The organism is Arthrobacter sp. MP_M4, from assembly GCF_035984855.1.
Taxonomy (GTDB): Bacteria; Actinomycetota; Actinomycetes; order Actinomycetales; family Micrococcaceae; genus Arthrobacter.
The window spans coordinates 287,080-344,145 of sequence record NZ_JAXCHX010000002.1; the positions used below are offsets into that span (position 1 = coordinate 287,080).

Genomic DNA, 57,066 nt, shown 5'->3' on the forward strand with positions numbered 1-57,066 from the left:
CCTCGCCGGCGGACAGCAGCCAGGAAATGCCAGCGGCAACGACGAAGCCGAGGCCCCAGACGGTGTCAATCACGCAATGGCGGCTCTGGCGGACGGCGACGGCAAAGGTGCCGGCCAGCAGTACGGCCAGTCCCGCTGCCACCCACGGCAGGCCCGCCAGGAAGGGGCCGAACGGAAAATCCGGCATCACAGCACCACGGGAAGGCTGGCTCCGGCGGCCGGGAGCAGGCTGCGGAACGAACCGGCGCCGCCCCCGAGCTCCTGCCCCGAAGTGGCCGCGAAGGCGTCAAGAATGAAGCCGTTGGCCAGAGAGTTCCACAAACCCACCCGGCGGAACATGAAATGTCCGGCGCCTTTGAGGGCAACGTAGTCCACGGACTCCGCGACGCCGTCGGCCCGGCGGGCGAAAGCCAGCGAGTTCGCGGGACTGGTCCAGCGGTCATCTGTGCCATGAACGATCAGGATCCGACGGCCCGCCACGGGCTCCACCGGCGTCGCGGCGTTGAGCCAGGGCGCCAGGGCGGCGACGGCTTCCACCTGCGGATGGTCCGCGACGCGCAGAGCGGTCAGACCGCCCATCGAATGGCCCAGGAGGTAGACAGGAACCCCGGGGTGTTCCCGGCCAATGAGCTCAAGCGCCCACCGGGCATCCTGGACGGGGGACATGTCCGCTCCGTTCCAGCCCCGGTACCTGTTCCGCAGGGTCCAGACGGCCAGGCCGTGGCGGCCGCCTCCCCTGTGGAGGGCGCGGGCGAACGGCAGCATCCGCGCAGGACTCAGGTGCCGGCCACGCACCGAGTCGAAGCTGTTCGCCCGCCCGCCGTGCAGGACCAGGGCCACGCCACGGGTGTCCCCGGTGGCGCCGGAAATACTCAGCACGGCCCTGGCAGCCGCTCCCGCGCCTGCCGTCCCGGGTTCGCGGTCGTCTATCTTGCGTATCGCCACGGGCGTATCCTCCACGTCTTGTTCATCTTTTCCAACCATAAGGTGCTCGGCCTGCAGTTCACGTTCTCCCCTCAGGACCCCCGGGCTCTTCCCCTGGTTCGCCGGGGGACTTGCCCACGGAGAATTCGGAGCAGGACCCGTAACGGATGGGCGCGGCAGGCGCCGGCAGGCGGCGTGCACCGGACTCGCGGGTGCCCGGCCGGGGCATCAGGAAGTACCGGTCCCGGCCTCTTGACGGGGGTCGGCCGGAGGAGTAAGCCAGTGCTCGTAAACCTCCGGGCGTCATGCCGGCTGGGAGCACCAATCACCGTCCGGGTCGGAAACATCACGACGAAATCGACGGTACAGAAAATGAATGCAAGCAACTTTGACGGCCTGCGTGAGCAAGTCCGCGGGCAGGTGATCACGTCCGGCGACGCCGGCTATGACGAGGCCAGGACCGTGCAGAACGGCATGATCGACAAACGGCCGGCGGCGGTGGTCCGCGTCTCCCAGGTGGCGGACGTCATTGCCAGCGTCAACTTCGCCCGCGACCACTCCCTGGCTGTGGCCGTCCGCGGCGGAGGGCACAGCGGGCCGGGCTACGGCACCGCGGATGACGCGCTGGTCATCGACTTTGCCGGCACCCGCGGGGTCCGCGTTGATCCGGCCAGCAGAACGGCCCGGACCGAAGCCGGGGCGACGTGGGCGGACTTCAACCACGCCACGCACGCCTTCGGGCTGGCGACCACCGGCGGGATCGTGGGCTCCACCGGCGTTTCCGGACTGACCCTGGGCGGCGGGATCGGCTACTTGAACCGGAAGTACGGGCTCAGCTGCGACAACCTCCTGTCCGCCGACGTCGTGACCGCGGAGGGCAAGTTCCTCACGGCACGCGAAGGCGAAAACGACGATCTCTTCTGGGCGCTGCGCGGCGGCGGCGGAAACTTCGGCGTCGTGACGTCGCTGGAATTTCAGCTCCATCCCGTGGACATGGTCCACGCAGGCATCATCATCTACCCCCTGGAGCACGCAGAGACCGTGGCGAAGTTCTACCGTGAGCAGTTGGCGGCAGCACCGGAGGAGTTCGGCGCTTTCCTCGCCTTCCACCAAGGTCCGCCGGTCCCCTTCCTCCCTGAGGAGTGGCATGGGAAGCCCGTCTGCATCGTGGTGGGCATGTGGACCGGAGACCCCGCCGAGGGGCAGGCCCGCTGGCAGCCGTTCCTTGACGCCGCGCCCGTGGCAGGGTCCATGGTGGGCCCGATGCCCTATCCGGCCTTGAACTCAGCCTTCGACGGGATGTATCCCAAGGGGCTCCTGGCGTACTGGAAAGCTGCCTTCCTGTCCGAACTCAACGACGGAATCATCGACGTCCACCTCGATTTCGCCCGCCGGGTCCCCACGGTGCAGACCGCCGTGCATCTCTACCCGATCGACGGTGCCGTGCACCAGGTGGGAGCCGCAGACACGGCCTTCCCCAACCGCAGTGCCCGGTTCTCCCCGGTCATAGCCTGCCACTGGCAGGACCCTGCGGACACCGCGGCCAACATCGCCTGGGTGCGGGACTACGCTGCAGCGCTCCAGCCCTACTCCGAGACGGCCGGCTACATCAATTTCATGGACGGGGACGATCAGGGCCGGGTCGCGGAGAACTACGGGCCCAACTACGCACGGCTGCGGGAGGCCAAAGCCAAGTACGATCCGCAGAACCTCTTCCACGTCAACCAGAACATCGTTCCTGCCTGACCCGGTGGGCCGCGCCGCGCGGCGCCGCGAGGTCCGGCCCGGCGTTCCCGAACCAAGCACGCCCCAATCAAGCGTTTCCGGACGGAGCGCGCCCCAATCAAGCGTTCCCGAACCAAGCGCGCCCCAATCAAGCGTGTCCGGACGGAGCGCGTCCAAACGGAGCGTGTCCAGGCGGAGCTGCCGAAAGCCGTAAAGTCTTGGGCATGAGGTTGAACTGCTGATGGGCGCCGGACATTCACACACCCCGACCGGGCACACGGATCCGACGCCCCGGGCGCTCGCCGCCCGGAAGAAAGCCAACCTCATCCTGGCCGCCGTCCTGATTCCGCTGACGCTGCTGACGCTGGTGGCGATGGCTTTGCTATGGCCCTCCGGTAGCAAAGAAGGCATCACGCTCGCCAGCCCTTACGCCGCCGCTCCCGGGGTCACCTTCGACACCGGCAAGATCCAGCGGGTCGTCACCGGCAGCTGCATGGACGGTTCCCCGCAGGAACCGACCGGTGCCGGCGCTTCTCCGCAGCAGGGGTCAGAGTGCACCTTTGCCTTTACCGATCCGGACAAGGGCGGCGACCCCGTCAAAGTGGTGATCAACCCCGACGTCGCCAAGTCCCACGGAGTGAAACCGGGCGACATCATCCGGTACCTGAACCTCTCCAAAGCCCAGGGCGCCGCCGCCCAGGGCACGCCCTCCTACGTCTTCGTGGACTTCGTCCGGACCACGCCCATCATCTTCCTGGCGGTGCTGTACGCCGCCGTCGTAATCGCGGTGGCGCGCTGGCGCGGGTTCCGTGCGTTGATCGGGCTGGTCGGGGCCTACGCCGTGCTGGTCAGCTTCATGCTGCCGGGTCTCGTGGAGGGCAAGCCGCCGCTGCTGCTGGCGCTGGTGGGCTCCACCGTGATCATGATCGGGGTGCTTTACTTCGCCCACGGATTCTCCGCCCGGACCTCGACGGCGCTGCTCGGCACCATGTTCGGGCTCACCATCACCGCGCTGCTGGCCGCGTGGGCAACGGACGCCGCCAATCTCGCCGGCGTGGGGAGCCATGACTCCGCTACCCTTTCCAATATCTCGGACAACATCTCCATCTCCGGCATCATTTTGTGCGGGCTCATCATCTCCGGCCTGGGCGTCCTGAACGACGTCACTATCACGCAGTCTTCAGCGGTGTGGGAACTGTGGGAACTGGCGCCGGAAACGTCCGCCCGGCAACTGTTCACCTCCGCCATGCGGATCGGGCGCGACCACATCGCCTCCACCGTGTACACCATCGCGTTCGCCTACGCCGGGGCGGCCCTGCCGGTGCTGATCCTGGTGATGCTCTACGAACGGCCGCTGGGGGATGCGCTGACCAGCGCCGAACTGTCCGAGGAAGTGATCCGCACCCTCGTCGGTTCCGTCGGGCTGGTCCTGGCCATTCCGGTGACGACCCTGATCGCGGTGCTCGTGGTGAAAGCGACCGGAATGAGCCCGCGCGGCAGTTCCGTCCCAGCGGGTACCCGGCGCCCGGGCACCGCCGGGGAAGGACCGCGGCGGGGGATCGACGACGCCGCCCCCGCAGGAGTTCTCGAAACGGCGCAGGCCGGGCGCCGCGGACGGCGCGCCGCGGCCCCGGACTGAGGCCCGGATTCTCGGCCCGTTTTCCACATAGCCGGTACCGACCCGACCGATTTGCCCGGCTTTGAGACAATGAACAAGTGACTGTTGTAGCTACCCCTCCCGCCCCCAAGCTGGAACTCCCGCCCCTGAAGCTGGGTCCCCTCACGGTGGACACCCCCGTGATCCTGGCGCCGATGGCCGGCATTACCAACTCCGCGTTCCGCAGGCTGTGCCGTGAATACGGCGGCGGCCTGTACGTCGCGGAGATGGTCACTTCCCGCGCCCTCGTGGAGCGCACCCCGGAATCCCTGCGGATCATCGCGCACGACGACGACGAGAAAGTCCGCTCCGTCCAGCTGTACGGCGTCGATCCCGTCACCGTGGGTCAGGCCGTCCGGATGCTCGTCGAGGAAGACCGGGCGGACCACATCGACCTCAATTTTGGTTGCCCGGTGCCCAAGGTCACCCGGCGCGGCGGCGGCTCCGCGCTGCCCTGGAAGATCGACCTCTTCACCTCGATTGTGCAGACCGCTGTCAGGGAAGCCTCCAAGGGCAACGTTCCCCTGACCATCAAGATGCGCAAAGGCATCGACGAGGACCACCTCACGTACCTCGACGCCGGGCGCATCGCCCGCGATTCCGGCGTTGCCGCCGTCGCTCTCCATGGCCGGACCGCGGCGCAGTTCTACTCCGGCCAGGCCGACTGGTCCGCTATTGCCCGGCTGCGTGAAGCGCTGCCGGACATCCCGGTGCTGGGCAACGGCGATATCTGGTCCGCTGAGGACGCCATCCGCATGGTCCGCGAGACCGGCGTCGACGGCGTGGTGGTGGGCCGCGGCTGCCAGGGGCGGCCCTGGCTGTTCGGGGACCTCATGGCCGCTTTCGAAGGCAGCGACGAGCGGCACAAACCGGACCTGCGGCAGGTCGCGGAAGGGGTCTACCGCCATGCCCAGCTGATGGTCGAAACCTTCGGTGATGACGAAGGCAAGGCCCTGCGCGAAATCCGCAAGCATATGGCCTGGTATTTCAAGGGATACGTGGTCGGCAGCGAACTGCGCACCAAACTGGCCATGGTCACCAGCCTCGAGGTCCTACGCACCACGCTGGACCAACTCGACCTCGATTCGCCGTACCCCGGCATTGACGCCGAGGGCCCGCGCGGCCGGGCAGGCTCGCCCAAAAAGCCCGCCCTGCCCAAGGACTGGCTCCTGGACCGCCACATGGACGCCGAACAATCGCGCGAGATCAGCCACGCGGAACTGGACGTGTCCGGTGGCTGAAACCAGAACCACCGCCCCTGTGCTGGACGGCTACGTGGCGCGCGACACCGCCCGCTGGGTGGAGGAGCCGGCCAAGTCCACCTACCGCTCCGACTTCGAACGCGACCGTGCCCGGGTCCTGCACTCCTCAGCCCTGCGCCGGCTCGGGGCTAAGACCCAGGTCGTGGCCCCGGACACCGATGACTTCGTCCGAACCCGCCTCACCCACAGCCTGGAAGTGGCCCAGGTGGGCCGCGAACTGGGCCTTGCCCTGGGCTGCGACCCCGACGTCGTGGACACCGCCTGCCTCAGCCACGACCTCGGCCATCCGCCCTTCGGCCACAACGGCGAATCGGCCCTCAACGAGGTCGCCCACGCGATCGGCGGCTTCGAGGGCAACGCCCAGACCCTGCGCCTGCTGACCCGGTTGGAGCCCAAGGTCCTGGCCGCGGACGGGCGTCCTGCCGGGTTGAACCTCACCCGGGCCAGCCTCGACGCCGCTGCGAAATACCCGTGGTCGGCGGCAAACGCCCCCGTCCTGCACGGCGAGCGGACCAGCAAGTTCGGCGCCTACGAGGACGACCTCCCGGTCTTCGACTGGATCCGCGAGGACGCCCCGGAGCGCCGCTCATGCCTCGAGGCGCAGGTCATGGACCTCGCCGATGACATCTCCTATTCGGTGCACGACGTCGAGGACGCCATCGTCGCGGGGCACTTTCAATTGCGCTGGATGGACAACCCGGACCACCGCGCCCGGGTGGTCGGTTACGCCAAACAGTGGTACCTGCCGCACAACGACCCCGCCGCGATCGACGCCGCCCTGGCCCGGCTGGAAGCGACCAGCGTCTGGGTGCGGGAGGCCGACGGCAGCCGGAAATCCATGGCCGCCCTGAAGGACATGACCAGCCAGCTGATCGGGCGGTTTTGCCAGAGTGCGCTGGCCTCCACCCGTCTGGCTTACGGCCCGGAAAACCTCACCCGCTACAACGCGCAACTGATCGTTCCGGACGAGACCGTCATGGAGATCGCCGTCATGAAGGGCCTGGCCACCACCTTCGTGATGACCACGGAACACCGTCAACCCATTTACGAACGCCAGCGTGAGGTCCTGCACGCCCTCGTCACGGCCCTGAGCGCCACCGGGGACCGCCATCTCGAGCCGATGTTCGCGGCGGACTGGCGGGACGCGGAGGACGACGGCGCACGGTTGCGCGTCGTGATCGACCAGGTCGCCTCGTTGACCGACGGGTCAGCGCTGGCGATGTACGAGCGGCTCGTGGGCAGTCTGCCGTCGCTGTGGTGAACCGTCCGGTGACCTTGCCCGCGGACTCCTGCTCTGCGCCGATCCTGCCGCCGAGCGGAACTAGGATGGCAGTATGGCCGGCCTGATCAAACGTGACGATATCGACGAAGTACGCCAGCGTACGGACATCAAGGATGTCGTTGACGGCTACGTGACCCTGAAGGGAGCCGGGCTCGGTTCTTTCAAAGGCTTGTGCCCCTTCCATGACGAGCGGTCGCCCTCCTTCACTGTCCGCCCCCAGGTGGGCCGCTACCACTGCTTCGGCTGCGGCGAAGACGGTGACGTCATTTCCTTCGTCCAGAAACTGGACCACACCTCGTTCCAGGAGGCCGTGGAGAAACTGGCCGCCCGCATCGGCTTCGAGCTCCGGTACGAAGACGGCGGCTCCGGACCCAACCGTGAGGACGTCGGCCGCCGGCAGCGCCTGCTTGACGCCCATAAGGTCGCGGATGAGTACTTCCGTGCCCAGCTGTTGACCCCCGGAGCCACCGAGGGCCGCAATTTTCTGCACGACCGCGGCTTCGACCGCGCCGCCGCCGACCAGTTCGGCGTGGGTTACGCCCCGCAGGGCTGGGATTCGTTGCTCAAACACCTCCGCGGCCGGGGCTACACCGACGCGGAGCTCAAGCTGACGGGGATGTTCTCCGAAGGCGGCCGGGGGATTTACGACCGCTTCCGCGGCCGCCTGATCTGGCCCATCCGCGACATCGCCGGCGACACCATCGGCTTCGGCGCCCGCAAGCTGTATGAGGACGACCAAGGCCCTAAATACCTCAACACCCCCGAAACCGCGCTCTACAAGAAGTCGCAGGTCCTCTACGGGATCGACCTCGCCAAGCGCAACATCGCCAAGGACCGCCAGATCGTCGTGGTGGAGGGTTACACCGACGTCATGGCCTGCCATCTCGCCGGGATCCCCACCGCGGTCGCCACCTGCGGAACGGCGTTCGGCACCGACCACATCAAGATCGCCCGACGGCTGCTCTCCGACGACGGCAGCGGGGGGGAGGTCATATTCACCTTCGACGGCGACGCCGCGGGCCAGAAGGCGGCCCTGCGCGCTTTCGAGGAAGACCAGCGGTTCGTCGCGCAGACCTACGTCGCCGTTGAGCCCAACGGCGCGGACCCGTGCGAACTGCGCCAGACCAAGGGCGACGCCGCCGTGCGGGACCTCATCGGTACCCGCCGGCCCCTGTTTGAATTCGCCATCCGGGCCGCGTTGAAACGGCACAACCTGGACACTGTCGAGGGCCGGATCGCCGCCTTACGCGAATCCGCCCCGGTTGTTGCCCAGATCCGCGACGCCGGTATCCGCCCTGCCTACGCCCGGGAACTTTCCGGCTGGCTGGGAATGCCGGTTGAGGAAGTCAGCCGGGCGGTGGGTGCGGCTGCTAAACGCGCTGCCCAGGCGCCGTCGGGTGGGAGCAGTTCCGGGCAGTACCCAGGCCAGGGACGGGGCCAGGGCTCAGGGAACGCCTCAGGCTACGCTGCAGGGGCCGGCGGTTCGGCGCCGGGAGTTGCCCCTGTGCCGCCGTCTGCCGGCCTGCCGGCGTTCAACCGGCCCGATCCCCGCGACCCCGTGGCCGCGATGGAGCGGCAGGCTCTTGAGGTTGCCTTGCAGCAGCCCGGGATGCTTGAAGGCGAGACCTGGCAGCGCTTCTCTGAGGCGCGGTTCTCGACTCCGGCGTACCTGGCCATCCACGAGGCCGTCCGGGCCACGGGCCTGGCGTTCGCGGCCGATCCGGTGCGCTGGGTGGAACAGCTGCTGCAGGAGGTGCCTGAACCGCTGCGCCCCTTGGTATCCGAGCTCGCCGTCGTGCCGTTGCCTGCAAGCACTGCCGACGGCGTTACACGGTACTGCCGGGACATTCTGGCGCGCCTGTTCGAACTGCAGATCACCCGGGTCAAGGCGGACAAGATGGGACAGCTCCAGCGCCTGGACGCCTCTGCCGACCCGGAGGATTTCCAGCGGCTCAACCGCGAACTGATGGAGCTCGAGATGCAGCGGCGGTCCCTGCGCGCCGAAGCCTGACCGATTGGAGCGGACCGCGGGGGATTCCGCCCCTCCGGCAGTCTCTTGTGGTCGTCCACCGGCGGCAATTTCGCTTCCACGCCGGGTGTTTGCTAGGCTTGTATCCGCTTCATTCCTCCTTAGCTCAATTGGCAGAGCATTCGACTGTTAATCGAAGGGTTGCTGGTTCAAGTCCAGCAGGAGGAGCGCGCAGTCCCCGTCCCAAGCTTTTGGGACGGGGACTTTTTTATACCCGGAGGGGGTATCGTGCCCGGCCTGCGGGCGCGCCGCCGGGCCGATTTCCTAAGCGGCTCAACCTTTGCTAATGTCGTACCTGCTTCATTCCTCCTTAGCTCAATTGGCAGAGCATTCGACTGTTAATCGAAGGGTTGCTGGTTCAAGTCCAGCAGGAGGAGCGGACAGGTCCCGCGGCCGGTGAGTTACTGGCTGCGGGACCTTTTTTGTGCCCCGTCCAGCGAGACGGCCGGATTCAGACGAAGTACATCTCCACCTGCAGGAACCGCTCGGCCTCCGCCACGGCTGCCCGGAATGCCTCGGCCTCAGTGGGCGAGGTGCGGGGCTCACGCGGGTGCCACTCGTGCGGAGCGGAGTGGACCTGGGTGAAGCCACTGCCGGGCGGAGCGTAGAAAATGCCAAAGCGCTGGACGGGCCACTCGGGGGAAGTCTCGGGGGCCACCAGGAGCGCCGAGTCGTAGGCCGGGTTGTACCACTGCGCGATCGGGCGGCGGCGATCCTCGGTGAACAGGCCGGCCGCGAACAAAGCCGCCGACTGCTGGCTGGTTTGGCTGCACAGGCGATCCCACCACAGGGGCAGGATTCCGGTGTCGCACCGCTGCCACGTGGCCGGTAGGGGCGGGGGACGATCCTGCCAGTGGGGCACATCTACAACCATATCGCCCGCCATGGGGCGGCAACAGGGCCCGCGGACATTCCCGCTGCCCCGCCGGCCGGACATGCCCTTCGTTCGGGCTCACGGATGGACATAGCGTGTATATGCCCATTGCTGGCCGCATCCGCGGGACATGTCCGTTGGACGCGTGTCCGCAGGAGTGGACATGTCCGTCGGACTCGTACCCGCTGGAGAACGTGGCTACTGGATTGCAGGAACCGTGCGGGGCCGGACCACGAGCCACAGGGCCGTGGCGGCCAGGAAGATGCACGCGGCCTGGACGGCGCCCATCGGCGTGGCCGTGGTGACGCCGAGCCACCCAACTACCGGCGAGATAAGCCCTGCCATCAGGAAGGTGGCGGCGCCGAGGAGGGAAGCGGCGGTACCGGCCTGTGCCCCGTGCTTGGCCAACGCCAGGACCTGCACGCACGGGAAGGTGAAGCCGGCGCCGAGGATGTAGAACCACAACGGCACCATGACGCCCCATAACCCAAACCCCAGCTGGTCGAAAATGACAATCAACACCGCCATGAGGAACATCCAGGCGGTGGAGCAGGCCAGGATCCACTGCGGCGGAACCCGCCGGATGAGCCGTGAACTGGTCTGCACCCCCGCAACGATGCCGAGGGAATTCACACCGAAGAGCAGGCCGTATTGCTGCGGACTGAAACCGAATACGCCCTGGAACAGGAACGGTGATGCGGAGAGGTAGGTGAACAACCCGGCGAAGTTCATGCCGCCGACTAACAGCAGCCCCACAAAGATCCGGTCAGCGAACAGGACACGGTAGCGCTGTCTGGCGGTCATGCCGGTCTTTCCGCGCTGCTCACGCGGCAGCGTCTCACGCACCACAAACACGGCTGCCGTGAGGACGCAGATGCCGTAACCGGCCAGGAAGAAGAAAATCCCCGGCCACGGCATGAACAGCAGCAGCTGCGAGCCGATCACCGGGGCGAGGATGGGCGCCAGGCCATTAACGAGAGCCATCCGGGAGAACATCCGCACCATGGCATATCCGCTGAACAGGTCCCGCACCATCGCCATGGCCACCACGCCGCCGCCTGCCGCGCCGATGCCCATCAGCACCCGGAACAGACCCAGCGTTGAGATGTCGGTCGAGAGCGCCGCGCCGAGAGACGCCATGATATGAACGGCAGTTGCAAGAATCAGTGGCAGCCGGCGGCCGAATTTGTCGCTGAGCGGACCTACCACCAGCTGGCCCAGGGCAAAGCCGATCGTGGTGCCGGTCAGCGTCAACTGCACGGCTGCCTCGGAGACGTTGAGGCTCTTTTCCAGCGCGGGGAAGGCCGGCAGGTACAAGTCCACGGTGAAGGGTCCCAGGGCCGTGAGAGCACCGAGCATCAGGATGTAAAGGAGCTTGCGGCGCCGGCTGAGGGAATCGCCAGGATTGGTGGGTGTAGTCACAGAGGTCAATCCTAGGGCTCTTGCCCGCCGGGACTGGGTGGCGCGGGTGGCGCGCCAAAGTTCGCTTCCGTGCCGCGGTGGGGGGACTGAATGGTAGTTTTGACACCGGGGTCTGCAATGAAGCTGCGCAGACCGGCAAGCCCGCGCAAGCGGAATCACAGATGTAACCAGTTAGGCGGGACCGATGAGCGGACGTCACAGCGGCGGGACAAACGGGAAGCTGCGCATTTCCGCGCTGCCCACGACCCTCAAACTGATCTTTAAACTGGCTCCGCGGCAGCTCAACGACGAGATTGCCCTGGCCAAAATCGAGCTGAAGCGCAAGGGCATCCAGGTTGGCGTCGCTGCAGCCGTCCTCGCCGTGGCACTGGCGTTCGTGGCCTTCCTGATCGTCGGCCTCATCGTCGCCGCCATCATGGGCCTCGCCACGATCATGCCCGCTTGGCTTGCCGCCCTCCTCGTCTGTGGCCTTTTCCTCGTGATCGCCCTGATTGCCGGGCTCGTGGGGGTCTCCAAGGTCAAGAAGGCCATGCCCCTGGTCCCGGCGGACACCATCCGGGGCATCAAGTACGACCTTGGCATCGCCAAGGAGGGCTCGGCCTTCGATCCTGCCGTCCTGGACCCGGAGTCCGCGCAGTACAAGGCGGCCAAGGCCGCCAAGGAAGAGGCCGCCGCGAAGGCCAAGGCCGAGAAGGCCGCCAAGAAGGCCGCCGAGCCGGACTTCGGACCGCCGCCCACGGAGACGGAACTTCGACGCCGGCTGGACCAGCGCCGCACCCATCTCACCGGCGTCCGCGATGAACTCAACGACGAACTGGACGTCAAGACCCAGGCGCAGGTCCTGCTGGCCGTAGCCCAAACGAAACTGCAGGTCGGCAAGGAACAGTTCGGCGACAAAATTGCCGGTTTCCGGTCCGCAGCCGGCCGCGTCACGACACGGCGTACGACGCCGGGCAGTCCCGCCCGGAACGGCTCAGAGGTGGCAAGCCAACTCGGTCAGCGGTGGAAACCGCTTGCCGCGCTGACTGCCTCGGCCGCCGCGTTCGTGTTCCTGCTGCGCAAACTCCTCAAGGGCTAGGCAGCCCGCTGAACTGGGACGCGCGTCCGTTGCCCGCCACGAAAGGGGGGACCCGATGAAGTTCATCGGAGCTGGTGCCCGGCCTGGTCAGCCCCAGATCCACCACGACCGGGTCTTCACCGTCCCTAACGTGCTGACCGTGGTGCGGTTCCTGGGCGTCCCGCTCTTCATCTGGCTCGTGCTCGGAGCACAGGAGTACGGTTACGCCGCGCTCGTTCTGGCCGTCATGGGCAGCACGGACTGGGTGGACGGCTACGTCGCCCGCCGCTACAACCAAATGTCCAACCTCGGCCGGATCATGGACCCCATCGCGGACCGGATGTCCCTGATTGCGGTTGCCGTGACCCTCGTGATCGCCGGCGTCGTGGAGTGGTGGTACCTCACGGGGCTGCTCGTCCCCGATGCCATCCTGCTTTGCCTGTCGCTCTACTACTTCCACGGCCATCCCGACCTTCCAGTCAGCAGGGTCGGCAAGATCCGTACTGCACTCCTGCTGGTCGGCACGCCGCTCCTGGTGCTCTCGAAACTGCCGGTCCCTGGCGCCGAGGCGTACTTTGTCGCGGCCTGGATCTGCCTGGGCCTCGGTCTCGTGGGACATTGGATCGCCGCTTACAACTACTTCTGGGCCATCATTCGCAAAGGCAGGAGCCTCTCGGACTCCCGCCCCGAGGTCGACGGCGGTACCCGCTGATGGTATGGATGGCAGTCCTCCTCGCCGTGCTGGGTGCGTTCTGCCTGGCCGTGGGCGCCCAACGCCAGGGCAGCGCCGTCAAGGCGGACACCGGGGGACTCGCGCTCAACAGCCACGGCATGCTGCGCCTGCTGCGCAGCAAGCGCTGGGTGTTCGGACTGCTGCTCTTGACCGTCGGCATGGCGATGAACGCCGTCGCCCTGGTCATGGCGCCATTGACCGTGGTGCAGCCGATCGGTGCCATCGCTCTTGTCATCACCACGATCGTCAACGCCAAAGACCAAGGGCTGAGCATCAACCGCGCCACTGTCGTGGCGATTTCCGCCTGTGTTACCGGCTCGGCCCTGTTCGTCATCCTCGCCGTCACCGTGACCCAGGAAAACCACAAAGTCAGCTCCTCCGACGAGCTGACCATCGTGCTGCTGCTTGCCCTGGCCGTGGGGCTGTTCGGGACACTCGCCCTGATGCTCAGGCACCGCATGAGCGCGTTCATCTACATTCTTGGTGCCGGGATCCTGTTTGGGTTCGTCGCAGTCCTGACCCGCATCATCGGCAAGCACGTCCTCGATCCGAACGGCATGGGCGTACTGAACGTTCCGTGGTATTCAGTTGTTGCCATCGTGGCGGCCGGCGGCCTCGGGTCGTGGTTCGTTCAAAACGCGTATTCCGGGGGCCCGCCGGACTTGGTCATTGCCGGGTTGACCGTTATCGACCCGATCGTCGGCATTGCGATCGGCATCACAATCCTCGGTGAACTGCGCCCCGACGTGCCCGCCGTCATGGCCATCGCGATGGGGGCAGCCGGTTCGCTTGCTATCGTGGGAGTGATCGCTTTGTCCAGGCACCATCCCGAGGTCACCAAGCGCAAGAGGGACGCGCGGAAAGCCGCGGGACGGGTGTCGTAGGACACCAACAAGACTTCAGCAGCGGACCGACGCGCTGCGCCAACGGCCACCACAGACCAGCTGCCCGCACCCTGACAACAGGAGCCCTCCACGTGACCATGCCTGACACCAAGCACCCGCTGACCATCTTGATTGCCGCGGATACTTACCCGCCCCACGTCAACGGCGCGGCCATGTTCGGTTACCGCCTGGCCAAAGGCATGACGGCGCGCGGCCACAACGTGCACGTTCTGGCCTGCCGCGCCGATAGAGGCAAGAGCTATACCGAATTCAGTGATGAAGGCACCGTCCACCGGATCCGTTCGCACTCAGTTCCCACCCACGAATACTTTCGGATCACTTTTCCCTGGGAAATCAAAAAGGAGATCAGTCTGCTGTTCGACCGGGTGCAGCCCGACGTCGTCCACATCCAAAGCCACTACATGATCGGCGAGCACGTGCTCTACGAGGCCGTCAGGCGTGGTATCCGGGTTGTCGCGACCAACCACTTCATGCCGGAGAACCTGAACCCGTTCCTGCCCTTCCCGGAGTGGTTCAAGGACGTTGTAGGACGCATCTCCTGGAAGGACATGGGCAAAGTCATGGGCCAGGCCGACGTCGTCACGACGCCGACGCCGCTCGCAGCCAAGGCGATGCATGACCACGCGTTCCTCCGCAAAGTGCTGCCGCTCTCCAACGGCATCGACTCGGCGGCGTACGAACTTAAACCCGGCGAAGAGCTGGTGCGCCACTCGAGCCCAACGGTGCTGTTCGTCGGCCGGCTCGCCGAGGAAAAGCACGTCGACGTCCTCATCGACGCCGTCGCCAAGACGCCCAAGGAACTGGACGTCCACCTCGAGGTAGTCGGCGGCGGCGAGGGGCGTCCCGCCCTCGAAGCCCAGGTTGAGCAGCTCGGGTTGCAGCACCGGGTCAAATTCCTTGGCCTGGCCAGCGACTCCGATCTCCGTGAGGCGTATTTGGCAGCTGATGTGTTCTGCATGCCCGGCACCGCAGAGCTTCAGTCGCTGGTGACCCTGGAAGCCATGTCAGCTTCCACTCCCGTTCTGCTGGCGGACGCCATGGCGTTGCCGCACCTGGTGCGCGACGGCGAGAACGGTTACCTGTTTACGCCCAACGACAGCGGCGACCTCGCCGCCAAAATGACGCGGATGCTCTCACTGCCCGCCGACGAGCTGGAGGCGATGGGCAAAGCGAGCCGGGGAATTGTCGAAAGCCACAGCCTGGAACGTACCCTGCAGGCCTTCGAGGACCTCTACCGCGGAGCGAGCTATGAGGACCTCGTCGTCTAAACAGGTCCACTAGTATTGCTAGAGTGAATTTTCCCGGAAACCATTCGGCCCGCGTGTGGCCCGAAGCGGGTTCCGGCCACGGGGCTATAGCTCAGCTGGTTAGAGCGCGGGACTCATAATCCTAAGGTCCTCGGTTCAAGTCCGAGTAGCCCTACCCCCTGCGGACCCGTCCACCGGCCCGCTCCCGGAGCCGGGCTGACGTTTCAACGTCAGCCCGGCTCTTTGTTTTTCGGCAGGGGCCGATCGCCGGGCTCCGGCCGCCGGGTGCGTCCGCGCCTTCGTGCGTCCGCGCCACTGTCAGTGTGTCCTGCCTCTCTTGCGATGATCCGGCCGGCTGCGGTAAGTTACTGATGAGTAACATTCGCCCGGCGCGCTGACAGCGCCACCCTCGCCGCTGCTGATCCCACGTGAAGGAACATCATGTCCAAAGCTGACATCGACATCAACAACCTCCCGTACGCCGACGGCGACTTCTTTGCCTTCGAGCAGCTGCTCAGCGGCAAGGAACAGGACCGGCTTGCGGAGGTCCGGGACTTCCTGGCCCGCGAGGTCAAGCCGATTGCTGTTGACTGCTGGAACCGGGCCGAGTTCCCCATGGACCTGATTCCGAAGCTGGCCGAGATCGATCTCGTGAGCCCGGTCCGGAGGCAGGGATATTCAAACCTTTTCGCAGGGATCATGCATGCCGAGGCAACGCGTGCCGACACCTCCATCGCGACCTTCCTGGGTGTCCACGACGGACTCTTCACCGGCTCCATCGAGGCGCTGGCCTCCCAGGAACAGCAGGAAGCCTGGCTGCCGGACATCTACGCCCTGAAGAAGATTGGCGCCTTCGGCCTCACCGAACCACTCGGCGGATCAGATGTTGCCGGCGGCACCCGGACCACTGCCCGCAAGGAGGGGGACAGCTGGATCCTCAACGGCGCCAAGCGCTGGATCGGCAACGCCACGTTCTCCGATTGGGTGGTCATCTACGCCCGCGACCTCGCCGATAACCAGGTTAAGGGCTTCCTCGTGGACACCAAAGCTGCCGGCTACAGCGCCACCAAGATTGAGAACAAGATTTCCCTGCGCACCGTGCAGAACGCCGACATTACTCTCGACAACGTGGTGGTCCCGGATTTCTACAAGCTTGCGAATGCCAACAGCTTCCGCGACACGAACAAGGTACTCAAGGTCACCCGGCTGTCCGTGGCCTGGCAGGCGGTAGGCCAGCAGCTCGCAGCCTTCGACGTCGCCCGCCGCTACGCTGTGGAGCGCAGCCAGTTCGGACGCCCGATTGCCTCCTTCCAGCTTGTGCAGCACCAGCTGGTCCAGATTCTTGGCAATGCTGTCAGCTCGATGGGCATGATGGTCCGGCTGTCCCAGCTGGAGGACCAAGGCGAGGCCAAGGACGAGCAGTCCGCTCTTGCCAAGGCCTTCACCACGGCCCGCATGCGCGAGAGTGTGGCCTTGGGCCGCAGCCTCCTCGGCGGCAACGGCATTGTCACCGACTTCGAAATGGCCAAGATCTTCTCGGACGCTGAGGCCATCTACTCCTACGAGGGAACCCACGAGATCAATACCCTCGTCACGGGCCGCGCGATCACCGGTATCTCTGCCATCGTTTAGCGGCCACCTCCACGCGCGCGCCGGGAGGCTCCGGAGCGTTCGCCCTTCGCCCTTCGCCCGAGTCCCTTTGCCCGTCCCTGCCCCTAACCGGGAGCTGGGTCCAGAGGCGGGAGCAGGACGGAGGGCCGCAGGTCGGTGACGAAGGCCAGCGGATTCACATAGGTCTCACCCCGGCGGACCCCCCAGTGGACACAGGGGCCCGGGAGGCAGTGGCCGGGCTCGATCCAGCCCAGCACATCTCCCTCCGTGACGGCCGCTCCCGGCTCCAGGGTGCTGCGCACTGCCTCGAAGCTGCTGCGCAAACCGCCGCCGTGGTCGATGGTGATGACCGGGCGGTCCACCACGACGCCGGCAAAGCTAACGGTGCCGGACGCGGGCGAGGAGACGGCGGCGCCGGGCTCCGACGCTTGAAGGTCCACACCTCGATGGCCGCTCAGCCACGGTCTTGCCGGCGGATCAAAGGTACGCAGGATGGCGGGTCTGGGGCTAAGCGGCCAGCTCCACCCGGCGGGCAGCCCGCCGTCGACGTGGAACCGGGGGTGGAGCCTGGAAACGTGCCGGGGGTCCCGGAAGCGGAGGCCGCCTCCGGGTTTGCTGACCCGGCCACCGGCACAAGCGCTAGAAGCACCACGGCACCAAGGGCCGCCAATTGCTGCGGCAGATTCATGGCTCCAGCCTGCTGCGGCCGGGAGGCCGGCGAAAGAAGATCCTTGGGCCAAGTGGATAACGCGGCCCCTCTCGGCGCCATCCTTGGTGCCCGTCCGGTGAGCTCCGGTCTCCCTGGATCCGTCCGGTCCGCCACCTGCCCTGTAGTACACTTGGTGGAGCAGTTTGCTGTGCCCTCACGCTTGATCACTGTCTTTGTGCGAGCAAGGTAATTATCTAAGCCGGCACGCCTCATTCAGGGGTGCGGGGGAGCGGGAACTGACTACGCGTATCCAGACCTCCTCATGTGAAGCTGAAAATTTTCAAGTGGGAGGACTGCGCCTCTTACGGTCCGGGCCAGTGGTTCGGGAGAAGAAGTGCAGTGGATGCCAGGAGCACCGCCCGCCTGGGTGTTGCTAATTAACCGTCAACTATTGGCAGGGTAAGACAGCCCTTGGGCTCTCTCATGAATGACCTGCCGGAAGGAGCGTCGGCATGCCCGTCGTAACTATGCGCCAGCTGCTTGACAGCGGCGTCCACTTTGGACACCAGACCCGCCGTTGGAACCCGAAGATGAAGCGATTCATCTTCACGGAGCGCAACGGCATTTACATCATTGACCTGCAGCAGTCGCTGTCCTACATCGACCGTGCCTACGAGTTCGTCAAGGCCACCGTTGCCCATGGCGGCACCGTTCTCTTCGTCGGCACCAAGAAGCAGGCGCAGGAATCCATCGCCGAGCAGGCCACCCGCGTTGGCCAGCCGTACGTCAACCAGCGTTGGCTCGGCGGTATGCTGACCAACTTCCAGACGGTTTCCAAGCGCATCCAGCGCATGAAGGAACTCGAAGAGATCGACTTCGACGACGTCGCCGGTTCCGCGTACACGAAGAAGGAACTGTTGCTCCTTCGCCGCGAGCTCACCAAGCTGGAAACCAACCTCGGTGGTATCCGCAACCTGACCAAGGCGCCCTCCGCGCTGTGGATCGTTGACACCAAGAAGGAACACCTTGCTGTTGACGAAGCCAAGAAGCTGAACATCCCGGTGGTTGCCATCCTGGACACCAACTGCGATCCGGACGAAGTCGACTTCCCGATCCCGGGCAACGACGACGCCATCCGCTCCGTCAACCTGCTGACCCGCGTTGTTGCTGACGCCGTTGCTGAGGGCCTCATCGCCCGGAACCAGCGCGCCACCGGCACCACGGAAGCTCCGGAAGAGCCGCTGGCCGAGTGGGAGCGCGAGCTCCTCGAAGGCAGCAAGGCCGAGGCGGCCGCTGCTGCTGAAGCTGCACCCGCTGCTGAAGAAGCTCCCGCCGCTGAAGCTGCTCCGGCTGCAGAAGCTGCTCCGGTTGCTGAAGCTGCCCCCGCTGCCGAGGCTGCTCCGGCTGCTGACGACGCTGCGGGCGAATCCAAGTAGTCAGACTGTTCCGTCTGCTTTGGCTCGACTGACAAATGAAACCGGATCACCCCGCCCGCTTTCCGCGGCGTAGGGGAACTGACAGGATGGCCGCCCACTGGACGTGGGCTGCCGTCCTGTCAGTCCGTACACCACACAAAATTTCTAGACAGAGGGGTTCACATGGCGAACTACACTGCCGCTGATATCAAGGCTCTGCGCGAGCGCACGGGCGCCGGCATGATGGATGTCAAGAAGGCTCTCGACGAGGCCAACGGTGACGCCGAGAAGGCCATCGAAATCATCCGCATCAAGGGCCTGAAGGGCGCTACCAAGCGTGAAGGCCGCTCCACCGCGGAAGGCCTGGTTGCCGCCAAGGTCGACGGCGGCGTCGGCGTAATGATCGAGGTCAACTGCGAGACCGACTTCGTGGCGAAGGCTGACAAGTTCATCCAGTTCGCCGACAAGGTCCTGGCCGTCGCCGTCGAGTCCGGCGCTGCCGATCTCGAGACCCTGCTCGCCACGGACGTTGACGGTAAGCCGCTCTCCGAAATGGTCGTCGAAGAGGGCGCCATTCTGGGCGAAAAGGTCGTTGTCCGCCGCATCTCCCGCGTCGAGGGTGCAACGGTCGATGCCTACCTGCACAAGACCTCCAAGGATCTCCCGGCCCAGGTCGGCGTCCTGTTCGCTGTTGATGGAGAGGGCGAAGCCGCTGCCACCGCAGCTCACGACGTCGCCGTCCACGTTGCCGCGATGTCCCCGAACTACCTCTCCCGCGAGGATGTGCCGGCCGACCTCGTTGAGTCCGAGCGCCGCATCGCTGAGGAGACTGCCAAGGCTGAAGGCAAGCCCGAAGCAGCAATGACCAAAATTGTGGAAGGCCGTGTCACCGGCTTCTACAAGGGTGAGGTCCTGCTCGATCAGGCATTTGCCAAGGATTCCAAAAAGTCTGTTGCGCAGGTCCTCGAAGAGGCCGGCGTCAAAGGCACCGCGTTCACGCGTTTCCGCGTCGGTTCCTAGCCAGACACCAGCCAGCAACTGACTTGGCACGCTGAGGGGGTGGTCACTGCGGTGGCCGCCCCTTTTGCATGCGCGCAGGATATCCCCGGACACCCCTTCCCGGAGCCTGCGTTCGGAAGCTCGCCCGGTCAGATCCGGGGCCCGGCGGAATCACGCCTTCGGTCCCCGGCACGATACCCTTTTTCAGAGTTCACCAACGGGAAGGCACCATGGAAACCGTCACCACTTCAGCCCAGCCAAAAAAGAGCCGACGCCGAGTCCTGCTCAAGCTTTCCGGCGAGGTCTTCGGCGGCGGGAAGCTCGGCGTCGACCCGGACACCGTCCGCGGAGTAGCCAAGCAGATCGCCGCAGCAGTTCCCGATGTCGAGGTCGCGATCGTCGTCGGCGGCGGAAACTTCTTCCGCGGCGCCGAACTGTCGCAGAGCGGTATGGACCGCTCACGCGCGGACTACATGGGCATGCTCGGCACGGTCATGAACTGTCTTGCCCTCCAGGACTTCCTCGAGCAGGCCGGCGTCGAAACCCGCGTCCAGAGCGCCATCACCATGGGCCAGGTCGCGGAGGCGTACATTCCGCGCCGCGCCATCCGCCACATGGAAAAGGGCCGCGTCGTAATTTTCGGTGCCGGTGCCGGACTGCCTTACTTCTCTACCGACACCGTTGCCGCCCAGCGTGCCATGGAGGTCCACGCCGACGTCGTCCTCATGGCCAAGAGCGGCGTCGACGGCGTTTACACCGCAGACCCCAAGAAGGACCCCACAGCCGAGAAGCTCCACCACCTCAGCTACGACGAGGCCCTGCGCCGTGACATCCGGGTGATGGACCAGACCGCCATGACCATGTGCAAGGACAACAACCTCACCATGGTGGTGTTCGGCATGGAAGGCGAAGGCAACGTCACCCGGGCCATCCGCGGCGAGGAGCTCGGCACCGTAGTCACCCCCTAGCAACAGCTAGGATGTTTTCAGGACAGTTCCGTGCCCCGCAGCCTGCTGCCGGCGGCCGGAAAACCACAGCGCCCCCCGCCAGCGGAGGTTGCACCAATTTCTGAGGAGAGATCGTGATCGAAGAAACCTTGCTCGAAGCCGGGGAAAAGATGGACAAGGCGGTTGAAGTAGCCAAGGAAGACTTCGCCTCGATCCGGACCGGCCGCGCCAACCCGGGCCTGTACAACAAGGTCCTGGTCGATTACTACGGTTCGCCCACGCCGCTGCAGCAACTGGCCTCGTTCGCCATTCCGGATGCGCGCACCATCCTGATCACGCCGTTCGACAAGACCGCGTTGCGCGACATCGAACGTGCGCTCAGCGATTCCGAGGTCGGCGCCAACCCCTCCAACGACGGCAACGTCATCCGGATCACCATCCCGGACCTCACGCAGGAACGGCGCAAGGAATACGTCAAAATCGTCAAGACCAAGGGTGAGGACGCCAAGGTGTCCATCCGCAACATCCGCCGCAAAGCCAAGGAAACCCTGGACAAGCTCGTCAAGGACGGCGAAGCCGGCGAGGACGAGGGCAGCCGCGGCGAAAAGGAACTCGACGCCCTGACCAAGGCCCACGTCGACGGCATCGATGAACTGCTCAAGCGCAAGGAAGCCGAGCTGCTCGAGGTCTGATGGCGCAGGAACAGGGGGACCCCGGAGCCGGCGTCCGGGTGCGGGGCAAACAGCGGAGAAACCCGACGCCGAAAGCCGGCAGGAACCTGCCCGCCGCCATCGCGGTGGGGCTCGGCATGCTTGTCGTCGTTCTCGGCGGCCTGCTGTTCCTCCCGCTGGGTTTCGTGCTGATCGTTACCGCTTTCGGGGTTTTCGGGGTCTGGGAAGTCTTCCGTGCTTTGGAAACCTCGGGCACCCGGCTGCCCATCATTCCTGTCATGACCGGCACGGTCGCGATGCCCGTTGCCGCCTACTTCGGCGGCCTGGAAAGCTTCCTGTTTGCGATGATGCTCAGCAGCGTCGCGGCGTTGATCTGGCGGTCCCTCGAGGGTGCCGCCGGATCCGCACGGAGCATCTTCGCCGGCGTCTTCACGTTGGCCTGGGTCCCGTTCATGATCAGCTTCGCTGTTTTGCCGCTGCACACGCCCTCGGGCGAGACGCCGGTGGGGCTATGGCCCGACGGCGTTATCCCCCCCGGAGCGTGGCAGATCGCCACCCTGCTGCTGCTGGTGGTCGCCAACGACACGTTCGGCTACCTCGTTGGCGCCTCGCTGGGCAAGCACCCGATGGCACCGAAGATCAGTCCCAAAAAGAGCTGGGAAGGCTTCGCCGGTTCCATCGCAGGCGCTACGGCGGTTGGCGTGCTGGCCGCAATCTTCCTGCTGGACAAGCCCTGGTGGTGGGGTGCAGGACTCGCCGTGGGCATGGTGGCCGCAGCCACCGCCGGAGATCTCGCTGAGTCCATGGTCAAGCGCGAACTTGGCATCAAGGACATGAGCAGCATCCTGCCCGGCCACGGCGGGGTCATGGACCGGTTGGACTCGATCGTCTTCGCCTCCCCGGTGGCCTTCATCCTTTGCTCACTTTTCGCCGCCGTGTGAGCCAGCCCTCATGCACCCTGCGGCCCTAGAATGGTGCCGGCAACCCCGGCAACCCGGCCGATCGGCATAACGGCATTGAAGGAAACAACAGTAACAGTGGACATCCAACGGCAGATTCCTGCTTCCTTTGACCGCGTGCAGCCCAACCTTTACGGCTATAACGCCAAGCAGGTGGACCAGTTCATGCAGCGCGCGCGGCTGTCCTTCGAGTCACCAGGGTCCGCCGCCGGGGCCGTCAAAAGCGCGGACGTCAGGGCCGTTTCCTTCGACCCCGTCAAGGGCGGCTACGCTGCCGGGGGCGTCGATGCGGCCCTCGACCGGCTCGAGGATGCCCTCGCCCTGCGGGAACGTGATGAACTCGTGGCCGAACGCGGGAAGGAAGCCTGGCTCCGGGAGATCGGCCAGATCGCCGGGGTGCTTCGTGGGCGGCTGCACCGCGGCGACGGCGAGCGGTTCCGGCGTCCGTCCAAGGCCAAAGCCCGCAGCTACAACACCACGGACGTTGACGATCTTTGCCACGAACTGATCGGCTACCTCGAAAAAGGCAAGCCGCTGAGCGTGGACAATATCCGCCGCGCGATCTTCCGACCCGCGGTCGGCAAGGACGGCTACGAGGAAAACCAGGTGGACGCGTTCCTGGACCGCGCCGTTGAACTCATGGCCGCCATCGACTGAGCGACGCTACCGTTCGGTGACGAGCGGCCGTTCCGGTGTGTGCAGCCGCGTCATCAGCCGGGTGATGTTCCGCGGCACGCGCGCCCGGGTGGCGCGGGAGACAAGCACCATCACAGCAAACGCGGCCGGCACCGTCCAGGCCGCCGGCTGCGCCAGCCACGCCGGCGTGCTGCCGGTCCCCATAAGGGGCCCCGCAGCCATCGCTCCGCCGCACAGCACCGCGCCGGTCGCCATGCCGGCAATGGCGCCGGCGTCGGTAAGACCGCGCCACCAGATGCCCAGCAAGAGCACCGGACACAGTGTTGATGCTGTAAACGCAAACACCATTCCCACGCTGCCGGCCAGCGCCAGCGAACCCGTCATGGATGCGATCCCCAACGGCACCACCGCGGAGAACACCGCCGCCCGTCGGAAGCCTTTGACACTGCCGCCCAGGAGGTCCTGGCTGATGACTCCGGCGAGCGAGACCACCAGCCCGGAGGTCGTGGATAGGAAAGCAGCGAACGCCCCCGCCACCACCAGGGCGGACAGCAGATCACCGGCGACCCCTCCCACCAGTTCACCGGGAAGCACCAGCACCAGGGCATCGGCCTGCCCGCTCTGCGCCAGTCCGGGGGCGAACATCCGGCCCAGCAATCCGTACGCCGTCGGGAACAAATAGAACACTGACAGCAACCCCAGGACAATCAGGGTGGTCCGGCGGGCCGACTGCCCGTCCGGGTTGGTGTAGAACCGCACCAGGACGTGGGGCAGCCCGAGCGTGCCAAACAGCAGGGCCACCAACAGTGAAATATTGGCGTACAACCCGGCGGGAGCGGCCCCTGTGGGGTTCGCAGACGCGGCGGCCACGGCAGGCGTGCCGGCGTCCGAGAGCACCAGGACAATGAAAACGAAGGGGATGGCCAGTGCCGTGAGTTTCAGCCAGTATTGGAACGCCTGGACAAAGGTGATGGAGCGCATGCCGCCGGACACCACGGTGACGCAGACGACGGCGACCACCGCCACCATGCCCACCCAGGCCGGCAGCCCGGTGGTGATCCGGATCGCCAGCGCCGCGCCGTGAAGCTGCGGAACGATATACAGCCAGCCGACCATCACGACAACGACGCTGGTAACGCTGCGGACCACCCGGGAATCGAGCCGCGCCTCGGTGAAATCCGGGATGGTGTACGCCCCCGAGCGGCGGAGCGGGGCGGCGACGAAAAGCAGCAGCATCAGGTAACCGGCCGTGTACCCCACGGGAAACCACAGGGCGTCCGTGCCGGAGAGCAGGATGAGCCCGGCGACGCCGAGGAAACTAGCCGCCGACAGGTATTCACCGCCGATCGCCGAGGCGTTCCACCAGGGCCGGACCGTCCGAGAGGCCACGTAGAAGTCCCCGGTGGTGCGCGAGATCCGCAGGCCATAAAAGCCGATCACCGCCGTTGCCAGTGAAACGGCGGCGAAGGCAGCGATGCCCACAACCGGGTTCACGGATGCCTCACTTGTCCCCAACGAGGTCACGGTAGCGGGACTCGTTCCGCGCCGCCGTCCGGATGTACAACCAGGCGCTGAGCCCGATCACCGGATAAATCCCGATACCCAGCAGGACCCAGTCAAAAGGCAGTCCCGCAATCGTGGACCCCGCGAGGCCGGGGACCAGTCCCAGCATCAGCGGGAACGCGACCAGGATCAGCAGGAATCCCGCGGCCACCACCACCGCGAGCCGCAACTGCGAGCGGATCAGCGACCGGACGAACACCTGGCCGGCGTCGGACTCCTCGGCAGCTTCGCGCGAGTCAGCCGCCGACCGTGCGGCCGGGGGCAGGCCGCCCTGCGGGGCGGTATTGCGGGGGGCGGTGACGCGGACGCGCGTCATGCCTGGGGCCGGATCCGGGTCGCCTCAAGCTTTTCCCGCACCGACGGCAGGTGCCGGCGGCTGATGGGCAGTTCCGCCCCCGCCACGGTGACGCTGGGCCGGGCCGCGGCAAGCTTCATATGGCTGACATGGTTCAGTGCGATGAGGTAGGAACGGTGGATGCGGAGGAAATCCGCGGCCGCCCACTGCTGTTCCAGGTCGGCCAGCGGGACGCGGATGAGGTAACTCGCGTCCGCGGTGTGCAGCCGGGCGTAGTCACCCTGCGCCTGGACGTACGTGACGTCTTCGCGGCGGATCATCTTGGTGGTCCCGCCGAGGTCCACGGTGATCATTTCCGGGCGGGGCGCTCCGTCCTTGAGCAGCTCACTGATCCGGCCGATCGATTTGGCGAGGCGCTCGGCGCGGACGGGCTTGAGCAGATAGTCGACGGCGGCCAGCTCGAAGGCCTCCAGGGCGCAGTCCTCATCCGCCGTGACGAAGACTACGGCGGGCGGCTTGCTGCTGCGCGCGATGACGCGGGCGATGTCCAGGCCTGAGAGTGCGGGCATGTGGATGTCGAGGAAGACGGCGTCGACCTCTTCGGATGCGAGGGCGCGCAGGGCCTCGGCTCCCGAGGACGCGCGGTGGATGATGCCGATCCGGTCATCCCGGCCGAGCAGAAAGGCCAGTTCCTCGACTGCGGGCAGCTCGTCGTCGGCGACGAGGACGTTAATCATGGGTCAAGCGTACTGCCGCGCGCATTTGGGCCGGGCCTGCTCACGCGTCGTGGCGGGGCTGGGACTTGGGCACCCGCATGGTGATCAGGGTGCCTTCCCCGGGCGCCGTCTCGATCACCAGCCCCGTGTCGTCGCCGTAGACCTGCCGTAAGCGGGCGTCGACGTTATGCAGCCCGACGTGGTCGCCGTCGCTGTGGCCGGCAAGGACTGCCCGCAGCTGCTCCGGATCCATGCCCACGCCGTCGTCCTCGATGGTGACCACAGCGAACGCCCCGGAGTCATTGGCCGTAATGGTGATATGGCCGGGCCCCTCCTTGGCCTCGAGGCCGTGCCGGACGGCGTTTTCCACCAGAGGTTGCAGGCTCAGGAACGGGATGACGGTACTGAGGACCTCGGGAGCAATCCGCAGGCTCACCTGGACGCGGTCGCCGAACCGGGCCCGTTCCAGCAACAAATAGCGGTCTATGCAGCGCAGTTCCTCGGCCAGGGTGGTGAAATCACCGTGCCGGCGGAAGGAGTAGCGGGTGAAATCGGCAAACTCGACCACAAGTTCCCGGGCCCGGACGGGGTCCGTGTTGATGAAGGAAGCGATCGCGTTCAGTGAGTTGTAGATGAAGTGCGGGCTGATCTGTGCCCGGAGTGCGCGCACCTCGGCTTCCATCAGGAGTGTGCGGGAGGCGTCCAGTTCGGCCAGCTCCACCTGCGTCGCCACCCAGTCGGCCACCTCGCTGGTGGCCCGGACCAAGCCCGCGCCGGCCGCGGGGGCGAAGGCCGCCACAACGCCCACCACCCGGGTTCCGGCCTTGATCGGGGCGATCACCGCGGCACGTTCCACGTCCGGCCGGACCGCCGCGGAACCGTTGCGCCAGGCGAGTTCCTGCACTTCACCGGCCGGGATCACAGCCGTGTGTCCGCCGTCGAGCACTCCGGCCGCGAGCTCCATCAGGGCCGGTTTGAGCTCATCCCCGGCGCCGTCCCAGGCGAGCACGCCGGCGGCGTCCGTGATGGCCAGTGCATCACAGCCCAGCAGGCTGCGCAGCTGCCGGCTTGCCTTCGCAGCGCCCGCCGGGTTCAGTCCCGTCCGCAGGTGCTGGCCGGCGCGGGACGCCGCGTGCAGGGTCTTGTAGGTGGCCCGCTCCGCGTCGGTGCCAAGTTCCCGGAAGGAGCGCAGCACCTTGAGTCCCACGGCCACGACGACGGCGATCCCCGCCGCGATCACGGCGATGGCGGCGGCGATGAACAGGGGAGAGTCGGGCATGGGCCCAGCGTATCGCGCCGTTGAACGCAGCATCCCGACCGTTGAGCGACGCAGGGCACGGGGGTGCTGGAATGTACGCCGCATCACGGGAGACAGTGATTGCAGTCACACTGGCCGGAGGACTGTTAGGAGCAGGCCCGGGCAGCCGGTGTGGACTCAAATCTCTCAATGAGGAGGAACGATGGGTCACGAAGCCCAAAATACGGACGCCACGGCGGCCGTGGACTTCAAGGAAGTCCAGTCGACGCCGCGGTTCCAGGAACTGCGCAAACGTCACCGCAGCTTTGTCTTTCCGATGGCCATTGCATTCCTGCTCTGGTACTTCGCCTATGTCCTGCTGGCCGACTACGCAGTGGGATTCATGTCCACCAAGGTCTGGGGCAACATCAACATCGGCCTGATCATGGGCCTGGCCCAGTTCGTGACCACGTTCGCCATCACCGGGTGGTACGTCAGTTACTCGAATCGCCGGCTCGACCCGATCGCCGCAGAAATCCGCCACGAAATTGAGGGCCACGAATTCGATAAGCACGGCAACCAGATCACCGGGGTAGAAAAATGACGCTTATGGTTCCCGCAGTCAACGTCGCGGATCTCAAGGACACCACGCTGCTGAACATGGGCATCTTTGCCCTGTTCGTGGCGATCACGATGGTCATCGTGGTCAAGGCAAGCAAGAACAACAAGACGGCCGCCGACTACTACGCCGCCGGACGGTCCTTCACCGGATCCCAGAACGGCACCGCGATCGCAGGCGACTACCTCTCGGCGGCCTCATTCCTGGGGATCACCGGCGCCATCGCCATCAACGGCTACGACGGCTTTATGTACTCCATCGGCTTCCTGGTCGCCTGGCTCGTCGCCCTGCTGCTCGTGGCCGAATTGCTCCGCAACACCGGCAAGTTCACGATGGCCGATGTCCTCTCCTTCCGGCTCAAGCAGCGGCCCGTGCGCATCGCGGCGGCCATCTCCACCCTCGTGGTCTGCTTCTTCTACCTCCTGGCCCAGATGGCCGGGGCCGGCACCCTGATCTCCCTGCTCCTGGGCATCAGCGACTGGGGCGGACAGGCGCTGGTCATCGTCGTCGTCGGCGCCCTGATGATCATGTATGTACTGATCGGCGGCATGAAGGGCACCACCTGGGTCCAGATCATCAAGGCCGTGCTCCTGATTGCCGGTGCGGCTGTGATGACCCTGTGGGTCCTCGCCATCTACGGCTTCAACCTCTCCGCACTGCTCGGCGGCGCGGTGGAAACCTCGGGCAACCAGAACCTCCTGAACCCGGGCCTGCAGTACGGCAAGACTGAAACCTCCAAGATCGACTTCATGTCCCTGGCCCTGGCCCTCGTGCTGGGCACCGCGGCCCTGCCCCACGTACTGATGCGCTTCTACACGGTTCCGACCGCCAAGGAAGCCCGCAAGTCCGTGGTCTGGTCCATCTGGCTGATCGGTGTGTTCTACCTGTTCACCCTGGTGCTGGGCTTCGGCGCGGCGGCGCTGGTGGGCGCGGACACCATCAAGGCCGCTCCGGGCGGCGTCAACTCCGCCGCACCGCTGCTGGCCTTCCACCTCGGTGGCCCGCTGCTGCTCGGCTTCATCTCGGCCGTGGCCTTCGCCACCATCCTGGCAGTCGTCGCCGGACTCACGATCACCGCGGCGGCATCGTTTGCCCACGACATCTATGCCAGCGTCATTGCCAAGGGCAAGGCCGACGCCGCCACCGAGGTCAAGGTGGCGCGGCGCACCGTGGTGGTCATCGGCCTGCTGGCCATTGTCGGCGGCATCTTCGCCAACGGCCAGAACGTGGCGTTCCTCGTGGCTTTGGCCTTCGCGGTCGCAGCCTCGGCCAACCTGCCGACGATCCTGTACTCGCTGTTCTGGCGCAAGTTCACCACCCAGGGTGCCATCTGGAGCATGTACGGCGGCCTGGGCTCGGCAATTATCCTGATCGCTCTGTCCCCGGTGGTTTCCGGTGCCAAGACCTCGATGATCCCGGGCGCCAACTTCGCGATCTTCCCGCTCAGCAACCCCGGCATCGTCTCCATTCCGCTCGCGTTCGCCCTGGGCTGGCTCGGATCGGTGCTGGATAAGAAGCTGGAAGACACCACCAAACAGGCCGAAATGGAAGTCCGCTCCCTTACGGGTGTGGGCGCCGAGAAAGCCACCGAACACTAACCCCCGTTTACCGGCGGTTGCCGCCGGCTGCGTGTCTGCCGGCGGCAACCGCCGGCAGACAGGCACAAGCCCCCGTGCACAAGCGCGGGGGCTTTTGTCATGTGCTCACTCGGCCGAGCCACGTTCCAGCAGGGGCTGGACCCGGAACGGAATCATCTCCCGCATGGCCAGGGCGGTATCGGTCCGGTCCACGCCGTCGCAGGCCAGGATCTTGCCGTTGATCCGGAACAGGTCCTCGGCGTCGAGCGCCACTACCCGGAGCAGCAGGTCCGCCGAGCCGGTGAGTCCGTACCCTTCCAGGATCTCCGGAATGTCCGCCAGTTCTCCCGCCAGTTTGGCGAGCTTCTGCTGCTGGACGTGCACGGAAATAAAGGCCATCAGCGGATAGCCCAACGACGCAGGATTGATGCGGCGTTCAAAGGAGAGGAAGACGTGCTTTTTCTCCAGCTGCGCCATCCTGGCCTGCACGGTGTTCCGCGACAACCCCAGCTTCTGCGCCAGCGCCACCACGGTCCGCCGGGGGTCCCGCGCCATGGCCGAAAGCAGGCGGGTGTCGGTGCCATCCAAGGGTTGCATAATGCGCAAGATTAGCACGGTCAAAAGGCGCCGCCGGGTGCACAATGCTCAATTTAATCCCGGGTGGTTGTACCCAATGAGTCTTGTGAGTAGGGTCACAACTATCCGGGGCAACGGCGCCCGGGCGGCTGGCGCGCAACGGGATCACGAGTCCTGCAGACGCCGGTCAGACGACGTCAGAAGGTGCGGACAACTGTGTTTACCGACGACGCGGGCAAGGGCGGCATTTCCGCCGGGGGCCCCGGGAACAGTGCAGAATCAAACAGGCGGTCGGGCGGGGATCTCGTCCAACTCATCACCCCCGGGGGTGAGCGCGTCAGCCATCCGGAGTTTGACCCGTGGGTGCAGGACGTCAGCGACGAACAGCTCGGCGCCCTCTACGAGGACATGGAGGTCATCCGCCGGATCGACGCCGAGGCCACCGCCCTGCAGCGGCAGGGAGAGCTGGCGCTCTGGCCACCGCTCCTGGGCCAGGAAGCCTCCCAGATCGGTTCCGCCCGGGCCCTCCGCGACGACGACTTCGTCTTCCCGAGCTACCGCGACAATGGCGTCGCCTACTGCCGCGGCGTCAATCCGGAAGACATCGTCAAAGCCTGGCGGGGCAACGCGCTGGCCGGCTGGGATCCCTACACGGTCAATGTCGCCACGCAGCAGATCATCATCGGCGCCCAGACCCTGCACGCCACCGGCTATGCCATGGGTATCCAGAACGACGGCGCCGACTCGGTCGCTGTGGCCTACTTCGGCGATGGTGCCACGAGCGAGGGCGATGTCAACGAGGCCCTGGTATTCGCTGCCAGCTTCCAGTCCCCGGTGGTCTTCTTCTGCCAGAACAACCACTGGGCCATCTCCGAGCCCGTCCGGCTGCAGTCCCACATCCAGATCGCGGACCGCGCGGCAGGCTTCGGGATCCCCAGCATGCGGGTGGACGGCAACGACGTCCTGGCCGTGATGGCTGCAACCCGCATCGCCACGGACCGCGCCCGCCACGGCGGCGGCCCCACCTTCATCGAGGCCGTCACCTACCGGATGGGCCCGCACACGACGGCGGATGACCCCACGAAGTACCGGGACGCCAATGAGCTTGAGGACTGGGCCGCCAAAGATCCCATCGCGCGCCTGAAGTCGCTGCTCGAGCGCAAGGGACTCCTCACGGACGAACTTGAGGCCGCCGTCGCCGCCAAGGCCGACGCCGTCGCCAAGGCCTTGCGGGCCGGGACCATCAACATGCCCGACCCGCGGCCGCTGGATATCTTCCAGAACGTCTACAGCACGCCCAGTTCCACGCTGGACCGCCAGCAGGACCACTACTCCCGCTATCTGGCTTCTTTCGGTGATCCCGCAGAAGCCGCTTCTGAAGAAGGTGCACGCTGATGACACAGATGACCTTTGCCCGAGCCATCAATTCGGGCCTGCGCAAGTCCCTGGAAAACGATTCCAAAGTCATCCTCATGGGTGAGGACATCGGCGCCCTCGGCGGCGTTTTCCGGGTCACCGACGGTCTGCAAAAGGACTTCGGCAAACACCGGGTGGTGGACACCCCGCTCGCCGAGTCCGGCATCCTGGGAACCGCCGTCGGACTGGCCTACCGCGGCTACCGCCCGGTAGTCGAGATCCAGTTTGACGGGTTCATTTACCCGGCCTTCGACCAGATTGTCAGCCAGGTCGCCAAAATGCACTACCGCACCCAGGGTGCGGTCAAGATGCCCATCACCATCCGCGTGCCCTTCGGCGGCGGCATCGGTTCCCCGGAGCACCACTCCGAATCACCCGAGGCGTACTTCACCCACACCTCGGGCCTGCGGGTGATTTCCGTGTCCAATCCGCAGGACGCCCACACCATGATCCAGCAAGCCATCGCCTCGGATGATCCGGTGCTCTACTTCGAACCCAAGCGCCGCTACCACGACAAAGGCGAGGTGGACGAGGCGCTGGACCTCGGCGCCGCCTTGTCGATGGAGAAGGCCCGCGTCGTCACCGAAGGCACGGATGTCACGCTGGTGGCCTACGGCCCGCTCGTCAAGACAGCCAAGGACGCCGCCCTCGCCGCGGCCGACGAGGGTATCTCCATCGAGGTCATTGACCTGCGCTCACTCGCCCCGCTGGACTTCGCAACCCTTGAGGCCTCCGTCCGGAAGACCGGCCGGCTGGTCATCACCCACGAAGCCTCCCAGACCGGCGGCATCGGAGCGGAAGTTGCCGCGGGCATTACTGAGCGCTGCTTCTTCCACCTCGAGGCGGCCCCCGTCCGGGTGACCGGTTTCGATGTTCCGTACCCGTACTCGAAGCTTGAAATGCACCACCTCCCGGGCCTGGACCGGATCCTGGACGGCGTGGACCGCGCCCTGGGCCGCCCCAACTCCCTGAGCGGGCTGGAAGGATGACCGCCACCATGATCAAGGAATTCAGGTTGCCGGACCTCGGTGAAGGTCTCACTGAATCGGAAATCGTCGCATGGAAGGTCGCGGTCGGGGATACCGTCGCGCTCAACCAGATCATCGCGGAAGTCGAAACCGCGAAGGCCGTCGTCGAGCTTCCCTCGCCGTTCGCCGGCGTCATCACAGCGCTGCACGAACAGCCCGGCACCGTGGTGGAGGTAGGCAAACCGATTGTCTCCTTCGAAGTGGAGGGCGAGGACGCCGGTGCTGCGCGCGGTCCGGGCGCCGCCGGAGGTGGGGGAGCAGACGCGCCCGCCAAGCGTGAACCAAACCTCGTCGGCTACGGCGCCGTGCTGGAAGGCTCCGGCCGCCCGGCCCGGCGCGCCCGCAGCTTCTCCGCCCCCGCGGCGCCGGCAGCGCCGGCTCCTGTGGCGCTCGCGGCAGCGCCAGGCCCCGTCGTGGAGTCCGATCCGGTCATCGAACCGGTCGGGCCCGTACCTTCTGCCGCGGAACGCCCCCGGTCCACGCCGCCGGTGCGCAAGCTCGCCAAGGATCTCGGCGTCGAACTGGCGTCCGTCACCGGCACCGGGGAGTTCGGTCTCATCACCCGCGAGGACGTCCGCAACTTCGTCGGCGGAGGAGACCTGCCGGTGGCATCACGGGATCTGGCCGGAATGTCCGCAAACGGGCACGCGCCCGGGGACCGGGAGACCCGGACGCCGATCAAGGGTGTCCGGAAATTCACCGCAGCCGCCATGGTCTCCAGCGCTTTTACCGCTCCGCACGTCACGGAGTTCCTCACCATCGACGTCACCCCGACCATGGAACTGCTGGCGAAGCTCAAGGCCAGCCGGGCCTTCGCCGGCTACAAACTCACGCCGCTTACCCTGGTGTCCAAGGCCGTCCTCATCGCGCTGAAGAACCACCCCACGCTCAACACCCGGTGGGATGAGGCGAGGCAGGAAATTGTCCAGTACAACTACGTGAACCTTGGTATCGCCGCGGCCACCCCCCGCGGGCTGACCGTGCCCAACATCAAGGACGCCCACCGGATGTCCCTGCTGGAGATCTCGACAGCGCTGACCGAACTGACGGACACAGCGCGGGCCGGCAAGACCGCCCCGGCTGATCTTTCCGGCGGAACGATCTCCATCACGAACATCGGTGTCTTCGGCATCGATGCCGGCACTCCCATCCTCAACCCGGGGGAAGCAGCCATCCTGGCGCTCGGCGCGGTGCGGAAGATGCCGTGGGAGTACCGGGACGAGGTGGCGCTGCGCCAGGTTATGACCCTCAGCCTCTCCTTTGACCACCGGCTGGTGGACGGCGAGCAGGGGTCCCGGTTCCTGCAGGATCTCGGCGCCATGCTGTCTGATCCGGGCATGGCACTGGCCATGGTCTAGCACCGCGTTGCACAACTGCCGGTCGCCTGTTCGGGGTGGCCGGCAGTTCTCTTGGCCGGCAGTTCTCTTGTGCGGCAGGGCCGGATGGTCGAGGCCTGGGCGCGCCGGGCCGGGCCGGTGGGGTTCGGGGGAGCGGTCAGCCGGGCTGGTCAGCCGAGGCCGGTGCCATCAAGGCGGCCAGCGCCATGCTTTGCAGCAGCGGCCGGGCGCGCTTGACCGCGATCCGGCGCCCGTGGCTGCGCACCGAATGCGGGGTGGAGTTGATCAGGCCGAAGGTGGCGTGGGCGCGCATCCTGAGCTCGGCTGCTTCGGTATCCGGGTGCAGGCCGGCCAGGACGTCGACCCAAAGCTCCACGTAGTTCCTTTGCAGGGTGCGGACCTCGGCCTGGTCCTCGTCGGCGAGGTTGCTGAAGTCCTGGTCCTGCACCCGGATAACGTCAGGGTTGCTGAGCGCGAAGTCGACGTGGAAGGAGACCAGCCGGCGCAGGGCGACGGCGGCGCCGTCGGAATCCGCGACAACGCGCCGGCCGCCGTCGAGCAGCTTTTGGCTGACACTCAACAGCAGCGCCCCCAGTACCGCCTGCTTGCCGGCGAAGTGCCGGTAGACCGCCGGGCCGCTGACCCCCGCTGCCGCACCGAGGTCTTCCAACGACACCCGGTTGAAGCCGTCGACGGCGAACAGGGCGGCGGCCGAGGACAGCAGCGCCTGGCGCCGGATCTCTTTAGCCTGGCTGCGCTGGGTGGCCGCAGGCAGGGATGCGGCAGGTTCGGTGGTCCCGCTCGTCCTGCTGGGTTCGGTCACCGGCACGCCCTTCACTCGAAAACCCCATCATATGCGCCGCCCTGTGTTGGACATCACAGTTAATAGAGACTAACCTAAATCTCAGTTATGCGGTACTAACCGACTTGGCCGGAACGGCTGCGGGACAAGCCGACGGTATGCAGGTGCGAGAACGGAAAGCAGTCAATGGAGACAATCGCCAGCCAGGTGGACGCCACGAGCGCCGCTTTCGCTACGAACCGTGAAGCCCAGTTGGGGCTGGCCCGGGAGCTGCAGGAACGCCTGGCCGCGGCAGCCCTGGGCGGGCCCGAAAAGTCCCGCGAACGCCATGTGGCCCGCGGCAAGCTGCTGCCCCGCGAACGCATCGACAGGCTGCTCGATGACGGCAGCCCCTTCCTGGAAATCGCCCCGCTGGCGGCCAACGGCATGTATAACGACGACTCGCCCGGCGCCGGCGTTATTGCCGGAATCGGGCTGGTCCATGGCCGCCAGGTTCTGGTCATCTCCAACGACGCCACGGTCAAGGGCGGCACCTACTATCCGATGACGGTGAAGAAGCACCTGCGGGCGCAGGAGATAGCGCTGGAGAACCGGTTGCCGTGCGTCTATCTGGTGGATTCGGGCGGGGCGTTCCTGCCCAAGCAGGACGAGGTCTTCCCGGACAAGGAGCACTTCGGCCGGATCTTCTTCAACCAGGCAAAAATGTCCGCGGCGCGGATCCCGCAGATCGCCTCCGTGATGGGCTCGTGTACCGCCGGCGGGGCCTACGTCCCCGCGATGAGCGATGAGACGGTGATTGTCCGCAACCAGGGCACGATCTTTTTGGGTGGCCCGCCGCTGGTGAAAGCCGCGATTGGCGAGATCGTCACGGCTGAAGAACTCGGCGGCGGCGACGTGCATTCCAAGATCTCCGGCGTCACGGACCACCTGGCCGAGAACGATGAGCATGCCCTCCAAATCGTCCGCGACATCGTCTCCACCTTGCCCGGCCCGGCAGCCCCTGCCTGGGACATCGACACCGCCGTCGAACCCCGGGCGGACCCGGAGGAGTTGTACGGCGCCGTCCCCACCGACGTCAACGCCCAGTACGATGTCCGCGAAGTCATCGCACGGCTCGTGGACGGCAGCCGCTTCCACGAATTCAAGAAGCACTACGGCACCACCCTCGTCACCGGTTTCGCGAAGCTGCACGGCCACCCGGTCGGCATCGTCGCGAACAACGGGGTGCTCTTCAGCGAATCCTCGCTCAAGGGCGCGCACTTCATCGAACTCTGCGACCAGCGCGGCATCCCGCTGATCTTCCTGCAGAACCTCTCCGGCTTCATGGTGGGCAAGGACTACGAGCAGGGCGGCATCGCCAAGAACGGCGCCAAGATGGTCACCGCCGTCGCCACCGCCCGCGTCCCCAAGCTGACCGTCGTGATCGGCGGGTCCTTCGGCGCCGGCAACTATTCCATGTGCGGGCGGGCCTACTCGCCGCGGTTCCTGTGGATGTGGCCGGCGTCCCGGATCTCGGTGATGGGCGGCAACCAGGCCTCCGGCGTGCTCGCCACGGTGAAGCGGGACCAGTACGAGGCCCGCGGCGAGGAGTGGTCCGCCGTGGAGGAGGAGGCATTCAAGGCCCCGATCAAGGCCCAGTACGAGGACCAGGGCAGCCCCTACTACTCCACCGCCCGCCTCTGGGACGACGGCATCATCGACCCCGCGGACACCCGCACCGTCCTGGGACTGGCGCTCGACGTCGTCTCCCGCACCCCGCTGCCGGAGACCTCCTTCGGCCTTTTCCGGATGTGAGCCAGAAGTGACAAATTCCTCACCGACTGCACCCTCCCCGACGCCGCAGGGTGCCAGGGCGCTCTTCGGCACCGTGCTCGTCGCCAACCGGGGTGAGATCGCCTGCCGGGTGATCGGTACCCTGCGCGCACTGGGCATCCGGTCCGTCGCCGTCTATTCCGACGCCGACGCCGGCGCCCGGCACGTCCGCGAGGCCGACGTCGCCGTCCGCATCGGTCCGGCCGCGGCGGCGGAAAGCTACTTGAAGACCGAGGCGATCCTCCAGGCCTGCCGCGACACCGGCGCCGAGGCCGTCCACCCCGGTTACGGCTTTCTGAGTGAGAACGTGGATTTCGCCCGGGCGCTGGAAAAAGCGGGCATCACGTTCATCGGCCCCGGCATCGAATCCCTCAACGTCATGGGCGACAAGATCCGCTCCAAAAACCACGTCACCGGCTACGGCGTCCCGGTGGTCCCGGGCATCGCCGAACCGGGTATGACGGACACGCAGCTGGTCGAGGCAGCGGCCGGCGTCGGGTTCCCGCTGCTCATCAAGCCCTCCGCCGGCGGCGGCGGCAAGGGCATGCACATCGTTGAACGGCCGGAGGACCTCGAGGCGACGCTGGCGACCGCCCGCCGGGTCGCGGCCAGCGCCTTCGGCGACGACACCTTGTTCCTGGAACGCCTCGTCAGCACGCCGCGGCACATTGAGGTCCAGGTCCTCGCCGACAACCACGGCAACGTCATCCACCTCGGCGAGCGTGAATGCTCACTGCAGCGCCGCCACCAGAAGGTCATCGAGGAAGCGCCGTCCCCGCTGCTGGAAGCACTGCCCGACGGGTCGGAAATCCGCGCCCGCCTCGGCGAGGCAGCCTGCCAGGCCGCCCGCAGCGTCAACTACAGCGGCGCCGGCACCGTGGAATTCCTGGTCTCCGACGACGCCCCGGGCGAATTTTTCTTCATGGAGATGAACACCCGCCTGCAGGTCGAGCATCCTGTCACCGAGATGGTCACCGGAATCGACCTCGTCGAGTGGCAGGTCCGGATTGCCGCCGGTGAGGAACTCACCGTTCGCCAGAGCGACGTCGAACTCACCGGCCACTCGGTCGAGGCGCGCGTCTATGCCGAGGTCCCGGAGAAGAACTTCCTGCCCTCGGGCGGCAAGGTGGTACTCCTCGATGAACGGGGCACCATCTTCAGTGCGCTGGATGATCCGGACGCCGTCACCCCGGCCCCGGCCGACCCGGACATCCGGATCGATTCTTCCCTCCTGGCGGGCCTGGAAATCTCCAGCGACTACGACCCCATGGTCGCCAAGGTCATCGCCTGGGGTCCGGACCGCGCGGCTGCCCTGGATAAGCTCGACACGGCCCTGGCCCGTTACACGGCGCTGGGCATCGAAACCAACGTCGAGTACCTGCGCCTGCTGATCAACGACTCCGATGTCCGGGCCGGACGTTTAGACACCGGCCTGATCGAGCGGAAGATGCCGGACTTTACCTTCCGCCGCGCGGGCGACGCCGAGCTCATTGCCGCGGCGATCCCGTTCTGGGTCCTGGCGGAGGGCCCGGCGACGCTCGGATCCCCCTGGGACACCACCACCGGCTGGCGGCTGGGCGCACCGGCGGCATGGACCATGAGTTTTGGTATGCCGGGCGGGGGACTGGCCACCGTGGCGCTTACCTGGCTGGATAACCCGGACCTCGACCACGCCACCGTCCGGGTCAACAACGGGCCGGTGCACGAGGTGTTGGTGCTGGGGCTCTCCAGCGACGGCGTCTCCTTGGGCGTTGACGGTGCGGAACTCCGGTTCGCTCAAGGCGCCGTCTGGGAGGACTACCCGCCGGAGGGAAATCCGCAGTACATCCATATCGGCAACGAAGGCTGGTCCTGCCGGTTGGAGCCTCTCGACCGCGAGGCCCGGCTGGAACGAGTGCTGGCCGCCGTCGAACGCGAAGAAGGGGCCGCGGACCCAGCAGTACGCTCGCCGATGCCCGGCACTGTGGTGTCCGTCTCGGTCAGCAACGGCGATCCCGTGGAGGCCGGGCAGGTGCTGCTTTCGGTGGAGGCCATGAAGATGGAACACCAGCTCGTCGCGCCGCTGGCCGGAACCGTGCATATCAGCATCAACTCCGGAGACCTCGTGAAGGCAGACCAGGTCCTCGCCACCATCCACCCCGCGGTTCCGGCCACGCCGCCCCCGGCGGACAGCGCGGCCGAGGACGCCACGGAGGAAGCCGTTCCCGCCTTGGGCGAGGCGGACTAGCAACCCACAACTTCAGCACCCGACCCAGCCCGACACAGATCGTCGGACAGCAGCAAAGACAAAGGAGTCACCCCATGACAGATTTCGAACTCAGCGAGGAATACCAGGTCCTCAGCGACACCGTCCGCGAATTCGCCGACGAAGTAGTGGCCCCGGTTTCTGCCAAACACGACGAGGAGCACAGCTTCCCCTACGGGGTGGTGTCCCAGATGGCCGACATGGGCCTCTTCGGGCTGCCGTTCCCGGAGGAATTCGGCGGCATGGGCGGGGACTACTTCGCCCTGGCCCTTGCGCTGGAACAGCTCGGCCGGGTGGACCAGTCCGTCGCCATCACCCTGGAGGCAGGCGTCTCGCTCGGTGCGATGCCGATCCACCGCTTCGGCAACGAGGCGCAGAAGCAGGAATGGCTGCCGCTGCTGGCCTCCGGCAAGGCGCTCGCCGGCTTCGGCCTGACCGAACCGGAAGCCGGCTCGGACGCAGGCGGTACCAAAACCACGGCGAAGCTCGGCGGCGGCGAGTGGGTCATCAACGGCAACAAGGAATTCATCACGAACTCCGGCACCGACATCACCAGGTTGGTCACCGTCACCGCGGTGACCGGCCAGCAGGAGCGTCCGGACGGCAGCATTAAAAAGGAGATCTCCACCATCCTGGTGCCCACCGACACCCCGGGCTTCAAGGCGGAGAAGGCCTACAACAAGGTCGGCTGGAATGCCTCGGACACCCACCCCCTGACGCTGAACAACGTCCACGTCCCCGAGGAGAATCTGCTCGGGGCCCAGGGCCGGGGCTATGCCAACTTCCTGTCCATCCTCGACGAGGGCCGGATCGCGATCGCGGCGCTGGCCGTCGGCGCGGCCCAGGGCTGCGTGGACCAGTCGGTGAAATACGCCAAGGAGCGCAGCGCGTTCGGGCAGAACATCGGCAAGTACCAGGCCATTGCCTTCAAGATTGCCCGGATGGAAGCACGGGCCCACACCGCCCGGCTGGCGTACTACGACGCGGCCGCCCGGATGCTTGCCGGCAAGCCGTTCAAGACGCAGGCGGCCATCGCTAAGATGGTCGCAGGCGAGGCAGCCATGGACAACGCGCGGGATGCCACCCAGGTGTTCGGCGGCTATGGCTTCATCAACGAATTCACCGTGGCGCGCCACTACCGCGACTCCAAGATCCTTGAAGTCGGTGAGGGCACCACAGAGGTCCAGTTGATGCTGATCGCCCGCGAACTGGGGCTCTGACCTGCCTGCTGGCCGGAACCGTCGAGGGAAGGAACACCGATGATCAACAAAGTTGTTGCCAGCGCCGCGGAGGCCGTCGCGGACATTCCCGACGGCGCCTCCCTCGCCGTCGGCGGTTTCGGGCTGTGCGGAATTCCGGTCGCCCTCATCGACGCCCTGCACCATAGCGGCGCCACGGACCTGGAAACTGTGAGCAACAACTGCGGAGTTGATGACTGGGGGCTCGGAATCCTGCTCCAGGACGGCAGGATCCGCCGCACCATCAGCTCCTACGTGGGGGAGAACAAGGAATTCGCCCGGCAGTACCTTGCCGGCGAACTTGAAGTGGTCCTCACTCCGCAAGGCACGCTGGCGGAGAAGCTGCGCGCCGGAGGCGCCGGCATCCCCGCTTTCTACACGCCGGCCGGCGTTGGGACCCAGGTCTCCGACGGCGGCCTGCCGCAGAAGTACGACGCCGGTGGAAACGTGGCGATTGCCTCCGCGGCCAAGGAGGTGCGCAGCTTCAACGGCGCCGACTATGTCCTTGAGGAATCGCTTACCCCGGACTTCGGGCTCGTGCACGCCTGGAAGGGCGACCGGCACGGCAACCTCGTCTTCCACGCCACCGCAATGAATTTCAACCCGCTGTGTGCCATGGCCGGCAGAATCACCATCGCCGAGGTTGAGGAACTAGTGGAGCCCGGGGAGCTTGACCCGGAGCACGTCCACGTCCCCGGGATCTTTGTCCAGCGCGTGGTCCTCGCGCCGCAGGCGGAGAAGCGCATCGAAAAGCGCACCACCTCCAGCACCACCGAGCAGTCAGGAGCCTAGGCCATGGAATCCAACAGCCCGCAGGGTGCCCCGCCCCGTCCCGAAGCGGTCCGCCACGAATACCGGCCCGCCGCCGTCGAGCATCCCGCCGGTAGCGAAAGCAAGGGCTGGACGCGGAACGAACTGGCCGCCAGGGTGGCCAGGGAACTGCGCAACGGGCAATACGTCAACCTCGGCATCGGCATGCCCACCCTGATCCCCAACTACATCCCCGCCGGCGTCGAAGTGGTCCTGCACTCCGAAAACGGCATCCTTGGCGTCGGTCCGTACCCGACGGAGGACCGCGTCGATCCGGACCTGATCAACGCCGGCAAGGAAACGGTGACGGTCAACCAGGGCGCCGCGTTCTTCGACTCCGCCACGTCCTTCGGCATGATCCGCGGCGGGCATGTGGACGTGGCGGTGCTTGGTGCGATGGAGGTGGCCCAGAACGGTGACCTGGCGAACTGGATGATTCCCGGCAAGATGGTCAAAGGCATGGGCGGCGCCATGGACCTGGTCTTCGGCGCCAAAAAGGTGATCGTGATGATGGAGCACGTGGACCGCAACGGCCGGCCCAAAATCGTGGAGAAATGTACGCTCCCGCTGACAGGCAAAGCCTGCGTGGACCGGATCATCACCGACCTCGCCGTGATCGACGTCGTGACCGACGCCGGGCAGCCGCGGCTGGTGCTGCGTGAACTCGCGCCCAACGTCACAGCCGAGGATGTGGCCGCGGCCACCGGCGCCGAACTTTTCGAGGAAGACCAGGAACTGAGCGTATGACCACCGAACCACTGCGCGCTGCGGAACCGAGAATCGTCGAACAACGCGGTCTGTACTTCGACGAGCTGGAAGAGGATGTGGTCTACGCGCACCGGCCCGGCCGGACCGTGACCGAGGCGGACAACGTCCTCTTCACCACCATGACCATGAACACCCAGGCCCTGCACCTCGACGCCGCCTGGAGTGCGGGCCAGCCGTTCGGGCAGCGTCTCGTGAACTCCATGTTCACGCTCGCGACGGTGGTGGGGCAATCTGTGCCGCAGTTGACCCAGGGAACCATCATCGCCCAGCTGGGACTCACGGACGTGTCCTTTCCGCACCCCATGTACCACGGCGACACCCTGTACACGGAGACTGTGGTGACCGGGAAACGGCTTTCATCTTCCCGCCCGGGCCAGGGAATAGTCACCATGAAGCACACGGGCCGGAACCAGAACGGCGAGGTTGTTGCCCTTGCCACCCGCAGCTGTCTGATGTGGACACGGGAAGCACACGCCGGCGGAGCAAAAGATGCCGCTGAAAAGGGGACAATCGAAGCATGAGCTTCTTGATGGGCCCCGCCCTGCTGTTTTGCCCCGCCGACCGCCCGGAGCGGTACCAGAAAGCATCTGAACGCGCCGACGCAGTGATCGTTGACCTTGAGGACGCCGTCGCGCCGGCGGATAAGCAGCGCGCCCGTGGCGCCCTCCTCGCCCAGCTTGGCGGCACCGGGGACGTGCCCGAGCTGGATCCGAGCCGGACCATCATCCGGATCAATCCCGCGGACACGGACGAATTCGCGAAGGACCTGCACTGCCTCAAGCACACGCCCTACCGGCACGTGATGCTCGCCAAGGCCGAACGCCCTGGCCAGCTCAAGGAGCTGGAGGGCTACAGCGTCCTTGCCCTCTGTGAGACCGCGCTGGGGGTGGTCAATGCTGCCGCCATCGCAGCAGAGCCGAACGTGGTGGGACTCATGTGGGGCGCCGAGGACCTGCTCGCCTCACTTGGCGGCACCTCCAGCAGGACGGACGACGGCGCCTACCGCGCGGTCGCGCTGCACGCCCGGTCCGCGGTGCTGCTGGCCGCCCGGGCCTTCGGCAAGGAGGCAGTCGACTCCGTCTACGTCAACATCCCCGACCTGGAAGGACTCGCTGTCGAGTCCCGCGACGCTGTCGCCTCCGGGTTCGGTTCGAAGGCCTGCATCCACCCGAACCAGGTGGCCGTGGTCCGCGCTGCCTACGCGCCGTCCGATGCGGAGGTTGCGGCCGCCGCCGAACTCCTTGCGGCCGCCGCAGCCGCCGGCAACGGTGTTTTCCAGTTCAACGGCAAGATGATCGATGGGCCCATCCTTAAGCACGCCGAATCCACGCTCCGCAGAGCGGGGCGCTAGCCGGCCTCTGCGCGTTACCCGGGTAGCGGCGGCAGGGGCCTCTCCTGCGGGTGACCGGGGACCGGAATGGTTCGTTGTGGGAGCCGGAGGAACTGGGCCGTCATCGGTTCGCCACGACTGGCCGCTTTGGCGGGCCCGATAGCGGCCGTCTGCGTCAAATGGGTGGTTCGAGCCCGCGACCGGGGTTGTCAGGGGAAGCTAGGCGCGCGGGACGTCATCGGTTCGCCACGACTGGCCGCTTTGGCGGGCCTGATAGCGGCCGTCTGCGTCAAATGGGTACCGGGTGCGGTCGGAATTCGCGCCCACCCGCATCACTCCGAGGTTCGAGCATGTCGATCGCAGCCCCAAGAGCGGGCATGTCCCGTGACCGGCCCCAGGAGTGGGCATGTCCCGTGGCCGACCCCAGGAGTGGGCATGTCCCGTGGCCGACCCCAGAAGGGGGCATGCCCCGTGGCCGACCCGAAAAATGGGCATGCTCAGCGTTTCCAGAGGTACCTGTTCTCGGGCCGCCCTGCCGCACCATAGCGGGGCGTGAGGCGGGCGAAGCCGTGGACCACGAGGTACTCGAGGTAGCGCCGCGCGCTGACCCGCGAGAGTCCGGGCTGCAGGGCCATCCCGGCGGCGGAGACGTCGTCGGGGCTGGATTGGAGTGCCTCGATGACCGCGTCCAGTGTGGGCCGGGACAACCCCTTCGGCAGTCTTGCCGGGGATCCCGCGAGAGACCCCGTGCCGGGGTCCGCGGTGACCGCCCGGCGTGAGGGCGCCACGAGCCGGTCAATACTCTCCTGATCCAGCGGTCCGGCAGCCCCGCCTGCAGCGAGTTCCCGGCGCAGAAGCAGATACTCGTCGAGCCGTTCGTTCAATGCCTGGGAGGTGAAGGGCTTCACCAGGTAGTGCAGGACGCCGCCGGCCATTGCGCGCCGGACCGTGTCCAGCTCCCTCGACGCCGTGATGACCAGCACGTCGAGGGCCTGCCGGCGGCCGCGAAGATTCTGGAGCACATCCAGGCCGGACATATCAGGAAGGTGGATATCCAGCAGTACCAGCTCCGGCCGCAGCTCCGAGGCCAGGTCGAGGCCCTGCTGCCCGGTGTGGGCCAGGCTGACGACGTCGAAGCCGCCGCGGGCCAACAGGAACCCTGAATGAATTCCGGCGACTGCCACGTCATCGTCGATGATGAGGGTGCGTATGGCGCTCATTGTTGTTGTAGTTCCGCCTCTTTTGTCCTGAGTTTTACGGTAAAGCAGGCCCCGCCCAACACGGAGGAGGTCACCGCCGCGCCGCCGCCCCGGCGCCGGGCCACGCGCTGGACCAGTGCCAGGCCGAAGCCGCGGCTGTTGATTCCCTCGGCCCGTTTGGTGGTGACGCCGGCTTCGAACACAGCGCTGCGCTCTGGCTCGGGAACGCCAGGACCGTTGTCCTCGACCGTGATGGTGCATCCGCCGTCGGGGTCCTCATCAAGCCGGACGGCGACCGTGCTGTCATAGCCCGCGGCGTCCACAGCGTTGTCAAGGAGATTCCCCAGCACCGTGATGACATCGCCAGTCCCGTCCGGGGTGCACGCCGACGCCGGATCCACCACGATCTCCACGCCGCGCTCGGCGCAGACAGTGGATTTGGCGATCAGCAGGGCCCGGACGCCGTGGTCTGTGATTCCTGCCGCCAAGGGGCGGTTGACGAAGGCTGCGTCACTGTGGCTGCGGCCCAGGTACTCCACGGCCTTGGCCTGCTCGCCAAGCTCCAGGAGACCCGAGATCACGTGCAGTTTGTTGGCGAACTCGTGGGCCTGGGCCCGCAGCGCCTGGGTCACGTCCAGCGCCCCGTCGCGGTCCCGGAGGATGGTGTGCAGTTCAGTGCGGTCGCGAAGAATGAGCACCTTTCCCACTTCCCGGCCATCCACCGTAGCGGTGTTTACTTTGCCCAGGAGGATCCGTTCCCCGGAAAGCACCAGTTCCTCGGTTACTGACCCCGCGGTGAGCATCCGGCGGATCCCGGGCTCCAGGCAGTCCCCGGCCAGCTGCCCGGTGATCTCTTCGCCCACATCGAGCAGCCGGCGGGCTTCGTCGTTTACCAGCGCCACCTTCCCCTCGGCGTCGACTGCTACGAGCCCTTCGCCCAGCCCGTGCAGCATGGCGTCGCGGGTCTCAAGCAGGGCTGCGATGTCCTCCGGCTCCAGTTTGTAAATCCGGCGCCACACCAGCTTCGAGATATACATCGCCCCGAGGGAGCCGAGCAGCGCCGCTCCGAGGAGCCAGCCGAACAGTTGCGGCAGGTCCTCGTACAGGTCCTGCGCCAGGGTGCTTTCCAGCACACCCACCGAGGCCGAACCGATCACGGCACCGGCGGCGTCGAAGATAGGCACCTTGACTCGCCACGACTCACCCAGGGTCCCGGTCTGGGTACCGACATAGATTTCGCCGGAGAGAGGCACGGAAGGATCGGTGGAAACCGGCTTACCGATTTCAGCGGGGTTGGGGTGCGACTGACGGACCCCGTGGCGGTCCGTCACCACCACGTAAGTGACATTCGAGGCCTGCCGGATGACTTCGGCGATGGGCTGAATCACATGCGCCGGTTCCGGTGTCCCGAAGGCATTGACCACCGAGGGCAGCCGGGCCACGCTCTCAGCCACACCGATCAGCCTGCCCTTGTATGCGTCCCTGAGTTGCTGTTCCTGCATCCGGATGGTCACGGCCCCCACCGCGGTCAGCACAGCCAGCACGATGGCGAGCTGCAGCGCCACGAGCTGAAAGCGGAGGGGAATCCTGTGAACCATGTCACAAGCTTCCCATTTCCGCCCCCGACCCGAGGCCCGAAATCGCGCCCCGGCCCGTGACCAATATGACCACTACTACCTCTACGGCCAAATCCTGTCCCCCGACCCTAAGCGCTCCTACTCTCAGGGAAGTGATTCCGATGACGTGCATCACATTTCTACAAGGAGAAGCCATGACCTCCCACTTCGATTCCATCCGGCCCGGCACCACCGGCTGGTCCAGCATCACCCGCAGGACCGCTCTCACCGCCGGAGCGGCCGGCGTTGTCCTTGCCTTGTCGGCATGTGCCGGCGGCGCCAGCGGCGCGGCAACGGGCCAAAGCGCGGGCGCCGACCCGATCAAGAAGCTGAGTATCATCGTCCCCGCCAACCCCGGCGGCGGCTGGGACCAGACCGGCCGCGCCATCCAGGCGGACCTGCAGTCCAACAAACTCGTCAGCTCCGCCCAGGTCAGCAACATCGGCGGCGGCGGCGGCACCAACGGCCTCGCCAAGCTGGCCACCGAAAAGGACGCCAACACCCTCATGGTGATGGGCTATGTCATGGTGGGCGCCGTGGAAACCAACGCCGCCAAGACCCGGTTGGAGGACACCACCCCCATTGCGCGTCTCACCGAGGAGCCCCTGGTCCTGGTTGTCCCGGCGTCGTCCAAGTACCAGTCCGTCCAGGACCTGGTGGCGGACATCAAGGATAACGGCAAGGGTGTCGCGATCACGGGTGGTTCCGCCGGCGGCGCGGACCACATCCTGGCCGGCCAGATCCTCAAGTCCCAGGGCATCGCCTCCGAGAAGCTGAACTACATCGGGTACTCCGGCGGCGGCGAATCCATCGCCGCGCTGCTCGGCAACAAGGTCCAGGCCGGCATTTCCGGGGTGGGGGAGTACGCCGAGCAGGTCAAGGCCGGCAAGGTCCGGGCGCTCGCTGTCTCCGGTACGTCCGAGGCCCCGGCCTTGCCGGGTGTCAAGCCGCTCAAAGACCAGGGCATCGACGTCGTGCTGACCAACTGGCGCGGTGTGGTTGCCCCGGGTTCCATCGATGACGCCCAGAAAGCAAAGCTCACCGAGGTCGTCACCAAACTGCACGGCACCGAAGCCTGGAAGTCCACGCTGGCTAAGAACAACTGGGACGACGCCTTCCTCGCCGGCGACGAGTTCAAGACCTTCCTCACCGAGGACATCACCAAGGTCAAGACCACCCTGACCGAGATCGGCCTGGTCAAGTAACAATGTCCGTTCAAGTCAGCACGCCCGCCAAGCGGCCCACGGGGGAGATTCTCTTCGCCCTGGTGTTCGTGAGCGTGGGCGCAGCGGGCCTCCTGGCGGCGGGGTCCATTCCGGTCCCGCCGTCCGAGACCGGCATCGGCCCCCGGGCCTTCCCCTACATCGTGTGCAGCATGCTCGTGCTCATCGGCACGGGCATCGTCGCTCAGGTGTTCCGCGGCAAGGTTGGCGAGGCGGAGGAGAGCGAAGACCTCGACGCCACCGCCACAACCGACTGGACCGCCTTGGCCAAGCTCGTCGGCTTTGTGGTCCTCCACATCTTCCTGATCGAACCGGCAGGATGGCCTGTGGCTGCGGCGGTGCTGTTCAGCGGGTCGGCCTGGTCTTTGGAGGCGAAGCCGCTGTGGAAGGCAGTCATCATTTCGGTGGTGCTGGCGCTCGTACTGCAGTACGTCTTCGGCGGGTTGCTCGGCGTATCCCTGCCGCCGGGACCCCTGCTCGAGGGGGTGCCGTTCTTCCATGGATAGTTTTCTGATGCTCCTGGAGGGCTTCTCGACGGCGCTGCAGCCGGTTTACCTGCTCTACGCCCTTGGCGGCGTCTTCGTCGGCACTGCCGTCGGGGTGCTTCCCGGCATCGGCCCGGCCATGACGGTCGCGCTGCTGATGCCCATCACCTATGCGCTGGATCCCGCGGCAGCCCTGATCGTCTTTGCTGGCATCTACTACGGTGGCATGTACGGCGGGTCCACCACCTCCATCCTGCTCAACACCCCTGGCGAGTCGTCCTCGATCGTCACCGCGCTGGAGGGCAACAAGATGGCCAAGGCCGGCCGTGGTGCGGCAGCACTCGCGACGGCGGCGATCGGTTCGTTTGTCGCTGGCACTATCGCGACGGTGCTGCTGTCCTTCCTGGCGCCCGTGGTGGCCGAACTGGCCGTCGGCCTCGGTCCCGTGGACTATGTAGCCCTGATGGTGGTGGCGTTCCTGACCGTCGGCGCGCTGCTGGGCGCCTCGGTGTTGCGCGGTCTCGCCTCGCTGGCGCTCGGATTGTTCATCGGCATGATCGGCATCGATGACAGCACCGCGCAACAGCGTTTCACCTTCGACAATCCCACGTTGGTGGACGGGATCGACATGGTCCTCGTCGCCGTAGGCCTCTTCGCCCTCGGTGAGGCGCTGTACGTGGCATCGAAGCTGCGGCACGGCCCCGTTGAGGTCATTCCGGTCAGCAAGGGTAAGAACGGCTGGCTGTCCAAGGAGGACTGGAAACGGTCCTGGAAGCCATGGCTGCGGGGCACTTTCATCGGGTTCCCGATTGGCACGGTCCCGGCCGGTGGCGCAGACGTCTCCACCTTCCTGTCCTACGCCGCGGAACGGAAACTGGCCAAAGGCGCGCACAAGGCGCAGTTCGGCAAGGGTGCCATCGAGGGGGTCGCAGGGCCGGAAGCTGCGAACAACGCCGCGGCTGCCGGCGTCCTGGTCCCGCTGCTCACGCTCGGAATTCCCACGACGGCGACCGCGGCCATGATGCTCACCGCGTTCCAGCGCTACCAGATCCAACCCGGACCGTTGCTGTTCGAGAACCAAGGCGCCCTGGTGTGGACTTTGATCGCCTCGCTGTACGTGGGCAACCTGATGCTGCTGGTGCTGAACCTGCCGCTGGTGGGCCTCTGGGTGAAGATCCTGCAAATTCCCCGGCCCTACCTGTACGCGGGTATCCTGGTGTTCGCTGCGCTGGGGGCCTTCTCGGTCAACTTCGCCGCCGCCGACGTCGGGATTCTTTTGGTGGTCGGCATCCTGGGCTACTTCATGCGCCGTTACGGCTATCCCGTGGCGCCCATGGTGGTGGCCATGATCCTCGGACCGATGTTCGAGGTCCAGCTGCGGCGCTCCTTGCAGCTCTCCCAAAACGATCCCACGGCGCTGTTCTCCTCGCCCTTCGCGGTGGTGGTGTACGTTTCCATGGCCTTGATCTTCGTCGGCTCCTGGTGGCTTCGCCGCCGCCAGGCCTCGCTGGAGGCTGCACCGGTGAAAAACGAGGTGTCCGTCTAGGCGGACCGTCCGAAGGCGCCGCACCGATGGCCGGAATGGAGACCCATTCCGGCCATCGGCGTCAACGGGCTCAGCCCTCCGGTGGCAGGGACAGCGGCGGAATCGACTCGTGCAACGGAATCCGGACCCAGCGCTCGCCCGTGGCGCGGAACTCAGCCCGGGTGGCGAAACGGTACAGGTAGCTGCGCGCCCGCACCCACCGGGGCCGGGCGCCGTCGAACGGATCATGCCGCAGCAGGCGCAGCGTGGGCCGGTCGGCCGCCAGCAGCTTCGCGAGGAATGCGTAAAACCATTGCTCGTGCACGGTCCGCAACGGCAGGAACCACATCAGCCAGTCCAGGCGCAGGTGGTAGGGCGCCCACTGCCGCGGCACGCGGCCCACCTCGCCCGGTTTTCCCCGGAAGCCGTATTCCCGCCAGTCCGCTGAGTCGTCGGGGTCGGCGTCGAGCGTCCCCTCCACCGCGATCTCGATCCGCTGCTTCGTGACGGAACCGAACGCGCCATAGGTGTTCCCCAGTTGCCAGCGGTTGAACGCTGCGTTCATCAGCTGGTAACGGGAAAACAGGTTCTCAACCGCACGGTAGCTGAGCACCACGAGGAACACTGTGACAACCGAGACCACCACGAGCCATGCCAGCGGCGCGTGGCTGCCGGTTGCCGTTCCCGGAACCCCGGCATCCACAGCCCCGGCGCCTGTTGCTGCCGGGTGCCAGTCGAGCGGGATCGCCGGGAACACGGCATGGGCCACCGGGTCGCTGACCGCGGCAAAGGCGAGCAGAATGGCCATCCAGTTGAGCCACGCGAAGTTCCCGCTCGCCACCAGCCACAGCTGCGTGAAGACGACAATCCCCGCGGCCGCACTGGCCAGAGGTTGCGGGGCGAAAAGGAAGAACGGCACCACCAGCTGCGCAGCGTGGTTGCCCAGCACCTCGAGCCGGTGCACAGGCTTGGGCAACAGGTGGGCCTGGCGGCTGAGCGGGCCCGGCATCGGCTGGGTCTCGTGGTGAAAATACAGGGCGGTCAGGTCGCGCCACTCCGGGCCGCCGCGGATTTTGATCATGCCGGCGCCGAACTCCAGCCGGAACAACAACCAGGCCAGCAGGATCAGGATGGTCCGCGGCGGGGGAGTCTGGTCGGAGCCGAGGAAGGCCGCAATAAAACCGGCCTCGAGCAGGAGCATTTCCCAGCCGAAACCGTAGAACGTCTGCCCCACGTTCACGATCGACATGTACAGCAGCCACAGCGCGAGGAACGCCAGCAGCGGAACCCACGCCGGCCCCGACTGCGGCAGTCCCAGAACAACCGTGGCAGCAATTGCCATCCCGCCCCAACACACCGCACGCAGCAGCCGGTCCGAGTACCGCCAGCTGAACAGGGTGGGCCTGCGCAGCCGGCCGGACCGGGCCAGGAAATCCGGCACGGGCAACAGTCCGCGCTCGCCGAGGAGGGCCGGGAACTGGTTCAGCGAGGACAGGAAGGCCACAAGGTAGACCATCGCGATGCCGCGCTGCAGCACCTGCCGGGCGAACTCGTACTCCGGGGCGTCAAACCAGGCCGTCCACTCCACGTATCCCACGTTACGCCCGAGGTCCCCGGCGTCAACGGGCGCAACATTCGAAACCGGGCCGGCGTCGCGTACTCACTTCGCGGCAATGTTGCGCGTCAACATTGCCCTGGACTGCCGACTCGACGGGCGGCCCCAGCACCCGGCGGGGTGCGGGATACTGGAAGCATGCAGCCGCGCAAGATCGTCCTCCTCGGGTCCACCGGTTCCATCGGCACGCAGGCGATTGACGTCGTCGACGGCGCCCCGCACCTTTTCGAGGTCGTCGCGCTCAGCGCCGGCGGCGGCAACCTGGACCTGCTGGCCCGCCAGGCTGTGCACACCCGTGCCACGGCCATCGGCACGGCCTCCGGCGACGCGGGCGCCCTGCAGACGCTGATCGACGCCGCGGCCGCCGCGGCCGGAGTGGCAGGCTACCGTCCCGAGATCATCACCGGACCCGACGCCTCCACCCGGATCGCAGAGATCGAGGCCGACGTCGTGCTCAACGGCATTACCGGCTCTATCGGCCTGGCCCCCACCCTCGCCGCACTCAAAGCCGGGACCACCCTTGCCCTGGCCAACAAGGAATCCCTGATTGTCGGTGGTGCCCTTGTGAAGGCCGCGGCCCGTGAAGGCCAGATCGTCCCCGTCGATTCCGAGCACTCGGCCATCGCGCAGTGTCTTCGCTCCGGCACCGCGGCTGAAGTGGACCGGCTGATCCTCACCGCGTCCGGCGGACCTTTCCGCGGCAAAACGCGCGGGCAGTTGCACCAGGTGACCCCGCAGGAAGCCCTCGCCCACCCCACCTGGGACATGGGCCTGATGGTTACCACCAACTCCGCCAGCCTGGTCAATAAGGGCCTGGAGGTCATCGAGGCGCACCTCCTCTTCGACATCCCGCTGGAGCGGATCGACGTCGTGGTCCACCCGCAGTCCGTGGTGCACTCCATGGTCCAGTTCGTCGACGGCTCCACGATCGCCCAGGCCTCGCCGCCGGATATGCGCCTGCCCATCGCCCTCGGGCTCGGCTGGCCGGACCGTGTCCCCGGCTCGGCCCGGGCCTGCGACTGGACCCAGGCCACCAGCTGGACCTTCGAGCCGCTGGACACCGCGGCTTTCCCCGCCGTCGGACTGGCGAAGGACGCCGCCCGGCAGGGCAGTACCTACCCGGCTGTCTTCAACGCCGCCAACGAGGAAGCCGTGATGGCCTTCCACGCCGGCCGGATCCGGTTCACCGACATCGTCGACACGATCGAAGCCGTCCTCAGCGAACACACAGGCTCCTCCGGGCTGACGGTGGAGTCCGTGCTGGATGCTGAGAGATGGGCACGCGCCCGCACCCACGAACGTTTAGCCCTCAAAAGCGTCTAGGAAGCAGCAGATCCCAGCATGAGCCCCGTCCTCCTCTTTATCCTCGGTGTCGTCTTTGTGGCGATCGGCATTGCCGTGTCCATTGCCTTGCATGAGGTGGGCCACCTGCTGCCCGCCAAATGGTTCAAGGTCCGCGTCACCAAGTACATGATCGGCTTTGGCCCCACTCTCTGGTCCCGCAAGAAGGGCGAAACCGAGTACGGCTTCAAGGCCATTCCGCTGGGCGGATTTGTCTCCATGATCGGCATGTACCCGCCGAACAAGGAGGACGGCACAGTCCGTCCCTCCAGCACCGGCATGTTCGGCTCACTCGCCTCCGACGCCCGCTCCCTGGCCCACGAGGAAGTGGGCCCCGCGGATGGAAGCCGGGTTTTCTACAAGCTTCCGGTGTGGAAGAAAATCATCATCATGCTCGGCGGGCCGGCCATGAACATGCTGATCGGACTGGCGTTGACGGCCGTGCTGCTGATGGGCTTCGGCATCGCCGCCCAGACCACCACCATCGCTGACGTCTCCAAATGCCAGGTCAACGCCGGCGAAACCGTGGACCCGGATTCGGCCGACTGCAAGCTCACCCCCGCGGCCGCCGCAGGCCTTAAACCCAACGACGCGATCACCTCCTTCGACGGGAAACCCGTCACCAGCTGGGACGAACTGACCGGCTGGATCCGCGCGTCCGCGGACAAGCAGGTCGCCATCACCGTGGAGCGCGACGGCGTCCCGGTCACCACGTCGGTCACGCCGGTCCTCTCCTCCCGTCCCGTTGTAGGCGACGACGGCCGGCAGGCCAAATCGGCCGACGGCACCCTGCAGTACCAGGATGTCGGTTTTCTCGGCATCGGGGCGCAGACGGCGCTCGTCCCGCAGCCGGCGTCGACGGTTCTGCCGATGGCGGGCGAGAACATCAAGCAGATCGCCGGCGTCGTGGTCAATCTTCCGGCGCGCGTGGCCGGCGTCGCCAAGGCAGCGTTCAGCGAAGAGCCCCGCGACCCCAACGGACCCATCAGCGTGGTCGGAGTGGGGCGGGTTGCCGGCGAGGTCGCCGCGATGGAGCAGGTGCCGATGCAATCCCGGATCGCCACCCTGGTGGGGCTGCTGGCCGGCCTCAACTTCGCCCTGGCTGTCTTCAACCTCATTCCGCTGCTGCCGCTCGACGGCGGCCACGTGGCCGGTGCGCTGTACGAAGGGGCCCGGCGCAGGATCGCCAAGCTCTTTGGCCGCCCCGACCCCGGCGCATTCGACATCGCCAAGCTGCTGCCGGTCACCTACGTCGTGGCGGTGCTGCTGATGGGCATGGGCGCCCTGCTGATCTACGCGGACATCGTCAAACCCGTCAACCTGTTCGGCTGACCCGGCCCCCTTTGGCCGCGGTTGGCCCGGCCGAACGCGCAAACCACTTCGGGCTGATGTTCATTTGTCAGCCTATTATGAGTGATTTACGGTAATCAGTTGAATACGGTTGATACTTTAAGATCAACCCCTTACGCTGTCATCATGTACGTGATGACCATCGACCAGCGCGGCAGCAGCGCCGACATCGACCGCGTCCCCGGCCTCCTCTCTGAACTGGCCGGACTCTCCACCGCCGGATACTTTGAGCGTTCTGTCGGGGATGAAGTCCAAGGGGTCGTGGAGCGCCCTGAAGAGGTTGTGGATATCGCCCTGCATGCCCTGCGCAGCGGCCGCTGGTACGTAGGCATCGGCGTCGGGATGGTGGACCGGCCGCTGCCGGCCAGCCCGCGCGAAGGATCCGGGCCCGCCTTTGTAGCAGCCAGGGCGGCGGTCGAAAAAGCCAAGGCCGGTGCGGCCCACGTGCCAATCGCCGTCGTCTCCGGCGGACTTCGACGGGGAGACGCAGCACCGTCACCGGCCGGGACTGCCGGCGCCCGTGCCTGCGCCAACGCGGAGGCGGTACTGCGCCTGATCGGACGGCTGGTCCAGGACCGCACCGCCGCCCAGTGGAAGGTCGTTGAGGTACTGCGCTCGGTGCAGCACAGACACGCCGGTACACACGGAACGCAGAAAATCGCCGCCCGGGAACTGGGAATCACCGAACAATCGGTGAGCCGTGCGCTGCTGCGCTCCGGTTGGCAGGAAGAATGGGCAGCGAGGCCCGCAGCCCAGATGCTGCTGGCCCTCGCCCACGAAGTCATCACCGGCCACGACGGCGGTCCCGGCCCATCCCCGGACGGCGTCACGGCCGGGTCCGCGGATGGCACCACAGACCCCGGCCCGACCCGGCCCGCAGACCCGCGCACCCCGGACAGCAAGGAAGGAGAGCAGTGAACGCCCTCTGGATCACCCTCGCCTTACTCATCGCAGGGTTTGCCGGCTGGCCCGTCACCGCTCTGGTCTTCCGGCTCGCCAGGACCATCGATGACCGGCAGGACGCAGGGGCGGGCGCTGTTGACCCCGCGAACGACCCTGCGGCGGATGTCACCGTTGATTCTCCGGCCACCCAGGCACCGGCTGCGGCTCCCGCCCCTGCCGGCTCGCCCGCCCCGGCATCCCCGGCGGCGGGCTCCGCAGGCCTTCCGGTCAGCAGCGTCCGGATCCTGCGCGGCGGGGCGATCATCGGCATCCTTGAGCGGCTCGCGGTCTGCCTGGCCATCCTCGCCGGCCAGCCGATCGCCATTGCCTACGTGGTGGCGATCAAAGGGCTTGGCCGCTTTGCCGAGCTGAAGGAGACGCCGGTGGCCGCGGAACGGTTCATCATCGGTACCCTCACCTCGATGCTGTGGGCAGCCGGCATCGCCGCCCTGGCGAGGGCGACGGTCCTCGGCTGATGCCGCCGGCACCACCGCTGCTGTCCCGCCCGTCCGCCGGCGCGACGCCCGCCCGTCCGCCGGACCGACGCCCGCCCGACGCCCGGATGGGTGCCTGGCCAGCGGAGCGATAGTGTATCTGTATGACTGTTTTTGCTGTTGAGTACGTATACGATGCCGAATCCTCTGAAGCCCGCGACGCCGCCCGCCCGGCGCACCGCGAATGGACCGCAGGGCTTGCCGGGGAGGGAACGCTGCTCGCCAGCGGGCCCTACGGGGACGGTGCCGGCGCACTGTTGATTTTCAAGGCCGCCGACGAGCGGGCACTCAATGAGGTCCTCAAACAGGATCCCTTCGCTGCCGCCGGCGCCGTCTCCGGCACCCGCACCACGGCCTGGGCGCCCGTCACCGGCCTCCTGGCCGGCCACGCGGCCTAGCCACACCCCCGCCAGACCTACTTCAACACAAGGAGTCCATGTGACCTCGGTCAGCTTGGGAATGCCGTCAGCACCACCCCCCGTCCTTGCCCCGCGCCGCAAGACCCGCCAGATCAGGGTGGGATCGGTCGGCGTCGGCTCTGACTCGCCGATCAGCGTGCAGTCGATGACCACGACCCCCACCACGGACATCAACGCCACCCTCCAGCAGATCGCCGAACTCACGGCTTCCGGCTGCGACATTGTGCGGGTGGCATGCCCGTCCGCGGACGACGCCGAGGCCCTGCCGATCATCGCGCGCAAGTCCCAGATACCCGTCATCGCGGACATCCACTTCCAGCCGAAGTACGTCTTCGCGGCAATCGAAGCAGGGTGCGCCGCCGTCCGGGTGAACCCCGGAAACATCCGCAAGTTCGATGACCAGGTCAAGGAAATCGCCCGCGCGGCCAAGGACCACGGCACCTCGATCCGGATCGGCATCAACGCCGGCTCCCTGGAACCCGGCATCCTGAAGAAGTACGGCAAAGCCACCCCGGAGGCCCTCGTGGAATCCGCCGTCTGGGAGGCCTCACTCTTCGAAGAGCACGGCTTCCGTGACTTCAAGATCTCGGTCAAGCACAACGACCCCGTCATCATGGTCGCCGCCTACGAGATGCTGGCTGAGCAGGGAGACTGGCCGCTGCACCTCGGCGTCACGGAGGCGGGCCCTGCATTCCAGGGCACCATCAAGTCAGCAACGGCCTTTGGTGCCCTGCTGTCCCGCGGCATCGGTGACACCATCCGGGTTTCCCTTTCCGCGCCGCCGGTCGAGGAAATCAAGGTCGGCAACCAGATCCTGCAGTCGCTGAACCTGCGCCCGCGCAAGCTCGAAATCGTTTCCTGCCCTTCCTGCGGCCGCGCCCAGGTGGACGTGTATACGCTGGCCGAGCAGGTCACCGCCGGGCTGGAGGGCATGGAAATCCCGCTGCGCGTGGCCGTGATGGGCTGCGTCGTCAACGGACCCGGCGAAGCGCGCGAAGCCGACCTTGGAGTCGCCTCGGGCAACGGCAAGGGCCAGATCTTTGTGCGGGGCGAGGTCATCAAGACTGTTCCCGAGAACCAGATTGTTGAGACACTGATCGAAGAGGCCCTGCGTATTGCCGAAGAGATGGGGGAGGCCGATGGCGAAGATGCTGTCAAGGGTAGCCCCGTGGTTAGCGTCTCGTAAGGACGGCGCCGGTGCCGGCGTCGCTGTCCGGTCCCTCACGGGCTCAGACACTCCCCAGCTTCTTGACCTGGCGCGGCAGGATACCGTGGCCAATGTCTTCATCCTGTCCCACCTGGCAACCACCGGTTCGGCAGCACCCACCGCGGGCGGTGCCAGCATTCTCGGCGTTTTCGATGGCGGCACCCTCCTCGGTGCCTGCTGGGCCGGGGCCAATCTGGTACCGGTGCAGTTGGACCCCGGGCTTGCCGCTGCCGTGGCGGCGGCAGCCCACCGCTCGGGCCGCCGGTACGCCTCGATCTTCGGCCCCGCCAAAACCGTCCTGGCACTGTATGCCGGGCTGGAACTGTTCGGCCAGACGGCGCACGAGATTCGGGATGATCAGCCGCTGATGACCATTGCCGGGCCGCCCGCGGTGACTCCAAACCCGCAGCTGGGCTTTGGTCAACTGGCGGATTTCGACCGGATCCTTCCTGCCTGCGCAGCGATGTTCGAGGAGGAAGTGGGCTACTCGCCCTACCTCGGCGGACGCGAATACTACAGCCGCAGGGTCAAGGGCCTGATCCGCGAAGGGCATTCCATGGTGCACCTGAACCCCGGGCGCCAGGTGGTTTTCAAGGCCGAGCTGGGTGCAGTCACCGCGGATGTGACCCAGATCCAGGGCGTCTGGATGGACCCGGAGTTCCGGGGCCAGGGCCTGAGTGCAGGCTACATGGCCGCCGCCGTCGAACTCGCCCAGACCATCGCCCCGGTCACCAGCCTGTATGTCAACAATTTCAACGCCCGGGCGCGTGCCACGTACGAGCGGGTGGGTTTCCGCCAGGTGGGCACGTTTGCGACGGTGCTTTTCTGACGTGTTCGCACGGCAACTTCAGTACTTTCTGATCCCATTGGCAACAAGGGCATCCGGAAATTAACTGAATGTGAACTCTTGTTTTAGTGCCCCGTGTCACATATGTTCGAGCTAGCAGTGTCGCACGGGCACGCGTTTCCACGGGTGCAGTTGCCGGGATGCAGATGCCCTCGAGGGCAACACCAGGGGCCCACAGCCGGAGTTTGGCTGAACTGGGGCCGCAGAGCCACGTCAGAGCGGGATGACCAGCCGGGAACGGCCAGGGGCTTCCGTCGGTTATGGCGTGGCTCTTCTGCGCCCGGGCTGACGGTAGATTGGTACCTGGACGCGCGGCCGCATGGCTGCCTGCCGGGTCCACCCTCCATCGGGTTGCCGATGTCATCGCGCGTTGATGTGCTGTTTGTTGTTTTGCTGCTTTGCCCCGCACCTTCCCAGAAACGGATAGATA

At 66.4% G+C, this 57,066-nt stretch carries 52 protein-coding genes and 3 tRNA genes (1 of these 55 only partly in view); 41 read left to right on the forward strand and 14 right to left on the reverse strand.

What is annotated here, in order from left to right; translation table 11 throughout:
- Window positions 1-187: the beginning of a DUF1295 domain-containing protein gene (locus RCH15_RS03725; protein ID WP_326958158.1), read on the reverse strand. It extends 659 nt beyond the left edge of the window; only the first 187 of its 846 coding nucleotides appear in the window; its start codon is at window positions 185-187; its stop codon lies off the left edge, out of view.
- Window positions 187-939, reverse strand: a complete 753-nt coding sequence (locus tag RCH15_RS03730; protein WP_326958492.1) for an alpha/beta hydrolase — start codon at window positions 937-939, stop codon at window positions 187-189. The genes RCH15_RS03725 and RCH15_RS03730 overlap by 1 nt, the downstream gene beginning before the upstream one ends.
- Before the next feature lie 357 nt (window positions 940-1,296).
- Between RCH15_RS03730 and RCH15_RS03735 the strand changes: the two genes are divergently transcribed.
- From RCH15_RS03735 to RCH15_RS03765, 7 genes are all read left to right on the forward strand, one after another.
- The gene (locus tag RCH15_RS03735; RefSeq protein WP_326958160.1) at window positions 1,297-2,670 is read left to right on the forward strand and encodes an FAD-binding oxidoreductase; all 1,374 of its coding nucleotides are present in this window, start codon (window positions 1,297-1,299) and stop codon (window positions 2,668-2,670) included.
- A 220-nt stretch (window positions 2,671-2,890) separates the two neighbouring features.
- Window positions 2,891-4,288: a YibE/F family protein gene (locus RCH15_RS03740; protein ID WP_326958162.1), complete on the forward strand. Its 1,398-nt coding sequence runs from the start codon at window positions 2,891-2,893 to the stop codon at window positions 4,286-4,288.
- Between the two features lie 77 nt (window positions 4,289-4,365).
- Window positions 4,366-5,547 carry a tRNA dihydrouridine synthase DusB gene (gene dusB, locus RCH15_RS03745; RefSeq protein WP_326958163.1) on the forward strand — a complete coding sequence of 394 codons (1,182 nt, stop codon included), beginning with the start codon at window positions 4,366-4,368 and terminating at the stop codon, window positions 5,545-5,547.
- Window positions 5,540-6,829, forward strand: coding sequence for a deoxyguanosinetriphosphate triphosphohydrolase (locus RCH15_RS03750; protein WP_326958165.1), 1,290 nt, complete (start codon window positions 5,540-5,542; stop codon window positions 6,827-6,829). The genes dusB and RCH15_RS03750 overlap by 8 nt, the downstream gene beginning before the upstream one ends.
- A 73-nt stretch (window positions 6,830-6,902) precedes the next feature.
- Window positions 6,903-8,861, forward strand: a complete 1,959-nt coding sequence (gene dnaG, locus RCH15_RS03755) for a DNA primase (protein ID WP_326958167.1) — start codon at window positions 6,903-6,905, stop codon at window positions 8,859-8,861.
- Window positions 8,862-8,974: 113 nt separating this feature from the next.
- A tRNA-Asn gene (locus RCH15_RS03760) sits at window positions 8,975-9,047 on the forward strand.
- A gap of 136 nt (window positions 9,048-9,183) precedes the next feature.
- A tRNA-Asn gene (locus tag RCH15_RS03765) sits at window positions 9,184-9,256 on the forward strand.
- Between the two features lie 74 nt (window positions 9,257-9,330).
- Here RCH15_RS03765 and RCH15_RS03770 read toward each other — a convergent pair.
- Entirely contained in the window at window positions 9,331-9,741 is a 411-nt protein-coding gene (locus RCH15_RS03770) for a hypothetical protein (RefSeq protein WP_326958169.1), read from the reverse strand.
- A gap of 210 nt (window positions 9,742-9,951) precedes the next feature.
- On the reverse strand, window positions 9,952-11,175 hold the full coding sequence (locus RCH15_RS03775; protein WP_326958172.1) for a multidrug effflux MFS transporter: 1,224 nt from the start codon (window positions 11,173-11,175) through the stop codon (window positions 9,952-9,954).
- A gap of 184 nt (window positions 11,176-11,359) precedes the next feature.
- Between RCH15_RS03775 and RCH15_RS03780 the strand changes: the two genes are divergently transcribed.
- The 6 genes from RCH15_RS03780 (at window position 11,360) to RCH15_RS03805 (ending at window position 16,749) form a co-directional block, all read left to right on the forward strand.
- Window positions 11,360-12,253, forward strand: a complete 894-nt coding sequence (locus RCH15_RS03780; RefSeq protein WP_326958174.1) for a phage holin family protein — start codon at window positions 11,360-11,362, stop codon at window positions 12,251-12,253.
- A 55-nt stretch (window positions 12,254-12,308) separates the two neighbouring features.
- On the forward strand, window positions 12,309-12,944 hold the full coding sequence (locus tag RCH15_RS03785; protein ID WP_326958176.1) for a CDP-alcohol phosphatidyltransferase family protein: 636 nt from the start codon (window positions 12,309-12,311) through the stop codon (window positions 12,942-12,944).
- On the forward strand, window positions 12,944-13,849 hold the full coding sequence (locus RCH15_RS03790; RefSeq protein ID WP_326958178.1) for a DMT family transporter: 906 nt from the start codon (window positions 12,944-12,946) through the stop codon (window positions 13,847-13,849). Before RCH15_RS03785 ends, RCH15_RS03790 begins: the two co-directional genes overlap by 1 nt.
- A gap of 98 nt (window positions 13,850-13,947) precedes the next feature.
- A complete protein-coding gene (locus RCH15_RS03795; protein ID WP_409017211.1) occupies window positions 13,948-15,138 on the forward strand; it encodes a glycosyltransferase in 1,191 nt (396 codons plus the stop codon).
- 80 nt (window positions 15,139-15,218) lie between these two features.
- Window positions 15,219-15,292, forward strand: a tRNA-Ile gene (locus tag RCH15_RS03800).
- Window positions 15,293-15,558: 266 nt separating this feature from the next.
- Window positions 15,559-16,749 (forward strand): acyl-CoA dehydrogenase family protein, encoded by a 1,191-nt coding sequence (locus RCH15_RS03805; RefSeq protein ID WP_326958182.1) that lies wholly within the window; start codon window positions 15,559-15,561, stop codon window positions 16,747-16,749.
- A gap of 83 nt (window positions 16,750-16,832) precedes the next feature.
- On the opposite strand, the gene RCH15_RS03810 is transcribed toward RCH15_RS03805, so the two are convergent.
- A complete protein-coding gene (locus RCH15_RS03810) occupies window positions 16,833-17,168 on the reverse strand; it encodes a M23 family metallopeptidase (protein WP_326958184.1) in 336 nt (111 codons plus the stop codon).
- Between the two features lie 721 nt (window positions 17,169-17,889).
- Here RCH15_RS03810 and rpsB point away from each other — a divergent pair.
- The 6 genes from rpsB (at window position 17,890) to RCH15_RS03840 (ending at window position 23,025) form a co-directional block, all read left to right on the forward strand.
- Window positions 17,890-18,813 (forward strand): 30S ribosomal protein S2, encoded by a 924-nt coding sequence (gene rpsB / locus RCH15_RS03815; protein ID WP_326958186.1) that lies wholly within the window; start codon window positions 17,890-17,892, stop codon window positions 18,811-18,813.
- Window positions 18,814-18,975: 162 nt separating this feature from the next.
- Window positions 18,976-19,812, forward strand: a complete 837-nt coding sequence (gene tsf, locus RCH15_RS03820; RefSeq protein WP_326958188.1) for a translation elongation factor Ts — start codon at window positions 18,976-18,978, stop codon at window positions 19,810-19,812.
- A 209-nt stretch (window positions 19,813-20,021) separates the two neighbouring features.
- Window positions 20,022-20,759: a UMP kinase gene (gene pyrH, locus RCH15_RS03825; RefSeq protein ID WP_326958190.1), complete on the forward strand. Its 738-nt coding sequence runs from the start codon at window positions 20,022-20,024 to the stop codon at window positions 20,757-20,759.
- 113 nt (window positions 20,760-20,872) lie between these two features.
- The gene (frr, locus tag RCH15_RS03830; RefSeq protein ID WP_326958192.1) at window positions 20,873-21,430 is read left to right on the forward strand and encodes a ribosome recycling factor; all 558 of its coding nucleotides are present in this window, start codon (window positions 20,873-20,875) and stop codon (window positions 21,428-21,430) included.
- Window positions 21,430-22,350, forward strand: a complete 921-nt coding sequence (locus RCH15_RS03835) for a phosphatidate cytidylyltransferase (RefSeq protein WP_326958194.1) — start codon at window positions 21,430-21,432, stop codon at window positions 22,348-22,350. Before frr ends, RCH15_RS03835 begins: the two co-directional genes overlap by 1 nt.
- Window positions 22,351-22,446: 96 nt before the next feature.
- Entirely contained in the window at window positions 22,447-23,025 is a 579-nt protein-coding gene (locus tag RCH15_RS03840; RefSeq protein ID WP_326958197.1) for a DivIVA domain-containing protein, read from the forward strand.
- Between the two features lie 6 nt (window positions 23,026-23,031).
- Here RCH15_RS03840 and RCH15_RS03845 read toward each other — a convergent pair whose 3' ends face one another.
- Genes RCH15_RS03845 through RCH15_RS03860 form a run of 4 tightly spaced genes read right to left on the reverse strand, consistent with a single transcriptional unit; the run spans window position 23,032 to window position 26,857 of the window.
- Window positions 23,032-24,498 (reverse strand): sodium/solute symporter, encoded by a 1,467-nt coding sequence (locus tag RCH15_RS03845; protein ID WP_326958199.1) that lies wholly within the window; start codon window positions 24,496-24,498, stop codon window positions 23,032-23,034.
- A 7-nt stretch (window positions 24,499-24,505) separates the two neighbouring features.
- A complete protein-coding gene (locus RCH15_RS03850; protein WP_326958201.1) occupies window positions 24,506-24,883 on the reverse strand; it encodes a hypothetical protein in 378 nt (125 codons plus the stop codon).
- Window positions 24,880-25,599, reverse strand: coding sequence for a LytR/AlgR family response regulator transcription factor (locus RCH15_RS03855; protein WP_326958203.1), 720 nt, complete (start codon window positions 25,597-25,599; stop codon window positions 24,880-24,882). The genes RCH15_RS03850 and RCH15_RS03855 overlap by 4 nt, the downstream gene beginning before the upstream one ends.
- A 40-nt stretch (window positions 25,600-25,639) precedes the next feature.
- Complete coding sequence (locus tag RCH15_RS03860) at window positions 25,640-26,857, reverse strand: sensor histidine kinase (RefSeq protein WP_326958205.1); 1,218 nt, start codon at window positions 26,855-26,857, stop codon at window positions 25,640-25,642.
- A 181-nt stretch (window positions 26,858-27,038) separates the two neighbouring features.
- On the opposite strand from RCH15_RS03860, the gene RCH15_RS03865 reads away from it, so the two are divergent.
- Window positions 27,039-27,419, forward strand: a complete 381-nt coding sequence (locus tag RCH15_RS03865) for a DUF485 domain-containing protein (RefSeq protein ID WP_326958206.1) — start codon at window positions 27,039-27,041, stop codon at window positions 27,417-27,419.
- Complete coding sequence (locus RCH15_RS03870) at window positions 27,416-29,032, forward strand: solute symporter family protein (protein WP_326958208.1); 1,617 nt, start codon at window positions 27,416-27,418, stop codon at window positions 29,030-29,032. Before RCH15_RS03865 ends, RCH15_RS03870 begins: the two co-directional genes overlap by 4 nt.
- 105 nt (window positions 29,033-29,137) lie before the next feature.
- Here the strand turns inward: RCH15_RS03870 and RCH15_RS03875 are convergent, their stop codons facing one another.
- Window positions 29,138-29,608 (reverse strand): Lrp/AsnC family transcriptional regulator, encoded by a 471-nt coding sequence (locus RCH15_RS03875; protein WP_326958210.1) that lies wholly within the window; start codon window positions 29,606-29,608, stop codon window positions 29,138-29,140.
- Window positions 29,609-29,803: 195 nt separating this feature from the next.
- Here RCH15_RS03875 and pdhA point away from each other — a divergent pair, with 195 nt between their 5' ends.
- Genes pdhA through RCH15_RS03890 form a run of 3 tightly spaced genes read left to right on the forward strand, consistent with a single transcriptional unit; the run spans window position 29,804 to window position 33,389 of the window.
- Window positions 29,804-30,982, forward strand: a complete 1,179-nt coding sequence (gene pdhA / locus RCH15_RS03880) for a pyruvate dehydrogenase (acetyl-transferring) E1 component subunit alpha (RefSeq protein ID WP_326958212.1) — start codon at window positions 29,804-29,806, stop codon at window positions 30,980-30,982.
- A complete protein-coding gene (locus RCH15_RS03885) occupies window positions 30,982-31,992 on the forward strand; it encodes an alpha-ketoacid dehydrogenase subunit beta (RefSeq protein WP_326958215.1) in 1,011 nt (336 codons plus the stop codon). The genes pdhA and RCH15_RS03885 overlap by 1 nt, the downstream gene beginning before the upstream one ends.
- Window positions 31,989-33,389 (forward strand): dihydrolipoamide acetyltransferase family protein, encoded by a 1,401-nt coding sequence (locus RCH15_RS03890; RefSeq protein WP_326958217.1) that lies wholly within the window; start codon window positions 31,989-31,991, stop codon window positions 33,387-33,389. The genes RCH15_RS03885 and RCH15_RS03890 overlap by 4 nt, the downstream gene beginning before the upstream one ends.
- A 136-nt stretch (window positions 33,390-33,525) precedes the next feature.
- Here RCH15_RS03890 and RCH15_RS03895 read toward each other — a convergent pair whose 3' ends face one another.
- Window positions 33,526-34,191: an SACE_7040 family transcriptional regulator gene (locus RCH15_RS03895; RefSeq protein ID WP_326958219.1), complete on the reverse strand. Its 666-nt coding sequence runs from the start codon at window positions 34,189-34,191 to the stop codon at window positions 33,526-33,528.
- A 165-nt stretch (window positions 34,192-34,356) separates the two neighbouring features.
- Between RCH15_RS03895 and RCH15_RS03900 the strand changes: the two genes are divergently transcribed.
- The 7 genes from RCH15_RS03900 to RCH15_RS03930 all read left to right on the forward strand — a co-directional run bounded on the left by RCH15_RS03900 (window position 34,357) and on the right by RCH15_RS03930 (window position 42,394).
- Entirely contained in the window at window positions 34,357-35,964 is a 1,608-nt protein-coding gene (locus RCH15_RS03900) for a carboxyl transferase domain-containing protein (RefSeq protein ID WP_326958222.1), read from the forward strand.
- 7 nt (window positions 35,965-35,971) lie between these two features.
- Window positions 35,972-38,209, forward strand: coding sequence for an acetyl/propionyl/methylcrotonyl-CoA carboxylase subunit alpha (locus tag RCH15_RS03905; RefSeq protein WP_326958224.1), 2,238 nt, complete (start codon window positions 35,972-35,974; stop codon window positions 38,207-38,209).
- A gap of 74 nt (window positions 38,210-38,283) precedes the next feature.
- Window positions 38,284-39,447 (forward strand): acyl-CoA dehydrogenase family protein, encoded by a 1,164-nt coding sequence (locus RCH15_RS03910; protein WP_326958226.1) that lies wholly within the window; start codon window positions 38,284-38,286, stop codon window positions 39,445-39,447.
- A gap of 39 nt (window positions 39,448-39,486) precedes the next feature.
- Window positions 39,487-40,257, forward strand: a complete 771-nt coding sequence (locus RCH15_RS03915; RefSeq protein WP_326958228.1) for a CoA transferase subunit A — start codon at window positions 39,487-39,489, stop codon at window positions 40,255-40,257.
- A 3-nt stretch (window positions 40,258-40,260) separates the two neighbouring features.
- A complete protein-coding gene (locus tag RCH15_RS03920) occupies window positions 40,261-41,022 on the forward strand; it encodes a CoA transferase subunit B (protein WP_326958230.1) in 762 nt (253 codons plus the stop codon).
- Window positions 41,019-41,564 carry a MaoC family dehydratase gene (locus tag RCH15_RS03925; RefSeq protein WP_326958232.1) on the forward strand — a complete coding sequence of 182 codons (546 nt, stop codon included), beginning with the start codon at window positions 41,019-41,021 and terminating at the stop codon, window positions 41,562-41,564. Before RCH15_RS03920 ends, RCH15_RS03925 begins: the two co-directional genes overlap by 4 nt.
- Complete coding sequence (locus RCH15_RS03930) at window positions 41,561-42,394, forward strand: HpcH/HpaI aldolase/citrate lyase family protein (protein ID WP_326958234.1); 834 nt, start codon at window positions 41,561-41,563, stop codon at window positions 42,392-42,394. Before RCH15_RS03925 ends, RCH15_RS03930 begins: the two co-directional genes overlap by 4 nt.
- Before the next feature lie 476 nt (window positions 42,395-42,870).
- Here RCH15_RS03930 and RCH15_RS03935 read toward each other — a convergent pair whose 3' ends face one another.
- Together RCH15_RS03935 and RCH15_RS03940 are read right to left on the reverse strand one after the other, a co-directional pair.
- Complete coding sequence (locus RCH15_RS03935; RefSeq protein ID WP_326958236.1) at window positions 42,871-43,593, reverse strand: response regulator; 723 nt, start codon at window positions 43,591-43,593, stop codon at window positions 42,871-42,873.
- Entirely contained in the window at window positions 43,590-45,170 is a 1,581-nt protein-coding gene (locus RCH15_RS03940) for a sensor histidine kinase (RefSeq protein ID WP_326958238.1), read from the reverse strand. Before RCH15_RS03940 ends, RCH15_RS03935 begins: the two co-directional genes overlap by 4 nt.
- Window positions 45,171-45,343: 173 nt before the next feature.
- Between RCH15_RS03940 and RCH15_RS03945 the strand changes: the two genes are divergently transcribed.
- From RCH15_RS03945 to RCH15_RS03955, 3 genes are read left to right on the forward strand one after another with little or no spacing between them, the layout of a single operon-like run.
- Window positions 45,344-46,393: a Bug family tripartite tricarboxylate transporter substrate binding protein gene (locus RCH15_RS03945; RefSeq protein WP_326958240.1), complete on the forward strand. Its 1,050-nt coding sequence runs from the start codon at window positions 45,344-45,346 to the stop codon at window positions 46,391-46,393.
- A 2-nt stretch (window positions 46,394-46,395) separates the two neighbouring features.
- On the forward strand, window positions 46,396-46,917 hold the full coding sequence (locus tag RCH15_RS03950; protein WP_326958242.1) for a tripartite tricarboxylate transporter TctB family protein: 522 nt from the start codon (window positions 46,396-46,398) through the stop codon (window positions 46,915-46,917).
- Window positions 46,910-48,442, forward strand: a complete 1,533-nt coding sequence (locus RCH15_RS03955; RefSeq protein WP_326958244.1) for a tripartite tricarboxylate transporter permease — start codon at window positions 46,910-46,912, stop codon at window positions 48,440-48,442. The genes RCH15_RS03950 and RCH15_RS03955 overlap by 8 nt, the downstream gene beginning before the upstream one ends.
- Before the next feature lie 70 nt (window positions 48,443-48,512).
- On the opposite strand, the gene RCH15_RS03960 is transcribed toward RCH15_RS03955, so the two are convergent.
- Complete coding sequence (locus RCH15_RS03960; protein WP_326958246.1) at window positions 48,513-50,009, reverse strand: lipase maturation factor family protein; 1,497 nt, start codon at window positions 50,007-50,009, stop codon at window positions 48,513-48,515.
- Between the two features lie 165 nt (window positions 50,010-50,174).
- On the opposite strand from RCH15_RS03960, the gene dxr reads away from it, so the two are divergent.
- From dxr to RCH15_RS03995, 7 genes are all read left to right on the forward strand, one after another.
- Window positions 50,175-51,359 (forward strand): 1-deoxy-D-xylulose-5-phosphate reductoisomerase, encoded by a 1,185-nt coding sequence (gene dxr / locus RCH15_RS03965; protein ID WP_326958248.1) that lies wholly within the window; start codon window positions 50,175-50,177, stop codon window positions 51,357-51,359.
- 18 nt (window positions 51,360-51,377) lie between these two features.
- Window positions 51,378-52,709, forward strand: coding sequence for a M50 family metallopeptidase (locus RCH15_RS03970; protein ID WP_326958250.1), 1,332 nt, complete (start codon window positions 51,378-51,380; stop codon window positions 52,707-52,709).
- Window positions 52,710-52,853: 144 nt separating this feature from the next.
- On the forward strand, window positions 52,854-53,645 hold the full coding sequence (locus RCH15_RS03975; protein WP_326958252.1) for a MarR family transcriptional regulator: 792 nt from the start codon (window positions 52,854-52,856) through the stop codon (window positions 53,643-53,645).
- The gene (locus tag RCH15_RS03980; protein WP_326958254.1) at window positions 53,642-54,145 is read left to right on the forward strand and encodes a hypothetical protein; all 504 of its coding nucleotides are present in this window, start codon (window positions 53,642-53,644) and stop codon (window positions 54,143-54,145) included. Before RCH15_RS03975 ends, RCH15_RS03980 begins: the two co-directional genes overlap by 4 nt.
- Before the next feature lie 122 nt (window positions 54,146-54,267).
- Window positions 54,268-54,561: a YciI family protein gene (locus RCH15_RS03985; protein ID WP_326958256.1), complete on the forward strand. Its 294-nt coding sequence runs from the start codon at window positions 54,268-54,270 to the stop codon at window positions 54,559-54,561.
- A 40-nt stretch (window positions 54,562-54,601) separates the two neighbouring features.
- A complete protein-coding gene (ispG, locus tag RCH15_RS03990) occupies window positions 54,602-55,768 on the forward strand; it encodes a flavodoxin-dependent (E)-4-hydroxy-3-methylbut-2-enyl-diphosphate synthase (protein ID WP_326958258.1) in 1,167 nt (388 codons plus the stop codon).
- Window positions 55,731-56,618, forward strand: a complete 888-nt coding sequence (locus RCH15_RS03995) for a GNAT family N-acetyltransferase (RefSeq protein ID WP_326958495.1) — start codon at window positions 55,731-55,733, stop codon at window positions 56,616-56,618. The genes ispG and RCH15_RS03995 overlap by 38 nt, the downstream gene beginning before the upstream one ends.
- Window positions 56,619-57,066: the final 448 nt, after the last annotated feature.

Bases quoted from the DNA above. Each gene is read 5' to 3' on its own strand.
- RCH15_RS03855 (WP_326958203.1), bottom strand. From the start codon at position 25,599: ATGATTAACGTCCTCGTCGCCGACGACGAGCTGCCCGCAGTCGAGGAA.
- dnaG (WP_326958167.1), top strand. From the start codon at position 6,903: ATGGCCGGCCTGATCAAACGTGACGATATCGACGAAGTACGCCAGCGT.
- RCH15_RS03985 (WP_326958256.1), top strand. From the start codon at position 54,268: ATGACTGTTTTTGCTGTTGAGTACGTATACGATGCCGAATCCTCTGAA.
- RCH15_RS03955 (WP_326958244.1), top strand. From the start codon at position 46,910: ATGGATAGTTTTCTGATGCTCCTGGAGGGCTTCTCGACGGCGCTGCAG.
- RCH15_RS03865 (WP_326958206.1), top strand. From the start codon at position 27,039: ATGGGTCACGAAGCCCAAAATACGGACGCCACGGCGGCCGTGGACTTC.
- RCH15_RS03945 (WP_326958240.1), top strand. From the start codon at position 45,344: ATGACCTCCCACTTCGATTCCATCCGGCCCGGCACCACCGGCTGGTCC.
- RCH15_RS03925 (WP_326958232.1), top strand. From the start codon at position 41,019: ATGACCACCGAACCACTGCGCGCTGCGGAACCGAGAATCGTCGAACAA.
- RCH15_RS03910 (WP_326958226.1), top strand. From the start codon at position 38,284: ATGACAGATTTCGAACTCAGCGAGGAATACCAGGTCCTCAGCGACACC.
- RCH15_RS03795 (WP_409017211.1), top strand. From the start codon at position 13,948: ATGCCTGACACCAAGCACCCGCTGACCATCTTGATTGCCGCGGATACT.
- RCH15_RS03885 (WP_326958215.1), top strand. From the start codon at position 30,982: ATGACACAGATGACCTTTGCCCGAGCCATCAATTCGGGCCTGCGCAAG.
- RCH15_RS03835 (WP_326958194.1), top strand. From the start codon at position 21,430: ATGGCGCAGGAACAGGGGGACCCCGGAGCCGGCGTCCGGGTGCGGGGC.
- RCH15_RS03940 (WP_326958238.1), bottom strand. From the start codon at position 45,170: ATGGTTCACAGGATTCCCCTCCGCTTTCAGCTCGTGGCGCTGCAGCTC.
- RCH15_RS03735 (WP_326958160.1), top strand. From the start codon at position 1,297: ATGAATGCAAGCAACTTTGACGGCCTGCGTGAGCAAGTCCGCGGGCAG.
- RCH15_RS03900 (WP_326958222.1), top strand. From the start codon at position 34,357: ATGGAGACAATCGCCAGCCAGGTGGACGCCACGAGCGCCGCTTTCGCT.
- RCH15_RS03970 (WP_326958250.1), top strand. From the start codon at position 51,378: ATGAGCCCCGTCCTCCTCTTTATCCTCGGTGTCGTCTTTGTGGCGATC.
- RCH15_RS03790 (WP_326958178.1), top strand. From the start codon at position 12,944: ATGGTATGGATGGCAGTCCTCCTCGCCGTGCTGGGTGCGTTCTGCCTG.
- RCH15_RS03915 (WP_326958228.1), top strand. From the start codon at position 39,487: ATGATCAACAAAGTTGTTGCCAGCGCCGCGGAGGCCGTCGCGGACATT.
- RCH15_RS03805 (WP_326958182.1), top strand. From the start codon at position 15,559: ATGTCCAAAGCTGACATCGACATCAACAACCTCCCGTACGCCGACGGC.
- RCH15_RS03890 (WP_326958217.1), top strand. From the start codon at position 31,989: ATGACCGCCACCATGATCAAGGAATTCAGGTTGCCGGACCTCGGTGAA.
- RCH15_RS03875 (WP_326958210.1), bottom strand. From the start codon at position 29,608: ATGCAACCCTTGGATGGCACCGACACCCGCCTGCTTTCGGCCATGGCG.
- rpsB (WP_326958186.1), top strand. From the start codon at position 17,890: ATGCCCGTCGTAACTATGCGCCAGCTGCTTGACAGCGGCGTCCACTTT.
- RCH15_RS03870 (WP_326958208.1), top strand. From the start codon at position 27,416: ATGACGCTTATGGTTCCCGCAGTCAACGTCGCGGATCTCAAGGACACC.
- dxr (WP_326958248.1), top strand. From the start codon at position 50,175: ATGCAGCCGCGCAAGATCGTCCTCCTCGGGTCCACCGGTTCCATCGGC.
- tsf (WP_326958188.1), top strand. From the start codon at position 18,976: ATGGCGAACTACACTGCCGCTGATATCAAGGCTCTGCGCGAGCGCACG.
- RCH15_RS03850 (WP_326958201.1), bottom strand. From the start codon at position 24,883: ATGACGCGCGTCCGCGTCACCGCCCCCCGCAATACCGCCCCGCAGGGC.
- RCH15_RS03780 (WP_326958174.1), top strand. From the start codon at position 11,360: ATGAGCGGACGTCACAGCGGCGGGACAAACGGGAAGCTGCGCATTTCC.
- RCH15_RS03860 (WP_326958205.1), bottom strand. From the start codon at position 26,857: ATGCCCGACTCTCCCCTGTTCATCGCCGCCGCCATCGCCGTGATCGCG.
- RCH15_RS03995 (WP_326958495.1), top strand. From the start codon at position 55,731: ATGCTGTCAAGGGTAGCCCCGTGGTTAGCGTCTCGTAAGGACGGCGCC.
- RCH15_RS03785 (WP_326958176.1), top strand. From the start codon at position 12,309: ATGAAGTTCATCGGAGCTGGTGCCCGGCCTGGTCAGCCCCAGATCCAC.
- RCH15_RS03920 (WP_326958230.1), top strand. From the start codon at position 40,261: ATGGAATCCAACAGCCCGCAGGGTGCCCCGCCCCGTCCCGAAGCGGTC.
- RCH15_RS03930 (WP_326958234.1), top strand. From the start codon at position 41,561: ATGAGCTTCTTGATGGGCCCCGCCCTGCTGTTTTGCCCCGCCGACCGC.
- RCH15_RS03950 (WP_326958242.1), top strand. From the start codon at position 46,396: ATGTCCGTTCAAGTCAGCACGCCCGCCAAGCGGCCCACGGGGGAGATT.
- RCH15_RS03935 (WP_326958236.1), bottom strand. From the start codon at position 43,593: ATGAGCGCCATACGCACCCTCATCATCGACGATGACGTGGCAGTCGCC.
- pyrH (WP_326958190.1), top strand. From the start codon at position 20,022: ATGGAAACCGTCACCACTTCAGCCCAGCCAAAAAAGAGCCGACGCCGA.
- RCH15_RS03740 (WP_326958162.1), top strand. From the start codon at position 2,891: ATGGGCGCCGGACATTCACACACCCCGACCGGGCACACGGATCCGACG.
- RCH15_RS03975 (WP_326958252.1), top strand. From the start codon at position 52,854: ATGTACGTGATGACCATCGACCAGCGCGGCAGCAGCGCCGACATCGAC.